Origin of the sequence: Thioclava arctica, assembly GCF_040892615.1 — a bacterium.
GTDB classification, from domain to species: Bacteria; Pseudomonadota; Alphaproteobacteria; order Rhodobacterales; family Rhodobacteraceae; genus Thioclava; species Thioclava arctica.
In genome coordinates this window covers 509,725-555,552 of the sequence record NZ_JBFRYC010000003.1, presented here as the reverse complement: position 1 = coordinate 555,552, position 45,828 = coordinate 509,725, and the positions used below count along the sequence as shown (strand labels likewise).

Here is a 45,828-nt window from a genome sequence, read left to right as displayed (position 1 = left end):
AAGACCGGCGTTCTGACTTCGAGCATCGGCGACTATCTCGGCTCGGCTTCGATCTCGACCGACTTCGCGAAATAATCAGCGCTTCCAGGGCGACGCCTTGCAGCGCAACAAAGCCGCTCCTCTGGGGCGGCTTTTTAAGTTGCGGATCGCAGAAAACATAGATTGCGCCAGAAGCGGCCAAATTTTCGCCATGACGTTAGGTCAAAAAGGGTGGAACGCGCCAGAAAAGCGGCCGGAAACGACGAGAAGGACTAGAAAAATGAACAAGACCCTTTTGAGCAAATTCCGGGTTTTCCTGCGCGGCGAAGATGGTGCCGTTACGGTGGATTGGGTGGTTTTAACCGCCGCGATCGTTTCCCTCGGAATGCTGGTCGGCGTGGTGATTTGGAGCAAGACCGGCACCGCAGCAGGCAACATCGCTACCTTTATTGGCGAGCGTAGCATCAATACCAGCTCGTTCTAAACGCCGCACGGATTTTGACTGTTCGCCACGACGCAGTCTTGGCTCGGCCATGATCTCGCCATGATCGCGTGCATAATAATGGATGAATGCCGGGGATTGTCTCCGGTTTGAATACGAAAGGGTAGAACAATGCGTATGATCTTCGCTCTGTTCCTCGCCGCAGGCATCGGCCTTGCCGTGGTAGCGGTTTACATGGCGCAAGGCCAAATCGCACAGTTCCAGGCCGAGCGTGACCATTACGCCGAGCTGCAGAAAAAATTCCCGCGCCTTGCGGATGTCGTGGTTTCTAAGAGGGAACTGAAATACGGCGCGCGCTTCACGCAAGAGGATCTGGCCGTCGTCAAGGTGGAGGCCGATGCCGTGCCGCCTGGCGCCTTTCAGCGCATCGTTGCCAAGCAAGGAACCCCCGAAGCGAAAACTGCCGTGTTCCTTGAGGGAGAGACCCGCCCAAGGGCCATGCTGCGCTCGATTGAGCCATTTGAACCCTTGTTGGCGAAAAAGGTCACAGAACCGGGCGTTGACGCGGGTATCATGGCCAATCTGGCCCCCAACCAGCGCGCTTTCACCATTCAGGTGAATGTCTCGACTGGTGTTTCAGGGTTCTTGCGTCCGGGCGACCGGGTGGATGTCTACTGGTCAGGCAATATCAACGGCGAGCCCGTCACCAAGCTGATCCAGCCAAGACTGAAACTGATCGCCATCGACCAAAGCGCGGATGCAGATCGCACCGCAGAAACGCAAATTGCGCGCACCGTCACCGCAGAAGTCAGCCCCGAGCAGGTCGCCGCTCTGACCTTGGCGCAGTCCACCGGAAGCCTGACACTGTCGCTCGTCGGCGCGCTGGACACCAAGCAAGTCGGCAAGATCGAGATTGATCGCAACCAACTCTTGGGCATCCAGGAAAAGCAAGTTGAGAAGGTGGTCGCCAAGAAGGTTTGCACGATCAAGACCCGTAAGGGGAGTGACGTCGTCGAAACCGAGATCCCCTGCACAAACTGACAAAATGCCTCAATTCAGAGGGTTGAGCGAGGCCCACTGCGGCCTCGCTTCGTATATGTGGCAGTTTCCCCACATCAAGAATGCCGCTCAAAGCTTTGATTCTTGCAATAAAAACAGGATTGCGGCATTGTTCCCATTAATAATGGACAAAACAGTCCCAAAGCGGGCGTTAAGACCTGTGACGTGGCGTGATCGGAGAGGCAGGGTCACAATGGAATTGAGAACGCTTATTAAGGCTTGCTTATTAGCTACGGCTATTGGGTTTAGTGTCGTGCCGTACGTGCAGGCGGATACACTGAAAATTATGTCGGGAACAACTCAGGCACCGTTGAATGTGCCGATGAACCGTGCGGTGGTCGTCGAAAGCGATGTCCCCTTCTCGGAGCTGTCGATCGCCAACCCCGGCATCGCAGATGTCCAAACGCTTTCAGACAAATCGATTTATGTGCTGGGAAAACTGCCTGGGCGCACGACGATGACGATCCTCGGTGAGGGTGGCAAACTGATCTCAAACGTAGATGTTCAGGTCACCCCGGACATCGCAGAGTTCAAAGAGCGCCTGAAACAAATTTTGCCGGGTGAGAATATCGACGTGCGCACGGCCAATGACGGGATCGTCCTGTCGGGCACCGTGTCTTCGGCGCAAAAGCTTGACCGGGCGCTGGATCTGGCAAAACGCTATGCACCGGACCGGGTGTCGAATCTGCTTTCGGTTTCAGGCACGCAACAGGTCATGCTGAAGGTTCGCTTTGCAGAAATGCAGCGCTCCGTGGCCAAGAACCTGTCCTCTTCGCTTGCCGTTCGCGGCATTGTCGGCGGTGGCAGCGGCGCTGTTGGGACGATTGGCGGCACTGGCAACTTCACTCAAAGCGGCGCCATCGGCAACGCGTTTGACAACGGAACCCTTCCGATCTCCAGCGACAAAACCGGGGCAATCGGGATGGGCTTTACCGCTGGCAATCTGGAATTCGCAGTGCTTCTAGAGGCGCTGGAATCCAAAGGTGTCGTGCGCACTTTGGCTGAGCCGAATCTGACTGCGCTATCGGGTCAACAGGCCGATTTCCTCGCAGGTGGCGAATATCCGATCCCGGTCGTGAACGACAATACGGTTTCGGTGCAATATAAGCCCTTCGGCGTTGAACTGGCTTTCACCCCGCGCGTTGTCGATGGCGACATCATCAACCTTGAGATTGCAGCTTCGGTATCGGCCATCGATACTTCGGTTTCGATGACTCAGGGCGGGTTCAGCGTCAACGCCTTCAAAAAGCGCTCGACGTCGACCACGGTTGAAATGCGCGATGGCGAAAGCTTCGCGATTGCCGGATTGCTGCAAGACGACTTCACCGATCTCAACGGGCAAATCCCATGGCTTGGCGATGTTCCGATCTTGGGCGCGCTGTTCCGCTCGGCCGAGTATCAGCGCAAGCAATCCGAGCTTGTGATCATCGTGACGCCGCATCTGGTGTCGCCCATCAAAGGTCAGGCGCTTGCCTTGCCGACCGATCGGGTAAAGCCGCCGACAGAATCGGAACTGTTCCTTTACGGAAAGGTGCAAGGCAAGAACCGCAAGCCAACCAAAGGGCCGGCGGCAGAAGTTGCCAAGCAAGACTTTTCCGGCTCCTATGGTTATGTGATGGAGTAAGTGATGAACAGGCTCTGGCATACGATGCGCAACATGGCGCTCATTCTGACGGCAGGTCTGGCATTGGCCGCTTGTTCGGAAGGAACGCGAATCCTGAACTCAGAGGCCGGCTCGGATCTTGATCCAAAGCGCGGCGGCTTTGGATCGGCGACGAACCAAAACCTCGCGATGATGACAGGCGATCAGTCTTATGCGATCAATCTGACGCGGAAATTTGCAGCTGATGTGCCCAATACGGTGCATTTCGCTTTCAACTCTTCCGTGCTGGAACCGCAGGCGCGCCAAATTCTGCTGCAACAGGCCGATTGGATCAAACAGTTCCCCGAAGTGCGCTTCCGCGTCTACGGGCATACCGATCTCGTCGGCTCGAACGCATATAACAAGGCGCTCGGCCTACGCAGGGCGCGTGCGGTGGTGAGTTTCCTAGAGGCACAGGGCATCTCGCGCCGCCGCCTTGAGGCTGTGGTGTCCTTCGGCGAGACACAGCCGTTGGTCTACACCCCTGCCCCGAACGAGCAAAATCGCCGCACCGTTACCGAGGTGTCGGGATTTGTCAGTGGCGGCAAACCGATCCCGATGGATGGCAAATATGCCGAAGTGGTCTATCGCGAATACATCCGGTCGGCCTCGGTCGTGCCGATCACCAAGGTTAATACCGCATCTCCTGGCGCTGGCGGCGGCGGCTGATCGCAATTTGAGAACAATCAACATGACTGGAGAGGCGAGCTTGGCAACAAAGCTCGCCTTTCTTCATTATAGTCGCGCAAAATCCCACAATTGAAACAGTCTGGCCCCAATCTCGCCAAGATTGGGCAACAGATTAGTCCTCAGCAGAAAAGGCGTGGCACGAGTCGTGCCGGGTTTGGCGATGAAGCACGGGGCAGAAACGACCCCGACATCGTAAGCCCGCTGAGCAAAGGACAGAGGCAATGAGTGCAGCAGCTATGATGACTCCGGAGCCAGCGCCGATTCAGGCCTGCACGGTTTCGCGTGATGTCGCGAACTTCGATCTTCTGATCGAGGATATGGAAACCGAGCTCGGCGAAAACTGGGGGGATCTCAGCTTTGACGAAGCGGTGATTTTCTTGGGTCAACCCGATGCAGAGCATCTTGAATTCATCGCAATCGCTGTTGATGGCGATGATGAAGATGAGCTGGCGAAGATTTCCGGGATCATCATCACCGCGAAAGAGAATGGCATCCGCGTGATCTTGATCGCCGAGGAAGTCAGCCCGATCGCTCTGCACCAGTTGTTGCGCCTTGGCGCAGATGATTTCGTTCCCTACCCGCTTCCCGAAGGCGCGCTGCATGACGCGATCGAGCGCCTGGGCGACAGCGACATTCCCGCTCTTCCTCCCCAAGCCGCAAGCCCCGCCTACCAAAGTGGTCGCGGCCGCGATGGTGTGGTTCTGCCTGTGCATGGTCTGTCCGGCGGCGTCGGTGCAAGTACGTTTGCGGTGAACCTTGCCTGGGAAATGGCAACGGTCCACGACGGCAACAAGAAGGCCACCAACCCATCACCGCGTGTCTGCTTGCTGGATCTTGACCTGCAATACGGCGCAACCGCGACATATCTTGATTTGCCGCAGCGCGAAGTGGTTTACGAATTGCTCAGCGATACCGACAATATGGATGCGGACAGCTTCCGTCAGGCATTGCTGGCCTATAACGACAAACTCCATGTGCTGACCGCGCCGACCGATATGTTGCCGCTGGATTTGATCAATGGCGAGGATGTCGAACGCCTGATCGAAGCTGCGCGCGCGCAGTTCGATTTTGTCATTATCGACATGCCCTCGACCGTCGTCAGCTGGACCGAGACGGTGATCAACAAGGCACAGCTTTATTTCGCTCTGCTCGAGTTGGACATGCGCTCGGCGCAAAACGCGCTGCGTCTTTTGCGCGCGCTCAAGGCCGAAGGGCTGCCCACTGAAAAGCTGCGCTATGTGCTGAACCGGACGCCGAAATTCACCGATCTCAACGGCAAGGCCCGCGTGAAACGCCTCGCCGAGAGCCTTGATATTTCGATCGAGTTGCAACTGTCCGACGGCGGCAAGGCGATTACCCAGGCCAATGACCACGGCCTCCCGCTTGCGCTGTCAGCGCCGAAATGCCCGCTGCGCAAAGAAATTCAGAAACTCGCAGGCTCGCTCGTCGCGCTTGGCGAAGCCGCAGAAGCCGCGGCTCGATAGAAAGGAGCGGGTGACATGTTCTCACGCTACAAAAAAGATGCGGCGACCAAGGCAATGACGCCCCCGCCAATGGCGAGCGCCGATGCCGCGCCCGTCAAACCCTCGGTGCGCAAGCCGCTGCCGGTGGCCAAGGCCGCGGCACCCGCAGCGACCGTGGACAAAGAGAAAAAGCGCAAGCTGCGGATGCAGGAACTCAAGGTCGAGATGCACAAGCGTCTTCTTGAGAACCTGAACCTTGCCGCGCTTGAGCACGCCTCCGAAATGGATCTCAAAGCTGAGATTGCAGACATCACCTCTGAGGCGATGATCGAAATGTCGGTCGCGCTGAACTCGCAAGATCGCCAATTGCTCCATCAAGAGCTGTATGACGAGGTGATGGGCCTTGGTCCGCTTGAGCCACTTTTGAAAGACGAGACGGTCAACGATATTCTGGTCAATGGCCCCCAGCAAATCTTCGTCGAACGCAACGGTAAGCTAGAACTCAGCGAGATCACCTTCAAAGACGAGACGCATCTGCTGCGCATCATCGACAAGATCGTGTCGGCGGTGGGGCGGCGTGTGGACGAATCCAACCCGTATGTTGACGCCCGTCTTGCCGATGGCTCGCGTTTCAACGCGATGGTGCCTCCGGTTGCGGTGGACGGCTCGCTGGTGTCGATTCGTAAGTTCAAAAAAGACAAGCTGGCGATCGACGATCTGGTGAAATTTGGTGCCTTTACCGAAGAAATGGCCGCCTATCTTCAGGCTGCCGTCTCGACGCGCCTGAACGTCATCGTTTCAGGTGGTACGGGTTCGGGGAAAACGACGACGCTGAACGCGCTGTCGTCTTTCATCGACAATTCTGAGCGCATTCTGACAATCGAAGACACGGCGGAACTTCAGCTGCAACAGATCCATGTGGGACGGATGGAAAGCCGTCCGCCCAACGTCGAGGGCAAAGGGGCGGTCACCCAGCGTGACTGTCTGCGCAACGCACTGCGGATGCGTCCGGACCGGATCATCGTGGGCGAAACGCGTGGCGAGGAAGTCATCGACATGTTGCAGGCCATGAACACCGGCCACGACGGTTCGATGACCACGATCCACGCGAACTCTGCGCGCGATGGCGTGTCCCGTCTGGAAAACATGATCGCAATGTCGGGCATCGAGATGCCGATGAAGGCAATGCGCAGCCAGATCGCGTCGGCTGTAAACCTGATCGTACAGGCCTCGCGTCTGCAAGACGGCTCGCGTCGGATGGTCTCGATCACCGAAGTGACCGGCATGGAAGGTGATGTCATCTCGATGCAGGAAGTCTTCCGCTACGAGCGCCTCGGCCTCGCCCCGGATGGCAAAATCATCGGGCGGTTCACCCCGACCGGCGTGCGCTCGCACTACTCAGACCGCTTCAAGCAGTGGGGCTATGACTTGCCTGCCTCGATCTACGAACCCGTTCAGGACTGAGGAGTGTCACGATGATTTCCATCACGCCTATCATCTATTTGCTGATCTTCGTCGCTGTGCTGCTTTTGGTCGAAGGTCTGTATTTGCTGGTCTTCGGCAAATCAATCTCGCTGAACAATCGGGTCAACCGCCGCTTGGAGATGCTCGAAAAGGGCGAACGGCGCGATGAAGTGCTTGAGCGGCTGCGCAAGGAGGCGACCCAACACCTCAGCGCGAAATCCATTCCATTCTATTCGATCCTCGCGACCAAGGCGCAAAAGGCCAATATTGCGTTCTCGCCCAAAGCGCTGATCGGGATCATGGTCGGGGCGACGTTCCTTGCCTTTGGTGCGCTGTCCATTGCTTCGAATGCCGGCATCTATATCCGCGTCGCCCTGTCCTTTGGCATGGGTGTGGGCGGGGTCTATTTCTGGGTGCATTCAAAAGCCAAGAAACGCATGGCGCTGTGCGAAGAGCAGCTTCCCGACGCGGTCGAACTGATGGTGCGCAGCTTGCGTGTTGGGCACCCGCTAGCCTCGGCGATCCAAGCCGTCGCACGCGAGATTCCTGACCCGATGGGAACCGAATTCGGCATCATCGCCGATGAGGCGGCTTACGGGCGCAACATTGCCGAGGCGATCTCGGAAATGGCCGAGCGTCTGGATATGCAGGATTTGCGCTTTCTTGCGGTGGCCGTGTCGATCCAGCAAAGCTCGGGGGGGAACCTTGCCGAGGTGCTTGACGGTCTGTCCAAAGTCATTCGTTCGCGTTTCAAACTGATGCGCCGCGTGAGTGCGATTACTGCGGAACCGCGCTGGTCCGGAGTGTTTCTTTCGGCCTTCCCTGTCGTGATCATGGTGATCATTCAGGTTGCCTCACCGCACTATTACGATGAAGTGAAAGACACATCAGCTTTCATCCCCACCGCCATTATCGTTTTCGTTCTTCTGGGGGCAAATGTGCTCTTTATGAAGATCATGACCACAATCAAGGTCTGAGAGGCATCTCATGGATTTCGCTGCCATCAACACTTCACTCGTGAACATGCTCGGCCCGATGGGGCCCATGATCGCCCTTGTCGGCGTTGCCGCATTGCTTGTGCTGGCCGCCCTCCCCGCATTGTTGAAAAAACGCGAGGACCCCTATGAAAAGCTGCGTTCAAGCCGCACCTCTGCGAGCGCTCGTTCCGGGAGAAATGGCGCGGCAAGCGGGGATCAAAAGCTTCGCCAAACGGGCTCGGACAAGCTCGACAAATACGCGTCGTTCCTCGAGCCCCAAAACGCCGAGGAATTGACGGAGTCGAAGAAATGGATGCAACGCGCGGGCTATCGCGGCCCCGACGCGGTGCGAAATTTCCACGCAGCGCAGTTTGCTGCCGGTCTGATTTTGCTCGCATTGGGCGTGCTTTATGTGGTGATCGCCAACTCCTCGAGCGAGCAAGGGTTGACCTCGACCATGACGATCGTTGCGATTTTGCTGCCCGGTGCCGTGGGCTATTACGCGCCCAAATACTGGGTGGATAAACGCGTGGAGGCCCGCACCGCTGAAATCCAGAACGGGTTTCCGGATTCGCTTGATATGCTCTTGGTCTGCGTTGAAGCGGGGCAATCGCTTGATCAGGGGATCATTCGGGTGTCCAAAGAGCTGAAGAAATCCTACCCGGCGATGGCCGAGGAATTCGCGATGGTCGCCCATGAGATCAAAGCAGGCTTGGATAAAACCGATGTTTTGCGCCGTTTTGGCGAGCGTTCGGGTGTGTCCGATATTGCGAGCTTTGTTACGGTGATGATCCAGTCGCAGCAATTTGGCACCTCTATTGCCGAGGCTTTGCGGCTTTATTCGGCCGATATGCGCGACAAGCGGGTGATGCGCGCCGAAGAGGCGGCAAACAAGATCCCCACCAAAATGACACTGGGCACCATGATGTTCACCGTTCCGCCACTTCTGATCATCCTTGTCGGCCCATCGGTCTATGGTATGATGCAGAACTTCGCGAAAATGGGCATGTAAACGCATGATTTTAAGGCCGCGCGGCGCCGCTTTTGCCGCATTCTTGGTTCTCGCACTGGCCGCCTGTTCTACGGGCGGCCTTTCGGGTGAAAAAGACGGCCCCTTCGCACCAGGTTCGAAACCGGGGGCCGAGGCCGTGGACGGTCTCACGGTTGGGCATCGCCTGATGGCGGCGGGCGAATATGAGCTCGCGTTACGCGCCTATTATCGCGCGGCCGCCGAACAGGGGGCGACGGTCGATGTGCTCTCCGCGATTGGCTCGGCAGATCTGAAACTGGGTCGGCTCAATCAGGCCGAACAGATGTTGCGCCGCGCCACGGAAAGCGACCAGACCTTTGTCCCCGCCTGGAACAATCTCGGGGTCGTGCTGATGAACCGGGGCAAATATGCCGAGGCCGCGCGGGTCTTTCACACCGCCTACGCGCTGGACAGTGGCCAATCGGACGCGATCCGGCAAAACCTGCGCCTCGCGCTCGCAAAAATTCAAAAACCGAGTTACGCTCCGCCTCAGGATGAACAGTTCAAGCTCGTCAGACGTGGGGTAGGTGATTATCTTTTGCTGACGAAGCACTGAGGCTCGAGCAAAAAGGACGCACAAACATGCGCCATCCCGTATTTCTGGCAGCCCTTGCGGGCTGCGCTATCACGACTCTTTCCGGCTGCATGGGCAATAGCAGCGATGCAGAAGTCGCCCGCGCCATGAAAAGCGTGAACGCCGTTGATGAGACCAACCTCTCAAACATCATGCTGACCGTGGCAGACCCCAACGAGGCGGTTAACTACTTTGCTCGCACCGCCAAGGAAAGCCCCGATCGGATCGACATTCGTCGCGGGCTAGCGAAATCGCTGGTGCGTGCGGACAAGCCCGATCAAGCGGTGAAAGTCTGGCAATATATTCTGACGATGCCCGGCGCCACGGACGAAGACAAAGTGATGCTCGCCGATGCCCAGATCCGCGCCAATGACTGGTCGGGCGCGAAAACGACGCTCGACACGGTCCCGCCGACGGTCGAAACTTTTGATCGCTATCGTCTTGAAGCGATGGTGGCCGATAGTGAAAAGCAATGGAAAAAAGCCGACAGCTTTTATGAGACCGCGGCTGGGCTAACGACAAAACCCTCGGGCATCTACAATAACTGGGGCTTTTCCAAGCTGACACGGGGCGATGCCAAGGGGGCAGAAAAGCTGTTCAAAGAGGCGCTGACCTACGACCCCAATCGCTTCACCACCAAAAACAACTTGGTTCTGGCGCGCGCCAGCCAAGGCAAATATGAGCTTCCCGTGATCGAGATGACGCAATCTGAGCGCGCGCATCTGCTGTATACCGCCGGGCTTGCCGCCGTGAAGCGGGGCGATGTGACGATGGGCAAGACGCTGTTGCAAGACGCCATTGACACCAATCCCCAATATTTTGCGGAAGCTGACCGGGCGCTGAAGGCACTTGATCAGGGCGCACCGGGCACGATCAGAGGCTAAGCGCATGCTCCATCTGGCTCAGTCGCAAGCGGCGCTTGCGTTTCTGGTATTGATCACCCCGATATGCGCATGGGTGGTCTTTACCGACTTGAAGTACATGAAGATTCGCAACAATGCGGTCTATGCGCTTTTGGCGGTTTTCGCGGTTGCAGGGCCGATTTTGATGCCTTTCGACCTGTACGCTTGGCGCTGGGTGAACGCGCTGGCGATCTTTGCGCTGGGGTATATCCTCAACCAGATCGCGCATTTCGGCGCGGGGGATGCAAAATTCGCCGCCGCCGCTGCGCCCTATTTCTCGACCAACTCGGATCACATCATGCTGATGGTGATGTTGTTGACCGCCTTCTTGCTGGCGGCGTTCACCGCCCATCGGATAGCGCGCTCCATCCCTGCCTTGCGCGCCATGGCCCCCGATTGGGTGAGCTGGACACGCAAGGATTTTCCGATGGGTTTGGCCTTGGTTGGCACGCTTTGGGCCTATTTGCTGATCCTCGCAATCTCAGGCTAAGCGCGGCGATTACGACTTGGGTGGCACTGGCTTGAACAGCAGATAGATCGGGCTGCGTGCCACCTCGTCGAATTGCCATCCCGCTTTCAGGGCTGCTTTCATAATATCATTGCGGCGAATGTCATTTGTTGGGCAGAGCGGCACCAGCACATAATCAGCATGCGCCAATCCCGGCGTTCCCGAGTAATACCAAGGCGCGCCCCCCTCGACGGGTTTGAAATCGCCATAGAGCCAGAGTGACGAGAACAGATCAGCCACCAGCACACTTTTGCCCTTGAGACCTTGCTGCATCAGATCGTCCGCAATCGTCTCGAACAATGCGTTGTAGCCAGTCGTCATCTCGCAGATTGGCAGCGCCTCACCATTCAGTTTGAACGGCTCCGAATCCGAATTTCCGCCCTCTTTCTTCTCGTCACTGCTCATGTCGTAACGATCCGCAAAGGCAGCATAGGGTTGACCTGGGCCATCTGCAGGCTGCGTGGTCACGACGCGATACATGCGCGCGGCCGTGATCAGAACGTCTTTGCCCTGCTTGGATCGCGACAAAAGCGGCACCTGATCGGGCCGATTATCGGCTAACAGGCGCAGCGGGCTCCACGCCATATTGAGAACGGATGGCAAGCTCAAAGCCAGCATGATCACACCACAGATCAACAAGGCTTGGCGCAGCGGCCAGCCAAAACTGTTGGTGATGGTATTGGTCGGGCGAAGGCTAAGCGCCACCAAGCCCGATAGAACCAGCCATTTCGGATCATTGCCAAAGTTCTGATAGGTGACGTAAGCGAAGGCTGGCGCCAGAAGCAATAGCACCAGACCTTCGGTCATGCGCCCCGATTGGCGCAAGAAGATCACCGTGGCCAGCAATGCCATAGATCCCCCCAGATACGCGGGCGAGGCGATCACATCCGGCAACGGCAGCCCCGGCGCTGAGCGTGTGCTGGAATTGGCAACCGCAAGAAGGTCACGCAAATAGGCCTGCCAATATGCCACGCCCAGCCACCCCGTCATCACGGCCATGACCGCCAGACCAAAGATCAGCGCCGCCAGAATCGCTTTGAAGTCGCGTCGCAGCAAAAGCGCCAACACGACCGCTGGGAAAAACGCCACGGCATAGGTGATCTTGACCGTCAGCATGATCGCAAAGGCCAGCCCAATCAGCGCCCCGTCAAGCCAAGGGCGACGCGCGCCCCGCGGCTCCAGCATCGCAAGCGGCAGCGCAATATAGGCCAGCGCCCAAGCCCAGCGATTGTAATGCATTGAGATAGACAGCGCAGAAATCGCCTCGCCGTGCACCAGCGCGAGGATCATCGAAATCACGAACCCCGTATAGGCCCAAGCCGTCCAACCCGCAAAGCGCGTCAGTGCAACGCGCAAGATCGGCCCGAACAGCAGCACAGCCACAAGCGCCTGCGCCGCCGCGAAAGCCATGCCAAACCCGAAACCCGCCTTGACGAACAGCACGATCGGCAAGACCGACAAAATCCCCAGCGGCGTCATGAAATCCAGATGCGGCAATTGCCCATAATCGGCCATGCGCAACACGATATCGGCCAGATGGAGCGTGTCCCCTTCATGCTTGCCGATGATCAGCGCGCCCTTCAGAAACGGCGCCGCCGCCATGACAAAGGCGAGTATCGCGGCCACAGCAATCAAACGGGCGGGTTTCGCCCCTGTTTCTTTTTCGTCCCGCATATCCGCCTCTTCCGCGTTTTTTCCCATTTTTGGCCACAATAGCCCTGCATACTGCAGCTGTGAATCCCAATAGTGGCCAATTGCGGCCCGCCAATGGCGCTCACACAGGAAAATAATCAAGGCCCGGTCACGAAACCGGCAGCGCGCAGCAATAAGGAACGAACCGATGAATATGATGGCCGGAAGTGGCATCGCACCGCTCCCTCCGCGCAGCTTGGCGGAAACCGGGCTCAAGACCGTGATGTTGCGCGATCTGCTGCTCAAGACGATGTTTCGAACCAATGTGGGCTCGGCCAACGGCCTGTCGGAACAAATCTGCCTGCCGATCACGCTGGTTCAGGAGCTGATCGACATTTGCCGCAAACAGGCTTTGGTCGAGGCAATGGGCACATTGCACGCCAATTCGACCGGTGAGATGAATTTTCAGCTGTCCGATACCGGCAAGGCGCGCGCGCTCGATGCGCTGTCGCAGTCGGAATATTATGGCGCGGCACCGGTGCCGCTTGAGATGTACCGTGAACAAGTGAGCCGTCAGTCGATCCGCAACATCCAACTCACGCGCCAACAGCTGACCGGCGCGATGGGCCATCTGGTGCTGCCGCCCGATCTGATCGGGCAGCTTGGCCCGGCGGTATCGTCAGGGCGTTCGGTGCTGATGTATGGTCCCCCCGGCAACGGTAAATCCTCTATCTCGAACGGTATTCGCGATGCGATCGGCGATCAGATCTACATCCCGCGCGCGATCGAATATGCTGGGCAGGTGATTACGGTCTTCGACCCGATCGTGCACACCGCAGCCGCCCTGCCCCAAGACGACCCGACTGCATTGCGCAAGCGTGGGATGCAGTTTGACACCCGCTACGTCTATTGCGAGCGCCCGACGGTCATCACCGGCGGTGAATTGTCGCTCGATATGCTGGATCTGAAATACAACGCCACCGCGCGCACCTATACCGCGCCGCTACAGCTTAAGGCTTCGGGCGGGGTGTTCATCGTGGATGACCTTGGGCGCCAAGCCGAGCCGCCGCAGAAACTGGTCAACCGTTGGATCGTTCCGCTGGAAGAAAACCGCGACATCCTATCGCTGCAATCGGGTGAAAAATTCGAGGTCCCCTTCGATACGCTGGTGATTTTCTCGACCAACTTCCACCCCAACGAGATCTTCGATAAAGCGGCTCTGCGCCGGATCTTCTTCAAGATCAAGATTGACGGGCCGAACCAGTCTGATTTCCTCAAAATCTTCCAACTGGTTGCGAAGAAACGTAAAGTCCCCTTGGATGAGAAGGCGCTGGTTCACCTTCTCAAGGTGAAATACCCGACCATCGAAAATATCTACGCCAACTATCAGCCGATCTTCCTGATCGACCAGATGATCTCGATCTGTGAGTTTGAGGGCATCCCCAATCAGATGACGCCCGAACTGATTGATCGCGCGTGGGACAACATGTTCGTCAAAGACGGCGCCATCATTCACTAAGGTATCAGGCGGCGGGAAATCCTGCCGCCTCGACCGCCCCCTGATAGGTGCGCGAGACCGGAACCAGCGCGCCATCCGCCATTTTCAAGAACAGCTTGCCGTTTTCGCGCAACTGCCCCCGCACCGCCGCCAGCGCCACCCAATGCGCGCGATGCACTTGCAATCCGGGCGTTCCCTCAGTCTCGGCAATCGCATCGGCAAGGCGCATCAAAACGCTCGCCGCACCGGTTTGCGTGACGACATCCACATAGTGATCGCGCACCGCCAGCCGAACCAAGGGGCTGCGCAGCCCCGGCTCTAGCCGCATCACGAGGCGCGCAATCGCTGGCGTTTTCGAAGGCGGGCGCACGCGCTTGGGGGCAATCCAATAGCGCAGAACCGAAGTCGCGATCGACAGACCAAAAATTGCGCCCGCCATGCGGGGAACGCCGACGCCGGGTGGTTCAGGATCATGCGCCAGCTTCACCGTCAGCCAGTAGATCGGCCAAGACAGGATCAAGGCGACAAGCGCAGCAAGCACCGATGCCTCACGCCAAGGCGCGCGCTGCCCCAGCCTGTGGTGCAGGAGTATCTGCACCGCAGTCCCGATCAAAATGCCCGCACCAATCACCAACGGCCAAAACAGGGCGCGCGCCCCCAAGCTCATCCCGATGGCAGACCCGAAGGGCCCGGCGATGATGCCAAACAGCGAGGCCACGCCCCAAATCACGCCAAGCGCGGGAAACCAGATCACACGGCGATAGAGCGCTAGGAATTTCGACATTGATCGACCCCACCCACTTACCTTGCGGCAAGCGGATAGCGCATAATATCTGGCGCGCGCAATCTTTCTTCGGGATTACGCGGTCAATCCAGAGGGTTCTGGCAGATCATGCGCACGACAACAGGCGGTGATCGTGTTAGCCAGCAGGCAGGCGATGGTCATTGGTCCGACGCCACCGGGGACCGGCGTGATCGCACCGGCGACCTGCACGGCGCTGTCGAAATCGACATCGCCCACCAGACGACTTTTGCCCTCGCCCTTTTCGGGGGCCGGGATGCGATTGATCCCCACGTCGATCACCGTCGCGCCGGGTTTCACCCAATCGCCCGGGATCATCTGCGCCCGCCCGACGGCAGCGACCAGAATATCCGCGCCACGGCAAACCTCGGCCAGATCCTTGGTGCGCGAATGGGCGATTGTTACGGTGCAGCTATCGCGCAGCAGTAGCTGCGCCATCGGCTTGCCCACGATGTTCGAGCGCCCAACCACAACCGCATTCAGCCCCGACAGGCTGCCGTGATGGTCGCGCAGCATCATCAGACAACCGAGCGGCGTGCAGGGCACCATCGCCTTCTGGCCCGTCGCCAGCAACCCGACATTGAGGATATGAAACCCGTCCACATCCTTGCTCGGCGTGACCGAATTGATCACTTTTTCCTCGTCGATATGATCGGGCAGAGGCAGCTGCACCAGGATGCCATGCACCGCCGGATCTGCGTTAAGCCGCGCCACTAGCGCCAGCAAATCGGCCTCGGGCGTGTCCTCGGGCAGCTTGTGCTCATAGGAGTTCATCCCGACTTCCAGCGTCTGTTTGCCCTTGTTGCGCACATAAACTTCCGAGGCCGGATCATCGCCCACCAGCACCACGGCCAGCCCCGGCACGATGCCATGCACCTCGCGCAGGCGGCTGACATGGCCCGCTACCTTTTCGCGCACCGTGGCTGCAAAGGCTTTCCCGTCGATAATCTTGGCGCTCATGTGCGATCCCCTTTGCCCAGAACCAGTTCTTCCTGTGCGATGAAATGTTCCATCATTTCGCGCCAAAGTCGCTCGGCCAGATCCGGATTCAGCCCGGCAGCTTCGGCCCTGGCGCGCACTTTTTGCACCACATCCTCAACCCGGTCGGGGATTCGCGCGGGCCAGCCATTGCCCTGCTTGATCTCTGCGGCGCGGTCGATCAGGCGGCTGCGCGCGGCTAGCATCGCGACCAGCTCGCCATCCAGCGCGTCGATTTCAACGCGAAGCTCTTCCATCGTATGCAGCTGTGAAGCGGATTTCATCGGCACGGCCCCCGCAGATAATTGCGCCTTCCTATCGCAGTTTGTGCAGGCAAGCTCAAGACTTGCTCAGAACAAGCCCGTGATCTGGCCGTCCCCGTCCAGCCCGATCTTTTCCGCCGCCGGATGTCGTGGCAAGCCCGGCATCGTCATGATCTCGCCGCAGATCACCACGACAAACCCCGCCCCCGCCGACAGTCGCACTTCGCGGATCGGCAGGGTGTGGCCCTCGGGCGCGCCCAAAAGCTGGGGGTCGGAGCTAAAGGAATATTGCGTCTTGGCCATGCAGATCGGCAAATCGCCATACCCCGCCGCCTCGTATTCGCGCAGCTGGGCGCGGATGGTTTTATCCGCGATCACCTCGCCCGCGTGATAGATCCGCCGCGCGATGGTGTCGATCTTGTCAAACAGCCCCATCTCGTCGGGATAGAGCGGCGCGAAACTGGATGGCCCCTCACATAGATTGGCGACCTTTTGCGCCAGTTCCAGGGTGCCCGCCCCACCTTCGGCCCAATGGGTACACAGCACCGCCTCGACGCCCTGCGCGCGCGCTGCTTGGCGAATTGCCTCGATCTCTGCTTCGGTATCGGTGGTAAAATGGTTAATCGCGACGACCACCGGCACGCCGAACGCCTTGGTATTGGCGATGTGACGGTCAAGATTGGCGCAGCCCTTTTGCACCGCCGCCACGTTTTCAGCCCCGAGATCAGATTTCGCGACTCCGCCATTCATCTTGAGCGCGCGCACCGTCGCCACAAGCACCGCCGCTGAGGGCGCAAGCCCTGCCTTGCGGCATTTGATGTCGAAGAACTTCTCGGCCCCCAGATCGGCGCCAAACCCGGCCTCAGTCACGACATAATCGGCCAGCTTCAACGCGGTTTGCGTGGCGATCACCGAGTTGCAGCCATGCGCGATATTGGCAAACGGCCCGCCATGCACAAAGGCGGGCGTGCCCTCAAGCGTCTGCACAAGATTGGGTTGCAGCGCGTCCTTGAGCAGCACCACCATCGCGCCTTGCGCCCCGATATCGGCACAGGTGACGGGGCTGCGGTCGCGGCGATAGGCCACAATGATGCGGCTCAGCCGGTCCTCCAGCTCGGTCAGATCGCGGCTGAGACACAGGCAAGCCATCACCTCGGAGGCGACCGTGATGTCAAACCCGCTTTGGCGCGGAAAGCCGTTCTTGACGCCACCAAGGCTGACCACGATATCGCGCAAGGCGCGGTCATTCATGTCGACCACGCGCTTCCACGTCACCCGGCGTTCGTCGATCTCTAGGCTGTTGCCCCAATAGATGTGATTGTCGATCATCGCCGCCAGCAGATTATGCGCCGAGGTGATCGCGTGGAAATCGCCGGTGAAATGCAGGTTCATCGCCTCCATCGGCACGATTTGCGCATGGCCTCCGCCCGCAGCGCCGCCTTTCATCCCGAAATTCGGCCCCAAGCTGGCCTCGCGAATGCAGATCGCCGCGCGTTTTCCGAGGCGCGACAACCCGTCGCCCAAACCCACCGTGGTAGTGGTCTTACCTTCACCCGCCGGCGTCGGGGAAATCGCGGTGACAAGGATCAGGTGGCCATTCTCGCGACCGTTGAGACCTGCGATAAAGGCCGCGTCGATTTTGGCCTTATCACAGCCATAGGGGATCAACGCGTCTTCGGGAATTTCCAGCTTTGCGGCAATCTCGGGCATCGGGCGCAAAGGGACTGCGCGGGCAATCTCGATATCTGTGGGCATGAGGTTCCTCCTGAGTCACAGACTAACCCGCTGCATCCAAAGCGAAAGACCAGAAATCGACGCGGATGGGGGCGAAACCGCCCTGCGCGATTTAGCCGCGCACGTCCTTGATCAGCTCCCATGGGCGCTGATCGGGAATATGCAAACGCAACGTATCGCCAATCACCAAACGACCGGGGCGTTCCACCCAAGCGGTCACACCGCGCCGCCCTTGGGCCGCAGGTTTATAGCGCGCCCCTTTTTCGGGGTGATGCTGCTCAATCACCTTGCCCGGCAGCACGCAGGGGCGGTTTTCCATATCCACCACCAGCGTCAACCCGGTCTCGGACTGTAACCGCGACGAGGGCGGAATGTGGGTCAGATCGGGCAAGCCGCGCAGCACAATGCTGGCACCAATCCATTCCGGCAGGATCTCGGGGATGCCCATCGCAAAGGCGGTTTCGGCCAGCTCCTCGGCCGACAAGATCGTCATTTGCCGCACATTGGCGATCTCGGTCCCTTTGGCGTGCTGATCGCTCACGCGCGAACACGAGGGGCGCGTGCGCCCGCCATGCACCTCGCCCACCGGGCCGTCAAAGGTGAATTCCAACGCTTCAACGGGCGCGGATGGCAAGGCGCCCTCTTGCGTCACTCGGCCAAGCCAAACGACATCGCCCTGATAGTTCGTGGGTTTGAGCGCGGCCATCAAGCGTCCTTTTGCAGCACAAGAAACAACCGACGGAACGGAAAGAAGACCGAGCCATCGTTTTGCAAAGGATAAACCGTAGCCAGTGCCGTTTCATAGCGCTCGATGAACGCGGCACGCTCAGTGTCACTCAACTGCTGCAGGAAGGGGCGCATCGCGGTAGATTGCGTGAACAACCGTACCGGATGCCCATCAGAGGCGGGCGCGAGTTCGTGCAGATATTCGCTGCTCCACAAATCGATCGCGCCAAGGCCGCGCAGCATCCGGGCATAATCAAGCGTCGCGGCAACCGGAGCCACCCAACCCGTGAAATCAAACCGATCCGGGAACATCTCTTGCGCCAGTTCGCGCAGGATACGATGCGAGGGCGCACGGTGCTGGGCGGGCATTTGCACCGCCAAAACACCACCGGGACGCAACGCGCGCGCCAATCGCGGCATCAGCGTGGCGTGATCGGGCAGCCAGTGCAGTGCGGCGTTGGAAAAGATCAGCGCGGGCGGTTTGTTGGGCGTCCAATCCGCGATATCGGCCTGATCGCAGCGCCGATAGGCCCCGGTCGCCGCGGCGTGTTCCAACATTGATTGCGAGCGATCGACGCCGACAAGTTTGTGCTTGGGAAAGTGGTTGGACAGCGCCTCGGCAACGGCGCCATTGCCGCACCCAAGATCAACGACCTTGCCGCGCTCGGGCAATGCGGGAACCCGCGCCAGAAGATCCAGCGCGGGCCGTAGTCGAATATTGCGAAAGCGACTGTAGCTTTCAGGATCCCAGTCAGGACCGCCTAGTTGGCGTGCCATCACATATGCCGCTCCTGGATCAGGCCGAAGGCTCGGGCGAAGCGTCGCCCTCTTTGTTACCCGCGTCCTTTTTGGATTTGGTCTTGGGCAGCGATGTCACCGACGGAAGATTGCCCGAGGGCGTGTCATTGTCGTCGCCACCCAGCGCCTCACCGGACATGACCTTTTTGATCTCATCACCGGTCAGTGTTTCATATTCCAGCAGACCTTGGGCCAAACGCTCCCAGTCTTCCTGCTTTTCGGTCAGGATACGGCGCGCTTCCAGATAGCCCTGTTCGATCAGATCGCGGACCTCTTCCTCGATCAGCTCCTTGGTCTTGGTCGAAACCGAGAACCCGGCGGTGTTGCCTTGATAGCCCTCATGCGCCTCGGCATAATCGATATTGCCGACCTTATCCGACATGCCCCAACGCATCACCATCGCCCGCGCAATCGCGCTGGCCTGCATGATATCGCCTGCGGGACCGTTCGAGACATGCTCTTCGCCCCATTTCAGGATTTCAGCCGCCTTGCCCGCCATGGTCATGGCGATCTTCTGCTTGGCTTCGTCCTTGTGGTAGTTGAGCTTGTCGATCTCGGGCAGAGACACCACCATGCCCAAGGCCTGACCGCGCGGAATGATCGTCGCCTTATAGACAGGGTCACATTTCGGCAGGCTCATACCGACAACGGCGTGGCCAGCCTCGTGATAGGCGGTCATTTCCTTTTGCTCGGGCGTCAGCACCATCGAACGGCGCTCGACCCCCATCATCACCTTGTCTTTGGCGTTCTCAAAATCTTCCATCGCCACGAACCGCCGCCCGACGCGCGCCGCCATCAGCGCCGCCTCGTTCACGAGGTTCATCAGATCGGCACCGGAAAAGCCCGGCGTGCCCCGCGCAATGGTGCGCAGATCGACATCGGGACCAACAGGAACCTTGCGCGCGTGCACGCTAAGGATCTTTTCGCGGCCCTTGATGTCGGGATTGGGGACGTGGATCTGACGGTCAAAGCGGCCCGGACGCAGCAGCGCGGGGTCAAGCACGTCTTTGCGGTTGGTCGCCGCGATGATGATGATGCCCTCATTGGCCTCAAAGCCGTCCATCTCGACCAGCAACTGGTTGAGCGTCTGCTCGCGCTCGTCATTGCCGCCGCCGATGCCGACACCACGGGCCCGGCCCACGGCGTCGATTTCGTCGATGAAGACGATACAGGGGGCATTTTTCTTGGCTTGCTCGAACATGTCGCGCACACGGCTTGCACCAACGCCGACGAACATTTCCACGAAGTCAGAGCCCGAGATGGTGAAGAAGGGCACACCCGCCTCACCTGCGATAGCACGTGCGAGCAGCGTTTTACCGGTGCCCGGAGGGCCAACCAGCAGCGCGCCTTTGGGAATTTTACCGCCAAGGCGGCTGAATTTCTGCGGGTTGCGTAGGAATTCGACGATTTCTTCAAGCTCTTCCTTGGCCTCGTCGATGCCCGCGACATCGTCAAAGGTCACGCGGCCCTGCTTTTCGGTCAGCAGCTTGGCCTTGGATTTGCCAAAGCCCATCGCGCCGCCTTTGCCGCCGCCCTGCATCCGGTTCATGAAGAAAATCCAGATCCCGATCAGCACGAGGAAGGGAAGCCACACACCCAGCAGCGACATAAAGCCCGACTGCTGTTGTTTGATGACACGCACCGAGACGTTTTTCTCGATCAGCTTTTCAGCGATCGGGTCCGTCATCGGCTTGACGGTCGAAAAATTCGAACCATCCGCAAGTTGATAGCGCACATTCTCGCCATCGAGCTGAACGGTTTTCACCTCACCCTTGTTAACCGCGTCGATAAACTCGGAATAGGTGGCCTGACTTGAGTTTATGCTCGATTGCCCATCCCCAAAGAGGTTGAACAAGGCCAAAATCAACAGGAACAGCACTGCCCAGAAGGCCAGATTACGTGCATTACCCAAGGGATATCCTCCAATCGTCCAAGGCGGCTGACCCTCGGCCGCCACGTCTACCCTGTGAAAATAGGTATTGTGGCGCAGGGTTCAACGCCTGAATATCGTCGTGGCGAAACTGCCCGCTTCCTTACGCGCTTTCCAGCCGTTTTCAAACCCCGCAATAGGGGCGGCCACAAGCTTTTCTTGCGCCCAAACGGCGGGAGAGGCCAAAACTGTCTCGCGCGGCAGACCGGTTGCGCGCCAATTCACACAATCACATAGCCCTTGCGCCCCCAAAGCGGCAATTTCGAGACCCGGCGCATATGTCGCGCCCGGCCCCTCAAGCCGCCAGTTGTCCCAAGATTCATCAATCGGCACGCGCAGATCTGCCACCGCCTTGAGTTCGCGCGACACAATTAACTGACGCTCATCTTGGGTGATGTGGCAGCCATGCAGCGTGCAGGGCGCCAGATCGTGCAAGAACCGCTCCAGCTTGGCGGCGCGCGGCGGATATTGCGCCCCCGAAACCCAGATCAGCGCAGCATTGAGGAACCGCCGCTGCAACTCCGGCGGCAATCCCTGTGCAAAGGCCGCCTTGTCGATGCGCAGCGCGCCGGGGTCTTGCACAACATGTTCGGCAACGAAGGGCTCCAGGACCGCATCAAGCGCCGCGCGCGCCTGCGCGAGATGGCCCACGACCCTCGCAAGTCCGTCGGGCGTGATCCCGATATCAGACAGCCCTGCCAGCGCCATGCGCGCCCGCACGCGCTCAAACCGTGGATCGCTGTTGGAAGGATCATCAACCCAAGACACACCCGCCTGTCGCAGATAGCTACGCAGTTCGGCCCGCGTTACGTCCAGAAGCGGGCGATGCCAGCGCACGCCCTCTTCCAGATAGCTGCGCCGCATCCCCGACAGCCCCTCAAGCCCGGCCTCGCGCGCCAGTCGCATCAGAAATGTCTCGGCCTGATCATCCGCCGTATGGCCCAGCGCAACATGGTCCAACCCCTGCTCGCGCGCCCAAGCACCAATTAGTCGCATTCGCGCCCGGCGCGCTGCATCCATTAGATTGCCCGTGGCCTCTGCACCGGCCCAGTGCAGCACTACATGAGGCACGCCCAGCCGCGCGCAGGCTGCCGCGACAAACTCTGCCTCAGCAGCGGCCTCGGGGCGCAGCCCATGATCGACGGTGACTGCATGCACGTCATATAGCGGAGCCAAAAGATGCAATGTGGCCATCGAATCCGAACCGCCAGAAACAGCAACCCCGACACGCCGGGGCGCATCGGGGTCAAATGCCGTTGTCGCAAGCGTCGCGAGTTTCGTCACTGGCACCCCAGCGATTGCCGCGCGGTTTGCGCCTCCATGGCGGCCGACGAGCCGGAGAAGCGTGCGCCGACTTGAGCCAACGTCGTGCAAGCCTCGGAAGTCTGCCCCAATTTACCCAGCGCCTTGCCCAGCGACAACAGGTTATCGCCCGCGCGCTTGCCACTGGGGTCCGCCGAGAATCCGGCCAACCAAGCCCGCGCCGCATTGGCGGTATCGCCTTCTTTCGAGAGCGCATCCCCACGATAATACAGCGCATCGCCCATCAAGGGTGAACCGGGATAGGTTTCCTTGAACGTCTCCAACAGGTCAGCAGCCGAGGCGTAATCGCCCGCGTCATAGGCCTTTTTCCCAGCCTCGAAATCCGATTTCTCGTTGATCGCAAGATCAGGGCCCGCAGGCGCGCTATCGGGCGCAGGAGCGGTTACCGAATTGACCGCAGTGCTATCGCCAGACCCGCCCCCGAGGGGTTTGGTCTTGCCCAAGGTCGAGATATCGCAGCGCTCTTCCATTTCGCAGACGCGGTATTCCAGATCGCCCACCCGGTTCGTGCCATCGGCCACCACGCGGTTGATCTTGTTTTCCGTTTCTTCGACACGATCCGTCAGATGGCTCAGCGACAGCTCCATCGAATCCATCCGCTCTAGCGCGGACGATCCCCCGGCTTGTTGCAGACCCGCCGCACCCGAGGATTTGAGCTGTTGGCGCAGACCGTCGATCTCGCTCTGCAACTGGCCCAGTTGCGTCTTGATGTCAGCCAATGTCTGAGCACGGTTCGCATCTTGCGCGAACCCCGGGATGGCGGCGCTTATCAAAAGCGCCGCACTCAATGTCAAAGCCCGCAGCATAGCGCCTTAGCTCCCCGCTGCCGATTGCGAGATCACAGTGACCGCGCGCCGGTTCTTGGCATAGCATTCTTCGGTCGAGCAGATCGCGAGCGGGCGTTCTTTACCATAAGACACCGTGCGCAAACGATTGCCGGCAACGCCTTGGCTGACCAAAAATTCCTGCGCGGCATTGGCCCGGCGGGCGCCCAGTGCAAGGTTGTATTCGCGCGTGCCCTGTTCGTCAGCATGACCTTCGATGATCGCGGTATAGCTGGGATGGCTGACCAGCCAGCTTGCCTGCTGGGTGAGGATGCCGCGTGCGGTGTCGCTCAGCGTCGATTGGTCGACCGAGAAATGCACCATGTCACCAATCGTCTGGCTGAAATACGCGGGCGAGTTCGGGTCATTGATGCCGCCTTGGGTGATCCCTGCGCCGGCCGGCCCCAACGTGCCGCCCGGTCCGGTTGCGCCCGAGCCGTATTTGTCGGGGTTCGAACAGGCCGCGAGGCCAAGGATTGCGACGGCCAGCGCCGCCTTCGTTGCAAAATTCATGATCTCCGCCTTTTTGTTGATCTGCCCTTTTGAGGCGAGTTTATCAGTTAACTGTTGGTTTGTGAATTCGCGCTTTACGGTAGCAGCGGCGACCAAGCCGGGTCAGATGCAGGCCCCGGAGTGGGCACTTTCTTGAGGTTGCGACCGGAAATATCGACCGAATAGAGCGCCGCTTCGCCTTGTGCGCCAGGCGTTTCGCGGGTGAACATGATGACACGGCCATTAGGCGACCAGGTCGGGCCTTCGTCAAGGAAACTCGAGGTCAGCAGACGCTCCTCAGAGCCATCGGTGCGCATCACGCCAATGTGGAAACGCCCGCTATTTTGCTTGGTGAAGGCAATCATATCGCCGCGCGGTGACCACACGGGTGTTGAATAGCGCCCATCGCCAAAGCTGATCCGGGTCGCATCACCACCACCGGCTGACATGATATACAACTGCTGCGTGCCCGAGCGGTCGCTTTCAAATACGATCCGCGAACCATCGGGGGAAAACGACGGCGAGGTCTCGATTGAGGGGCTCGTGGTCAGACGCTGCGTCTGACCGCTGGCGATATCCATCATCCATAGGTCGGTATTGCCGTTCTGCTCCAGCGAATAGACCACCTTATTGCCATCGGGCGAAAAGCGCGGCGCAAAGGTCATCGTGCCGGGCACATCGGGCAAAAGCCGCGCGCTAGCCGTCGCCACATCGAGCATCTTGATACGCGGGAAGCCTGTTTCAAACGTGGTGTAAAGCACCCGGGTGCCATCGCGCGAAAAGCGCGGCGCCAGCACGATCGTCGAAGCATCGGTCAGATAGGTGACATTCGCGCCATCGTAATCCATCACCGCAAGCCGCTTTTGGCGCGCATTTTTCGGCCCGGTTTCCGAGACGAATACCACGCGACTGTCGAAATACGGCCCCTCGCCAGTGATGCGCGAATAGATCACATCGGAAACCTTATGCGCGAGCCTGCGCCAGCTGCCCGGCGAGGCCGCAAGCTGCTGGCCCTCGCCCATCTGCTGGCCCGAGAACACATCAAACAGGCGGAACTTCACCACGACCTTGCCGCCCGACATCGCGACCGAGCCAACAACCAGCGCCTGCGCATTGATCGCCTGCCAGTCGGAGTAGTTCACGGGCGTGTCGAAATTGGTGATGTTCTGAATATAGGCGGATTTCGCAATCTCGCGGAACAGGCCTGTGCCAGTGAGATCACTCGACACAACCTGCGTTAGCTGGGCTGCGACATCCGTGGCGTCGGGTGTTTCCGGGATGAACCCCGCAATCGCAAAGGGAAGCGGCTCGATCACACCATCGGTGATCGTGATATGCAGCGGCGCTTGGTCTTGCGCGAGCGCACCAAACGAGCCTGCGAACAGCGCCACCAGCATGGCCAGAACGAAACGCATCATTTTACACTCCCTTTCCTCGAGGCTTGCCCCGAGTTGTAACGGATATTTGCCTCATCCCGCATCACAAGCCCATGACAGCACGCGGAAATTCGCCGATCAACGCTCATTTCATCCTCATCTTCTCGGGATTGAAATCAATTTCGATCGTCTTCCATTGTGCATATTTGTCAGACGGGAGCGGGAAACCATCCGAGCCACAGCGCACAATCGCGCGCTTGCCCGCCTCGAACGCCTGATCGACTGCGGCCCCCGTGCCGCCCGCCGAATCCACCAGCTTGATCGAGCTGATGATCGGGTGGCCATCGGGGCGCATCTCGACCGACAGCGTGACCGTTGTGCGCAGCGCATCCGAACTGAGCGCGCCGACGTTCCAGCACTGTTTCACATCCACGATCAGCGCGTCTTTCTCGCCCGCCGTAATCGGCGGACCCACCGGGGCCTGACCGGTTCCGCCCGTGCCTTCACCGCCCAGTGCCGCTGCCAGCGCATCCGTCACCGCCGCGTTTGAATCGGCCTTTTTCGGGGGTGCTTCCGGCGCTGGTTTGGCCGGTGCCGGTTTGGCTGCTTCCGGTTTGCTGGGCGTATCAGGCTTGGCTGGCGTGTCCGCCGCAGCCGTTTGTGTCGGCGCGGGCGGTTTGGGTTTGCTGGCCGGACGCGGTGACGACAGCGGCGCCGAGGTCTCGGGCGCGGTGTCGGTTTTCGTCGCTTCGGTCACGATTTCCGTGGTCGCCTCGGGCGGGGCCTCGGATTGTTTAGGCTTGGGCGGAACCGGCACGGGCTTGGCCGTGGGATCGGGCGTTTCCTGAGGCTTCGCGGTCTCGGCCACCTTCGCTTCCGGCGGCGGTGGTGGCGTCGGTGTGGGGGCCACGCGCGGCACGTCCTTGGGCTTGGGCTGCGGCGAAATCTTGGGCGAGAGCGTGTCTGACGGCACCTCGACAGGCGGCGCCATCACCGGCGGCGTCTGCGCAACATCGGTGGGCGCGGGCGGCTCGGTCAGCGCGCTGACATCGGGCTGCGCATCGGGTTTGGGCGCGGGCACGGGTTTGGGCGTGGGTTCGGGTTTCGCCTGCACATCGGGTGCGGGCGTGTCGGGCGGCGTCGCGGCATCGGGCGTTTTGGGCGCGATGGGCGCTTGCGGATCGGGCGTGGGCTGGGGCGCATCCTTGGGCGCGGACGCCATCATTGCGTTGAAATCCTGCTGCGACATCACCGCGACCTGACTGATCACCGTGGGCTCGTTGGGCTTGGGCTTAAACAAAGCCCCGCCCACGATAGCCCAAAGGATCACCCCCGCATGGAGCGCCGCCGAAACACCATAGCCGATCTTGTCCGCCCGGTTCATTGAAATGTGCCCCCTGGGCTCAATTCCCGGCAGGTGCCGCCATCTGCGGCCCCCCGGCATCGGTGACCAATGTGATATTCGAGAAACCCGCCCCGTTGAGCGCCCCCATCACCTCGACCACTTTCGAATAGGCGATCTTGCCATCTGCACGCAGGAAGATCTTGTTGCTGTCGCGCTCTTTCGCGATCGCCTGAAGACGCGCCACCAGTTGATCGGCGGGCACTTCGGAATTCATCAGCGCCACCTTGCCATCGGCTTGGATCGACACTGTCAGCGGCACTTCTGCCTCGGTCGGAACCGCCTTGGCCGCCGTTTTCGGCAGCTCCAGCGGCACACCCACCGTCATCATCGGTGCAGCCACCATGAAAATCACCAACAACACCAGCATCACGTCCACCATCGGTGTGACATTGATCTCGCTCATCGCGGTATGGCGCGAAGCACCCCCGCGTCTGCGCCGCGACCCGCCAGAACTACGTTTTGCAACCCCCGCGCCCATGTCAACCGTCCAACTGGCGCGAGAGGATGGTGGTGAATTCGTCGGCAAACGCCTCATAGCCAGAGGCAATCCGGTCGGCATCCGAAGACAGCTTGTTATAGAAGATCACCGCCGGGATCGCCGCGAGCAGACCCAGCGCGGTTGCCACCAGCGCCTCGGAAATACCCGGCGCAACCACGGCCAGCGAGGTGTTTTGCGAAATTGCGATTTCCTGGAACGCGACCTTGATTCCCCAAACCGTGCCGAACAGCCCCACGAAGGGCGAGATCGAGCCCACCGTTGCAAGGAAATTCAGGCCGTAATTCAGCCCCTCGGTCGCCTTGAGGATCGCCACATCCATTGAGCGCTCGATGCGCGCCTGCGCCCCGGCGATCAATACTCCGTCTTGTCGATGCGAGCGTCGCCACTCCATCATACCAGCGGCAAAGATTTTCTGGCTCGCGCCATCGGGGGCCGGGCCGATCTGGTCGAACAGCTCATCAAGCGGCTCTCCCGACCAGAAAGCGCGATCAAAGGCCTCTGCCTCGGCTTTGGCCGCGCGATAAGCGATGAATTTGCGCACGATGATCGCCCATGACCAAAAGCTGGCCACCACAAGGATGATCATTACGAGTTTGACGGTAAACGATGCACGCACGAAAAGTGCCAGCAGGGAGAAGTCGATCTCCTGCGCCATCGCAAGCGAAGATTGGTCCATGAATACTGCTCGCCGTTTTTGGGGCCACGTTGTCGTGGCTCTGATTACCAGCGATTCTACCCCAGCAGTAAGGGGAACGCCATAACAACGTTGTAATCGCGCCCTAGGATGGCCCCATTCAATGCAGTTTGGGCGCCAGTTTGCGGCGTATATCGGCGGGAAGTCGCTGAGGCGCACCGCCCTCGCCCAAGCACACGATCGTCACAGTGGCTGTGAACAGCATTTCGCCATCGCGCGTCACGGCCTGATCCATCACAAGCCGCGCCCCGGTATCGGCCACCAACGCCGTTACGACCACCAGTTGATCATCGAATTTCGCGGGGCGCAGATAGTCTGCCTCGACCCGGCGCACGGCAAAAACGATGCCATGATTGGCCTTGAGCGCCACCTGATCGACCCCGAGCGAGCGGATAAATTCCGACCGCCCGCGTTCAATGAATTTCAGGTAGTTGGCGTAATAGACGATCCCCGCAAGATCGGTGTCCTCGTAATAGACTCGGATCGGAAATTCATGCGTCATCAGGGGGCCCTTGATCTGCTTCTCCGACTTCGCGATTGAGATCGCGCACCGCTTGTGTGGCGGCGTCTTGGCGCAGGCTTGCGCGCGCCGCCAGCCGCAGCGCATGCACCGGATCGCGCGCCACCGCAGGCATCACCGGGTCGTAGCTCGCCGCGATCACCGCCGCAATCTCGGGGCGCAAAACGGTGACACCGCGCACCACCGCAAGGGGCGAGCGTTCGCCAAAAGCCGTGTCAGACCAGAGCACGATCATCTGCACCGCTTGTTGCAGGGCAATCACCTCGGCGGGCACCTCATCAAGCCCCGCATCCATACGCACGAAACTGAAACAGGCCCGGATCGCGCCGTCTGGATCGAACCGGAACACCCGATACTGGCTTGCCCCCTGATCGTCGAGCCGCACGACCAGATCTTGCAAACCGTCGATCAGGTGATCGAGATTGGGCACCTCAAGCAATTCCTGCCAGTCGCGAAAGAAGAAGATCATCAGGTTCGCGCCAAGCTCGGGGTCGGTCTCGGCCATCTTGTGACCTGCCAGTGCGACCACGGCCTCAACCGCGCCCTTCACGGTCGCCAAAGTCCCGGCCTCGACCCCAAATACGACGGGCACGATCGGACGTCCCCAGCGCGCAAACAGGTATTCGCCCGAGCCCCGTGTGAACAGCGTCTCGATGGTCTGTTCGGTGATCTGGCGCTGTTCGCTCATCCTGACTCCTTGTGCGGTTGCCCCAATCTAGGGGATTGCGGCGCGCTCGAAAAGGGGCAGGCGGGTGCTCGGCACTGGCAGACGGGACGCATTGCACCTTTCAACCGCGCCGGGCACTGCTTATCTTGGGGCCAGAAATCGTAGCGAGGGGCGGCAGTTGGGCATTTCCGATATAGCGGACGGGATCACGCGCGGGTTCGAAGGCATCGGCGCGCAGGTCTCGCAAACGCTGTTCGAACCGGTTGTGCGCCTCGGCGTGACGGGGCTGTCGCGCGCGGGCAAGACGGTGTTCATCACCTCGCTGGTGGCCAATCTGCTCGATCGCGGACGCATGCCTGCGCTAAGCGCGGCCAACGACATCACCGCCGCCTTCCTGCAACCCCAGCCCGACGATACCGTGCCGCGTTTTGACTATGAAAGCCACCTCGCCGCGCTGACCGGCCCAAACCCGCATTGGCCCGAAGGCACCCGTGCGGTGTCCGAACTGCGCCTCTCCTTTCGTATCCAGCCGCGCGGTTTGCTGGGCGCATTGCGCGGCCCGCGCGTGGTGCATCTTGATATCGTGGATTATCCCGGCGAATGGCTGCTTGATCTCGGGCTGATGGACAAGAGCTATACGCAATGGAGCGCGCAGGCCCTCGCCCGCTTGCCCAACCGCCCCAAGGGTGCGGAATATCTAAAACAAGCCGAGGCCGTTGATGGCACGACCGAGCTTAACGAACCAAGCGCCAAGGCGCTGGCATTCGCCTTTACCGATCACCTGAACGCTGCACGCGAAGCGGGGTTCTCTGACTGCACGCCCGGGCGCTTCCTGCTGCCCGGAGAGTTGGCCGGATCACCGGCACTGACCTTCGCGCCCTTGCCTGAAGGGGCGGCCCCACGCGGCTCGTTGCGTCGCGAGATGGAGCGCCGCTACGAGGCCTATAAACGCGAAATCGTGCGCCCGTTCTTTCGCGATCATTTTGCCAAGATCGACCGGCAGGTGGTGCTGGTCGATGTGCTGGGCGCGATCCATGCCGGGCCAGCGGCGCTCGAAGATCTGCGCGGTTCGATGGCCGACATCCTGTCGGCATTTCGCCCCGGTACGGCGGGTTGGCTCGCCTCGCTTCTGGGCGCGCGCCGCGTCGAACGCATCCTGTTTGCCGCGACCAAGGCCGATCATTTGCACCATTCGCAACATGCCCGCCTGACCGCGATCACCGGCGCGCTGCTGCGCGAGGCCAAGGATCGCGCAGATTTCTCAGGCGCCAAGACGCTGGCTCTGTCGCTGGCAGCGCTGCGCACGACCACCGAAGAAGAGATCACCCATGATAGCGCGACCTTGAAGGCGGTGCGCGGCCGCCTTGAGACTGGCAAATCGGTGGCGCTTTATCCCGGTGAACTGCCCTCAGACCCCGCACATCTGCTGGCCCCTGCGGCTCAGGGCGCGCAAGCGTGGCTGGATGAGGATTACGCGATCATGAATTTCGCTCCCGCCCCGGTGATCCTGAAACCCGGCGAAGGCCCGCCGCATATCCGGCTGGATCGCGCCGCTGAATTCCTGATCGGGGACAAGCTATGAAAAAACCGGTGATGATCGAGATCGACGCCGCCCCCTCGCCCGCCGAGGCCGCCCCGATCGAGGATATGCCCGCCGCCACCGAAGAACGCCTTGAGGGCCGCGCGATGCAGATCGCGACCCGGCTCGGGGCGCGGCGCAGTTCGGGTGTGACCCGGTTTTTCTGGCGTGCCTTGGTGGCGCTGGTCGGCTTTCTCGTTTCGGTCGCACTGTGGCGCTTCATCGACGGGCTGTTTGCCACGCATCCGATTCTTGGCTGGATCGGCTCGGCATTGGTGCTGGCCTTCGCGCTTGGCGCGCTGCTGATCGCGGGGCGCGAGATCGCGGCGTTCTCACGTCTGGCGCGGCTCGACAAGGTCCATAAAGAGGTCTCCGAGGCGCTGGCCACCGATGATCTCAACCGCGCGCGCAAGGTGGTGAACCATGTCTCGGGGCTGTATGCCGCGCGCGCCGAAATGGAATGGCCGCGCGCAAGGCTGAAAGAGCGTTTCGATGAGGTGCTCGACACCGAGACGCTGATGGGTCTGGCCGAGACAGAGCTAATGGCCCCGCTGGATGCTGCCGCACGGCTAGAGATCGAGGCCGCCGCGCGCACCGTCGCAACCGTCACGGCACTTGTGCCGCTGGCTTTGGCGGATGTGGTCACAGCGCTGACCGCCAATCTGCGCATGATCCGCCGCATCGCAGAGATCTATGGCGGGCGTTCGGGCGCGCTTGGCTCGATCCGTCTGGCCCGCACGGTGATGACGCATCTGGTGGCAACTGGCGCTGTCGCAGCGGGCGATGATTTGATCGAAACCGTCACCGGCGGGCATTTGATGACCAAGATTTCGCGCCGCTTCGGCGAAGGTGTCATCAACGGCGCGCTCACGGCCCGTGTCGGCATCGCCGCGCTGGAGGTCTGCCGCCCGATGCCGTTTCGTCGCCTGAAAAAACCGCGCGTCACCAATCTGATAGGGCGCTCGCTTACGGGTGTGTTTGGCAAGAAAGAGGCCTAAGCCTTTCATCTAGCCGAAAATACTCCGGGGAGTCTCCGCAGGAGACGGGGCAGCGCCCCTGCTCACCTGAGTTTCGGCACTCCCCCCGCCAGCGTTTCGCGATCCACCACGCCTTGGCGCAGGCTCGTCCCGATCTTATGGGCCAGCGCAGACCAGCGCGCTGCTTGCTCGGGGGCCAGTTCCTCGCCCAATACCGTGTCGAATAGCTCCAGCCACCCCGAAAACATCCCCGGACGCACATTCTTGGCCTTGCGATGGGCCGTCATCGGCGAGCCGTCATATCCTGGTTCCCGTAGGATCGCGCCTTTCCAGAACGCGGCGACCTTGGCCTCATGCGCGGGCCAATCCGTGACATGCACAGCAAAAACCGGACCAAGCATGGCATGACCGCGCACGCGCTTATAGAAATGCGCAACGACACGGTCGATGTCATCGGCGGAAATATCAAAACGGGCGAGCGGCTGTGTCATGGATTGCAGATAGGCCTGCGCGCTGGCGCGATCAAGCGGTCAGATCGTCTCAGCCATCCCCGAACAGATCGGGTTTCGGCGGAGCGGGGCGCGGAGCCTCGAGCCCAAGATGCCGCCAAGCCCGCGCCCCCAACATCCGCCCGCGCGGAGTGCGCTGAACCAGACCCTGCTGCAGCAGGTAGGGCTCGATCACCTCTTCGATCGCATCGCGCGCCTCCGAGAGTGCCGCCGAGAGCGTTTCCACACCTACCGGGCCACCGCCGTAATGCTCGGCCATCAGCATCATATAGCGCCGATCCGCCCCATCGAGACCGAGATTATCGACTCCCAGCCGGGTCAGCGCGCGATCCGCGATGGCGCGGGTCAAACGCCCGTCACCCTCGATCAAGGCGAAATCGACGACCCGGCGCAGCAGCCGCCCGGCAATTCGCGGCGTGCCGCGCGCGCGTTTGGCGATCTCGCGAGTGCCCTCGGGATCGGAGGAAATGCCCAGCAGCCGCGCGCCACGGGTGACAATCTGATCCAGCTCGTCCTCGGTGTAGAATTCCAACCGCGTCGGGATGCCGAAGCGGTCGCGCAGCGGCGTGGTCAGCAGTCCCAATCGCGTGGTCGCGCCGACCAGCGTGAAGGGCTGCAACTCGATGCGCACAGTGCGCGCGGCAGGCCCCTCGCCAATCACCAGATCGAGTTCGAAATCCTCAAGCGCGGGATAAAGCACCTCTTCGACGGCCGGGTTGAGGCGGTGAATCTCGTCGATAAACAGCACGTCGCGCGTCTCGAGATTGGTGAGAATCGCTGCCAGATCGCCTGCCTTGGCCAGCACCGGCCCCGAGGTCATCTTGAAATTCACGCCCAGTTCGCGCGCCATGATCTGCGCCAGTGTGGTCTTACCCAGACCGGGGGGGCCGTGGAACAGCGTGTGATCCATGGCCTGCCCGCGCAGCTTGGCGCTTTCGATGAAGACGCGCAGATTCGCGCGCGCCTCTGCCTGACCCACGAAATCCTCAAGCGATTGCGGGCGCAGGGCGCGATCGGCGTCTTCGGGCAGGCGCTCGGGGCGCAGGGTTGGGTCGGGGTCGGTCATCGTCATTCAGTGTCGCGCCTGTTGTGGGCCGAGGCAAGCGGGGCTCTGCCCCGGACCCCGGGATATTTTGATCAAGAGGAAGCCCTCAATCCTTGGGTGCCAGCAACCGCAGCGCGGCGCGGATGAGTTTGGCGGTGTCGGTACTGGCAGGATCATCCCCGGCTTGCGCCACCGCACCAGCGGCGTCAGAGGGGGCGTAGCCGAGGTTGGTGAGGGCAGAGATCGCCTCGGCGGTGAAGTTGGTTTTAGGTGTCGCGGCGGGGGCGGGGGTGCGGGCTGGTTTCGAAGGCTGGCCGTCTTCGATCACCTCTGCCATATCGACGGTCAATTCTGCGCCCATCGCCATGACGGAGGGGGCCTTTTCCTTGAGTTCCAGCACCACGCGTTGGGCGAGTTTCGGGCCGACGCCGGGGGCGGCCTTGACAGCCGCCCAATCGCCCAGCGCGATGGCGCGGCCCAGCCCTTCGGCGCCCAGCGTTCCGAGAATGGCGAGCGAGGCCTTGGCACCGATCCCCTGCACCGATGTCAGAAGCTTATGCCATTCCTTTTCCAGCAAGCTCGGAAACCCGAAGAGTTGCAGCAGATCTTCGCGCACCAGCAGATCGGTATAAAGCGCACAGGCCTGACCCACCGGGGGCAGCGATTGCGCGGTGCGCGCGCTGACATGCACGATATAGCCCACACCGCGCACGTCGATCATCACGTGATCCATGGCGCGATGCACGATTACGCCTGCGATACGCCCGATCATGCGCGTCTCCGTTTTTGAGGCTGTTCCGCGAGCGTACGCGACAGTTGCGCGGCCCCCATTCGGGCAGCCGATTGCAGATGGAACGCGTGGCAAATCGCGATTGCCAGGGCATCCGCGGCATCGGCGCTGTCAAATTGCACGCCGGGCAGTTGGTGGCGCACCATATGCTGGACCTGCACCTTATCGGCATGACCCACGCCGACGACCGTTTTCTTCACGGCGTTGGGCGCGTATTCCCCGACCGCAAGCCCCGCCTGCGCTGGCGCGAGCAGCGCAATGCCACGCGCTTGGCCGAGTTTCAGCGTAGCCACCGCATCTTTGTTGACGAAGGTTTGCTCGACCGCCGCCGCCTCGGGGGCGTGTTGCGCGATCACGGCGCAGAGGCCGCCATGAAGCTCAAGCAGGCGTTGTGCCAAATCGGTACCAGTCGAGTGCAATGTGCCATTGCCAAGATGACGCAGGCGCGAGCCCTCCATCTCGATCACGCCCCAGCCCATATTGCGCAACCCCGGATCGATTCCGATCACCCGCATCGCTTTTGCCCCTGTTTGTTATCGTTAATTCCCAATTAGCACGAAAAGAGAACATCGCCTAGCCCTGCTGTTCGGATGGGCACCCGACCGGGGCTTGCAAAAATTGCATGGCGGACCTGCGGGAAGCGCTGTTGTTTTTATATTCCGCCCAGCCTAAGTGCGCTCTGCAAGCAATGATGCCTGAAACTTGAGCAGTCTGTGAACTGAGGAGCCTCCCAATGTCCGTCATGGAAATGACAACCCGCCTGAACCGTTCGCGCCATCCCGGCCTGATCATGTCGCTGATCGGTAGCTTTCTGGAATGGAACGATCTGCGCGAAACTCGCAAATCTTTGTCCAAGCTGTCCGACCGGGCGCTGGACGATATCGGATTGACCCGGCTTGACGTGGCGCGCCTGCGCTAAGTCACCGACCCTCGATTGAAAAAGGGCTGTCCCGATGGGGCAGCCCTTTTGAATGTAAGATGGCTCTGCGAAATCTTAGTGGATGAGTGGGCTTAACAGACCTGCAACGTAACGCGTCGCCGGATCAGCATGCAGCACCCAAGCGCCGATCTGTTCGCCCATATTGCCCTTGGCAAGGTGTTCAACGCGGTTGGCATATTCGTCCGACCCGACCTGCGCGAGCATCATGCCCTTGAACAGCAGCATCCCCGCAGCCAGCAAGGCAAGCCCACGCAACGGCAAACCACGGCGCGACTTCGGCCGCATTGCATCGAAATAGCTGCGCCCCAGCGAACCCGCCGCCTCAAACGCACCACCAGCCTCATGGATCTTGTCGATCCGATGAAGGCGTCTCTCGAATTCGTCCAAATCAGTTTTTGCCATTGCTCATCTCTCGGATAATCACCACGGAGGATCCGTAAAGACATTCTATACCAAGACGATGCTGAAACTGAGCGGAAACATGGCCGACTATGCCCGGCTCATCACCAATGTCGTCCATTCGCCAAATTCATTGCGCGCACTGGAAACAAAGCCTTGCCCCTCATAGGCGGCGATCACCTCATCGGCCTGCTCATTTAGCAATCCGCTAAGGATAACCACGCCCGATTCGGCGCAATAGCGCGCCATATCCGGGGCCAATGCGATCAGTGGAGCCTTTAGAATATTGGCGAAAATCAGGTCATAGGGGGCGGCGTCTTGCAGTTTCGGATCGCCGAAACCAGCCGCCTCAAGGCAGATCACGCGCCCCTCAAGATCATTCAGCGCGACATTGGCACGCGCGGTTTCCACCGCGACCGGGTCGATGTCAGAGGCCAGCACCGTCTCGGGCCAAAGCTTGGCTGCCGCAATCGCCAGCACCGCCGTGCCGCAACCGATATCGGCCACGTTGTGAAAGCTGCGCCCGGCGCGCGCCAGATCATCCAGCGCAGTCAGACAGCCCGAGGTGGTGCCGTGATGGCCCGTGCCAAAGGCCATCGCCGCATCAATACGCAGCGCGACCGAACCGTCGGGCACCTTGTCAGCGTCATGGCTGCCATAGAGGAAAAACCGACCCGCCTGCACCGGGGCAAGTTCGCGGCGCACATGCGCGACCCAATCGGTTTCGGGCAGCTCTGAAATTACGAAAGGCTGCGCGCCATAGGCGATGGCCAGCAAATCAAGCGTCACATCATCGGGCTGTTGCAGAAAATAGCCCGACACCTCATAGCGTCCATTGCCATCCTCGATCTCGAAGACGCCGGTGCCGTAGGGTGCCGGGTCCAGATCCTCAAACCGCTCTTCAAGCGACTCTGCTGCCTCGCGATCGGCCAAGGTGGTAAAGGCGGTAAAGGTGGTCATGGCGGCTCCTTTGCGCGTGTTGCGCCGGGCTTAGGCCGGGGCGCAAGTTACGTCAAGTCGCACCCCGATCACGCCGACAGCCCGATCGGGCAGCTCACACCGGTGCCACCGATCCCACAATAGCCTGCCGGGTTCTTGGCGAGATATTGCTGGTGATCGTCTTCGGCATAATAAAACGGCGGGGCGTCACTGATTTCCGTCGTGACCGCACCATAGCCCGCCTCTGACAGACGCTTGGCATAGGTTGCGCGCGACGCCTCGGCCGCAGCTTTCTGCGCGGGGGTATAGGTATAGATCCCCGAGCGATATTGCGTGCCCCGATCATTGCCTTGACGCATGCCTTGGGTCGGGTCGTGATTTTCCCAGAACACCCGCAGCAGATCGTCGTAGCTGATCACTTTGGGATCATAGATCACGCGCACGACCTCGTTATGGCCGGTCATGCCGGTGCACACCTCGCGATAACTCGGATTCGGGGTGTGACCGCCCGCATAGCCAACCATGCTTAGCCAGACGCCTTGGGTGTTCCAGAAGATCCGCTCGACACCCCAAAAACAGCCCATGCCAAACATCGCCTGCTCCATCCCCTCTGGGATTGCACTGCGCAGATCAAGACCGCTGAGAAAATGCGGCTGGGTGATCGGCATTTCTGTATCGCGCCCGGGCAGAGCCTCGGATTTGGTGGGAATGGTGGCGAGTTTTCCAAACAACATGATCAATCTCCCTATCGCAGCCTCTTAGATAGGCGCGGGCGGGCAGAATTCCAGATCAGGCCGCGGCCGGCGCGAGACCGCGCAGCACCGTTTCATAGCCCTTTGACGGATGACGCGGCACCAGCATCGCAAGCCCGAGCGAGACAAGCGCCATCGCGGCGGCCAACCCGAATACGAACCCGGGCGAGATCATCCACAGATAGCCAAGGCTCGCGGGCAGGAACACGGCGGCGATATGGTTGATCGTGAACGAGACGGCAGCGGTCGGCGCGATATCAGCCGGATCGCAGATTTTCTGGAAATAGGTCTTTTGCGCGAACGCCAGCGAGAACAGCAGGTGATCCACCACATACAACGCGCAGGCGATCCATAGCCCCCAACCAAACCAGTAGATCCCGCCATAGCTCAGGAAGAGCAGCGTCAAACCGATATATTCCACGATCAACGCGCGCCGCTCGCCGAATTTACCCACGAAACGGCCCATCGCGGGAGCGGCAGCCATATTGACGGCGAAATTGATCAGGAACAGCGCCGAGATTTCATCGACCCGCAGCCCGAAACGTTGCACCATCATAAAGGCCGCGAAGACCACGAAAATCTGACGCCGCGCCCCGGCCATGAAGGTGATTGCATAATACAACCAATAGCGACGCCGTAGCACGAAGCGTTTGGATTGCGGATCGCGGGTGTGAAACTGCGGATAGAGCAGCGCGGCCGCCCCCACCATCACCATCGTCGTGATCCCGGCGCTCGCATAGACGAATTCGTAGCTCAGATCGAAGGCCTTCCACGTCAGCACCAGCAACGCATAGGCCACCAGTGACGCGCCCGATCCCACCGCAACAATCCGGCCCAGCGTTTGCGGAGCCTGTGCGCGGTCGATCCATTGCAATTGCAGCGACTGGTTCACCGCCTGAAAATAGTGAAACCCGATCGAGGACAGCAGCGTCACCATGATCAGCCCGCCAAAGCTGGGAAACATCGCCGTCACTGCCGTCGCCGCCCCCAGCAACAGCAGCGCAAGAATCGCCAGCACTTGCTCACGCATCACCCAAAGCACGACGATCACGCCAATCGCCAGAAAGCCCGGCACCTCGCGGAACGATTGCAGCCAGCCGATATCGACCCCGTCGAACTTGACCACGTCGATGACGAAGTTGTTCAGCAGCGCCGACCAGGTCGCAAACGAGATCGGCATCGCCGTGGCAAACACATACAGCAGCGCCTCGGGCCTGCGCCAGCGCGGCAGGTGGTGGGCCTCATCAAGTTGGACTTCGCGGATCTTGAACATGAAAACCTTAGACGGGAAGGGGCCCGTAGGAGCAAGACTACAAACTGTGTATTCTGACTCAGATCAATGTGCATTGATGCAGAATCTGGCATCACGCTTTCGCGAACGGGAGATTTGCCATGGATATCATCGAGATCATTGAGCGGATTGGCGAGGGGCCAACAGCGGCGCTTTTCGGGCTGATCACGGGGCTTATTTTCGGGGTGGCCGCACAGCGCTCGAATTTCTGCCTGCGCGCGGCGGCGATTGAATTCGCCCGTGGCAAGCTTGGAGGCAAGGTGGCGGTGTGGTTCTTGACCTTTTCCACAGCCCTCATCTGGGTGCAAAGCGCGCAGCTGCTCGGGTTGTTTCGCGCCGGCGATAGCCGGGTGATGTCCGTGCCCGGCAGTTGGTCTGGTGCGATTATCGGCGGGCTGATCTTTGGCGTGGGCATGGTGCTATCGCGCGGCTGCTCGGGGCGGCTTTTGGTGCTGGCAGCGACGGGCAATCTGCGCTCGGTCGTGGCGGGGCTGATCTTTGCCGTGACCGCACAAATGAGCCTCAAAGGCATCCTTGCCCCCTATCGTGACACGCTGGCAAGCCTGTGGATCACGCAGGGCGGCGAGAACGTCAACCTGCTGACCGCGCTGCATTTGCCCGATTGGACGGGGCTGGCAGTGGGCATCGTCTTTGCGCTGGCCGGGGTTTATCTGGCAGCCCGCAATCAGATCGGGATCAAGGTCTGGATATTTGCCTCCGGCGTCGGATTCGCGGTGGCCGTTGGGTGGGTTCTGACCTTCATGCTGTCACAAGTCGCTTTTGATCCGGTTCCGGTCAATTCGGTCACCTTCTCGGGGCCCTCGGCCAATACACTGATGTTCTTCCTTGATCGCAACGCGGTGCTGGAATTTGATGTAGGCCTAGTGCCGGGCGTGGTGATCGGCGCGTTCCTGTCCTCGCTCGTGGCAGGGCAATTTGCCTGGCAGGCGTTTGACAGCGTGCCAGTGATGCGCCGCTCGATGATCGGCGCGGTGATGATGGGCTTTGGCGCGATGCTGGCGGGTGGCTGTGCGATCGGCAATGGCGTGACGGGCACCTCGGTGCTGGCCGGCACGGCATGGCTGGCGCTGTTTTGCATGTGGATCGGCGCGATGGTCACCGATGTCTTGCTCGATCAGCGCAGTCTCACTCCCGCACAGGCCTGTTAAAAAAAACTTTGCGGGTCGATATCGACCGCAATGCGTGCGTTATTGGGCAGGCGCAGCCCCTTGAGCCAGCCTTTCAGCGCAGCCTGTAGCGGTGCGCCCTTGTCGGCCTTGATCAACATCCGCACCCGATGCCGCCCCCGCACCCGCGCAATCGGCGCTGGGGCCGGGCCAAAGACCTGCGCCCCCACGCGACGCAACGCCCCGTCATTGCGCGCAAGCTGGCTGCCAATATCGAACAGCGGCTGCAAGTCTGGGCCCGACAGGATGATCCCCGCCATCCGCCCATAAGGGGGCACGCCCTGCGCCTGTCGCGCAGCAGCCTCTTGCGCCCAGAACGCCTCTTCGTCACCACCCAGAATGGCGCGGATCACCGGATGCTCGGGCTGAAAGGTCTGCAACAGCGCCACGCCCTTATCCTCGGCCCGCCCCGCGCGCCCCGCGACCTGCCGCATCAACTGAAAGGTCTTCTCCGCCGCGCGCAAATCAGACCCCTGCAACCCAAGATCGGCGTCAATCACCCCCACAAGCGTCAGCTTGGGAAAGTTATGCCCCTTGGCCACGATCTGCGTGCCGATGATGATATCGGCCCCACCATTCGCAATCTCGACGATGGTTTCTTTCAGCGCGCGCGCCGAGCCGAACAGATCGGAACTCAGCACCGATAGCCGGGCATCAGGAAAGCGGCGCGTGACCTCTTCGGCAAGCCGCTCCACACCAGGACCGACCGGGGCCAGTTTGCCCTCGACCTCGCAGCTCGGGCATTTCGTTGGGATCGGCTTGGTCTCGCCGCATTGATGGCACACGAGCCGCTTGAGAAAGCGGTGCTCGACCATGCGCGCATCGCAGTGATCGCACGCAATCTGATGTCCGCACGCGCGGCAGATCGTGACGGGCGCATAGCCGCGACGGTTGAGAAACAGCATCGACTGCTGGCCCTCTGCGATGCGCCGCGTGACCTCGGAGACCAGCGTCGGACCGATCCAGCTGCCTGCCTCAAGCGCCTCTTCGCGCATGTCGATCGCGCCCATATCGGGCATCTCGGCGGTGCCAAAGCGCGCACCCAAATCCAGCCGGGCATATTTCCCCGCGCTCGCGTTCACCCAGCTTTCCAAAGACGGCGTGGCCGAGGCCAACACCACCTGCGCGCTTGCCAGCGAGGCGCGCAAAACGGCCATGTCGCGGGCATTATACAACACGCCCTCTTCTTGCTTATACGACCCGTCATGTTCTTCATCGACCACGATCAACCCCAGATCGCGAAACGGCAAGAACAAGGCTGAACGCGCCCCGACAACCAGTTGCACATCCCCCGACCCACAGGCCTTCCACAATCGCCGCCGCTCGGATTGGGTCACACCGGAATGCCACTCGCCGGGCAACGCCCCAAAGCGCGCCTCGACCCGCGCCAGAAATTCGGATGACAGCGCAATCTCAGGCAACAGAACCAAGGCCTGCCGCCCCTGCGCCAGACAATGCGCCACCGCCTCAAGATACACTTCGGTTTTGCCCGAGCCCGTCACGCCTTTGAGCAGCGTGGTCGAATACCCGCCCGCACCGGCACGCAACGCATCGGCCGCTTGCGCCTGCGCCTGCGACAGCGCCTTACCGGGCAGGTTGGGATCAAGCCGCGGGAAGGGTAGATCGCGCGGCACCTCGGCCTCGATCACAGCGCCCGTCTTGACCAACCCCTTGACCACCTGCGGAGTGACCTCGGCGAGATGCGCCAACTCGCCCAAATGAAACCCCGCCCCGCCATGATCGCGCAACACTTCAAGAACACGCGTGCGCGCATCGGTCATCCGCGCAGGCGCATCCCCGCCCAGCCGATAAATCCTGCGCAACCCCGGCGGATCGCCCAAGCCCGGCGCGCGGGTCGCCAGCCGCAACACCTGCGGCAAAGCCGTCATCGTATAATCCGCCATCCGCAGCAGAAAATCGCGCAACTCCTCGCGCATCGGTGCCACATCGAACACCCGGATCACCGAGCGCAGCTTCGCCATATCGAAATCGCCAGCACCTCGCCCCCAAACCACACCCAAAACCTTGCGTGGCCCCAGCGGCACCTCGACAAACGCGCCCGAAAAACAGCCCCCCTCGGGCGCGCGATAATCCAGCGGTTTGCCAATTGGCTCAGCCGTCAACACCGCAACGCGCGCACCCTCTTCAAACCAACCGGGATCAGACATAACGGACCGCCCCTTCTTTCATCTGGCCAGAAATACTCCGGGGTGAGGCGCATCTGCGCCGAGGGGCAGCGCCCCTCTCCTCGCGCGCTTTCCACTCTTTCCCGCGCGCGACTTTTGCGCTACCACCCGCGCAACTGCCGCCAAGGAGAAACCCCATGAAATTTTTCGTCGATACCGCCGACACCGCCGCGATTCGTGAACTGAACGATCTGGGCATGGTTGATGGCGTGACCACCAATCCGTCGCTGATCCTCAAATCGGGACGTGATATTCTCGAAGTCACCAAAGAGATCTGCGACATGGTTTCAGGCCCGGTCTCTGCCGAGGTCGTCGCCACCGAGGCGAAGCAGATGATCGAAGAAGGGAATAAGCTCGCCAAGATCGCCCCCAATATCGCGATCAAGGTGCCTCTGACCTGGGACGGCCTGACCGCCTGTAAGGCTTTCGCATCCGAAGGCCACATGGTCAATGTCACGTTGTGCTTCTCTGCTGCGCAAGCGCTGATCGCGGCAAAGGCGGGTGCGACGTTCATCTCGCCCTTCATCGGACGTCTGGACGATATCAACCTCGACGGCATGCAGCTGATCGAAGATATCCGCGTCATCTACGACAACTATGATTTCAAAACCGAGATCCTTGCCGCTTCGATCCGCTCGGTGAACCATATCACCGACGCGGCCCGCATCGGCGCCGATGTGATCACCGCGCCGCCGAATGTTATCAAGGCGATGGCGAGCCATCCGCTGACCGACAAGGGTCTGGCGCAGTTCCTCAAGGATTGGGACGCGACGGGTCAAAAGATCGTCTGATCGCCAAACTCATTGCTGCGCAGGCCCGCCACACTGGCGGGCCTTTTGCGTCGGTCTCGGGATTTTATGCGCTGCATTTCGCGCCGCGTCGTGTATGCTGACAAAAAGAACAACGACCCGAGCAGTGAGACAGGCATGACCGAAACGGCCCTCGTGGAGCACCTCCGCGAACAAATCATTTCCGACCCCGATGTCATCTTGGAAGACCGCGATCTGATGCGCGCGCTTGTCGCTGCCAATGAGGCGGCGATGGGGGGCAATATCGTCGATCTGCGCGGCATGGCGATGGCCCGCCTTGAGGCCCGGCTGGACCGGCTTGAAGACACTCATCGCTCGGTGATTGCAGCCGCGTACGAAAATCTTGCGGGGACCAATCAGGTGCATCGCGCGGTGCTGCGCATGCTTGATCCCATCGATTTCCCGGCCTTCCTGACGAATTTGCGCTCGGATGTGGCCGAGATTTTGCGCGTCGATTCCGTGCGCCTCGTGCTGGAAAGCAAACAAAACGAGGATGACCCTGCGCTGCAAATTCTCGGTGAGGTGCTTTGCGTCGCTGAGCCCGGCTTCGTGCAGGAATATCTGCGCGCCGGACGCGGCGGAGCCCCGCGCGGCGTGGTGTTGCGCCAGACCGTTCCGGGATCAGAGGCGATCTATGGCGAGGCCGCCGACTGGATCCGATCCGAGGCGCTGATGCGTCTCGATCTGGGAGAGGGGCGGCTTCCGGGGATGCTGGTGATGGGCGCAGAAGACCCGCATCAGTTCAAACCCTCGCAGGGCACCGATCTGTTAGCGTTTTTCGCAGGCGTGTTTGAGCGCGCGATGCGGCGCTGGTTGGAATGATGCTGGCCCCCGGGCTTGGGGCGGCGTTGGCCGAATGGCTATCGCATTTGCGCGCGCTCGACGGTGCCGCAGACAATACGATCGAGGCCTATCGCGCCGATGTCGCAGGCTTTCTGGGCTTCGTTCAAAACCATCATGGCGACGGGTTTGGCACGGCGCGACTTGCCACGCTTGGCCCGACCGATATGCGGTCTTGGATGGCGCATGAGCGCGGACGCGGCTTGTCGGCGCGCTCGCTGGCGCGAGCCTTATCTTCGGTCAAAAGTTTCACCCGCTGGCTGGCAGATCGCGAAGGTTTCGATGCCAGCCATGTCTTGCTGGCTCGCGCACCGAAATATCAGCGAAAATTGCCGCGCCCTTTATCTGAAGACGGTGCGCGCGCGATGATCGATCAGGTCGATACGCAAGCCTCGGACCCGTGGATCGCCGCCCGGGATGGGGCCGTTCTGACACTGCTTTACGGCGGCGGATTGCGGATATCCGAGGCGCTTGGGCTGACCGGCGATCAGCACCCCCTGCCCGACGTGCTGCGCATCCGTGGCAAGGGCGACAAGGAACGACTGGTCCCGATACTGGGGGCCGCACGCGATGCGGTGGCCGAATATGTGCGCCTATGCCCCTATCCCGCCGAACCCGGCCTGCCGCTGTTTCGCGGCAAGCGCGGCGGAGCGCTGAACCCGCGATTGGTGTCGCGTGCGATGGAACAGGCCCGGATGGCGCTGGGACTGCCTGCGACCGCCACGCCGCACGCCATGCGCCACAGCTTTGCCACCCATCTTCTGGCCGCCGGGGGCGATTTGCGCGCGATTCAGGAATTGTTGGGCCATGCCAGCCTTGCAACCACGCAGATCTACACCGCCGTCGATGCCGCGCGCCTGATGGAGGTCTATGACAAGGCCCATCCGCGCGCCTGAACGCCGCTATTTCCTTGGGTGCTTATTTCGACGGCTTTAGATCTTCTGTCATGTCTTGGATCTGGTCCGGGGCCGCATGTTCAACGTGAAAGGACATGACGATTTCATCCCTTAGTGCCCTGTCTGCACTCACAACATCAACCGCGCGCATGCCGCTGGCCATTGCCACAAAGACGCAAAGCAAGATGCAAACTCGCCCGTGGGGCCCACTGCCGATACCGCCACCGGGACCTCCGCCCGAACAGGCCTCTGGTGACAGCAGTGATAGCGACAGCACGCTCTATGAATCGCAGTTCAACGCCCTCAGCATTGAGGATGACAGCACCGACAGCACATTGTTGAATGCGAACGACCAATATCTCGCGCTTCTGTCTGAATTTTCTTGATCCCAGCCGGGAACGGCGGCGGCGTTCGTTCGGTGGCTTGCGTCGCACGCAGGTTTTGGGCAGGAAGAGATATGGACATTCGTATCAAAGCCCTCTGCGTTCACCTGCTCACAGCCACCGGCGCGGTGCTGTCGATGCTGGCTTTGCTGGCCGCAACCGACCAAAAATGGAGCCTGATGTTCCTGTGGCTCGTCGTCGCCTTTTTCGTGGATGGCATCGATGGGCCTTTGGCGCGTCGCTACGACGTAAAGTCCAACTCCCCGCTTTATGACGGCGAACTGATGGATCTGATCGTCGACTATCTGACCTATGTTTTCATTCCGGCGTTCGCCCTGTTCAAATCGGGCTTACTGCCGGGCTGGCCGGGCTGGCTTGCGATCATCGCGATCACCTATGGCAGTGTCGTCTATTTCTCGGACACGCGGATGAAAACAAAGGATAAATCCTTCTCCGGCTTTCCCGGAGCGTGGAACATGCTGGTGCTTGTGATGTTTGCGCTCTCGCCGCACCCCACGACGATTTTGATCATCGTCGTGGCTCTGACAGTCGCAATGTTCTTGCCGTTGAAATTCATCCATCCCGTGCGCACCAAGCGTTGGCGCGTCGTGTCCCTGCCCGTGGCACTCGCCTGGACCTTTTTCGCGGGTTGGGCGGCGTGGGTCAATTTTGATCCGGCAAGCTGGGCGCATTGGGGGCTTGTGATCACCTCATTCTATTTGCTGCTTGTCGGCATCGTTCAGCAAATCATTCCCGAACGCGCCTGAACACCAAACCCCACATCAATAGTGGCGATTTGGTTGTGACGTCAGTGCTACCACTGCGCTGGCACAAAACGCGCATACGAGAAAATCACAGCGGCCAAACTGGCGGCCGCGCCCACCCGCAGGGGTCGCCAAACCACAGCTTAAAGCGGCTTTTCCATATCGCGATGGGGAATGCCTGCATCATCATAGGGCGCGCCATAGGCCACAAAGCCCAAGCCTTCGTAAAACCCGATCGCAGAAACCTGCGCCGAGAGATAGACCCGCGTGCAGCCCAGCGCGCTGAGCCGCGCACAGGACTCGCGCACCAAAGCTGCGCCCAAGCCAGTCCCGCGCATCGGCTTGGCCACACAAAGCCGGCCAATCTTGCCTTTTGCACCGACAACCAGCAACCGCGCGGTGCCCAAGGGCGTCTCCCCGTCACGCGCCAGCAAATGCAGCGCATCACCATCCAGATCATCCCATTCATCGGGTTCGCTGATGCCCTGTTCCTCGATGAACACAGCCCGGCGCAATGCGTGGCACAGAGAGATATCTTCAACCGTCTCGATAATCATGCGAAATAGGCCTTTAGCGCGCGGGCATAGACCCGTTTGAGGGTTTCGATTTGGTCCACTGGCACGCGCTCATCGACCTGATGCATCCGGTCCC

The 45,828-nt window shown here is 60.6% G+C and carries 49 protein-coding genes (1 of these 49 only partly in view); 21 read left to right on the top strand and 28 right to left on the bottom strand.

Going from position 1 to position 45,828, the window contains the following annotated elements:
• Positions 1-97: 97 nt before the first annotated feature.
• The 11 genes from AB4874_RS20045 (at position 98) to AB4874_RS08285 (ending at position 10,712) form a co-directional block, all read left to right on the top strand.
• Positions 98-463 carry a hypothetical protein gene (locus AB4874_RS20045; protein ID WP_438273455.1) on the top strand — a complete coding sequence of 122 codons (366 nt, stop codon included), beginning with the start codon at positions 98-100 and terminating at the stop codon, positions 461-463.
• Positions 464-592: 129 nt separating this feature from the next.
• Positions 593-1,462, top strand: a complete 870-nt coding sequence (cpaB, locus tag AB4874_RS08330) for a Flp pilus assembly protein CpaB (protein ID WP_295531863.1) — start codon at positions 593-595, stop codon at positions 1,460-1,462.
• Positions 1,463-1,673: 211 nt separating this feature from the next.
• A complete protein-coding gene (locus AB4874_RS08325; RefSeq protein WP_295532179.1) occupies positions 1,674-3,104 on the top strand; it encodes a type II and III secretion system protein family protein in 1,431 nt (476 codons plus the stop codon).
• A 3-nt stretch (positions 3,105-3,107) separates the two neighbouring features.
• Positions 3,108-3,791 (top strand): OmpA family protein, encoded by a 684-nt coding sequence (locus tag AB4874_RS08320; RefSeq protein ID WP_368391631.1) that lies wholly within the window; start codon positions 3,108-3,110, stop codon positions 3,789-3,791.
• A gap of 242 nt (positions 3,792-4,033) precedes the next feature.
• A complete protein-coding gene (locus AB4874_RS08315) occupies positions 4,034-5,296 on the top strand; it encodes a CpaE/TadZ family protein (protein WP_368391630.1) in 1,263 nt (420 codons plus the stop codon).
• 15 nt (positions 5,297-5,311) lie between these two features.
• A complete protein-coding gene (locus AB4874_RS08310; RefSeq protein WP_368391629.1) occupies positions 5,312-6,739 on the top strand; it encodes a TadA family conjugal transfer-associated ATPase in 1,428 nt (475 codons plus the stop codon).
• Between the two features lie 11 nt (positions 6,740-6,750).
• Positions 6,751-7,716, top strand: coding sequence for a type II secretion system F family protein (locus AB4874_RS08305; protein ID WP_295531874.1), 966 nt, complete (start codon positions 6,751-6,753; stop codon positions 7,714-7,716).
• 10 nt (positions 7,717-7,726) lie between these two features.
• Complete coding sequence (locus AB4874_RS08300) at positions 7,727-8,728, top strand: type II secretion system F family protein (protein WP_368391628.1); 1,002 nt, start codon at positions 7,727-7,729, stop codon at positions 8,726-8,728.
• A 4-nt stretch (positions 8,729-8,732) separates the two neighbouring features.
• Positions 8,733-9,302, top strand: a complete 570-nt coding sequence (locus AB4874_RS08295) for a tetratricopeptide repeat protein (protein WP_295531880.1) — start codon at positions 8,733-8,735, stop codon at positions 9,300-9,302.
• 26 nt (positions 9,303-9,328) lie between these two features.
• Positions 9,329-10,204 carry a tetratricopeptide repeat protein gene (locus AB4874_RS08290; RefSeq protein ID WP_295531882.1) on the top strand — a complete coding sequence of 292 codons (876 nt, stop codon included), beginning with the start codon at positions 9,329-9,331 and terminating at the stop codon, positions 10,202-10,204.
• Between the two features lie 4 nt (positions 10,205-10,208).
• Positions 10,209-10,712 (top strand): prepilin peptidase, encoded by a 504-nt coding sequence (locus AB4874_RS08285; protein WP_368391627.1) that lies wholly within the window; start codon positions 10,209-10,211, stop codon positions 10,710-10,712.
• Positions 10,713-10,721: 9 nt separating this feature from the next.
• Here AB4874_RS08285 and AB4874_RS08280 read toward each other — a convergent pair whose 3' ends face one another.
• On the bottom strand, positions 10,722-12,404 hold the full coding sequence (locus AB4874_RS08280) for a glycosyltransferase family 87 protein (protein WP_368391626.1): 1,683 nt from the start codon (positions 12,402-12,404) through the stop codon (positions 10,722-10,724).
• A 166-nt stretch (positions 12,405-12,570) separates the two neighbouring features.
• On the opposite strand from AB4874_RS08280, the gene AB4874_RS08275 reads away from it, so the two are divergent.
• The gene (locus AB4874_RS08275; protein ID WP_295531891.1) at positions 12,571-13,881 is read left to right on the top strand and encodes a DUF8689 domain-containing protein; all 1,311 of its coding nucleotides are present in this window, start codon (positions 12,571-12,573) and stop codon (positions 13,879-13,881) included.
• A 4-nt stretch (positions 13,882-13,885) separates the two neighbouring features.
• Here the strand turns inward: AB4874_RS08275 and AB4874_RS08270 are convergent, their stop codons facing one another.
• The 16 genes from AB4874_RS08270 to AB4874_RS08195 all read right to left on the bottom strand — a co-directional run bounded on the left by AB4874_RS08270 (position 13,886) and on the right by AB4874_RS08195 (position 28,912).
• Positions 13,886-14,644 carry a LytTR family transcriptional regulator DNA-binding domain-containing protein gene (locus tag AB4874_RS08270; RefSeq protein WP_368391625.1) on the bottom strand — a complete coding sequence of 253 codons (759 nt, stop codon included), beginning with the start codon at positions 14,642-14,644 and terminating at the stop codon, positions 13,886-13,888.
• Between the two features lie 75 nt (positions 14,645-14,719).
• Positions 14,720-15,622: a bifunctional methylenetetrahydrofolate dehydrogenase/methenyltetrahydrofolate cyclohydrolase FolD gene (folD, locus tag AB4874_RS08265; protein WP_295531897.1), complete on the bottom strand. Its 903-nt coding sequence runs from the start codon at positions 15,620-15,622 to the stop codon at positions 14,720-14,722.
• A complete protein-coding gene (locus tag AB4874_RS08260) occupies positions 15,619-15,924 on the bottom strand; it encodes a chorismate mutase (protein WP_295531900.1) in 306 nt (101 codons plus the stop codon). Before AB4874_RS08260 ends, folD begins: the two co-directional genes overlap by 4 nt.
• Before the next feature lie 66 nt (positions 15,925-15,990).
• Positions 15,991-17,658 (bottom strand): formate--tetrahydrofolate ligase, encoded by a 1,668-nt coding sequence (locus AB4874_RS08255; RefSeq protein ID WP_368391624.1) that lies wholly within the window; start codon positions 17,656-17,658, stop codon positions 15,991-15,993.
• A 91-nt stretch (positions 17,659-17,749) separates the two neighbouring features.
• On the bottom strand, positions 17,750-18,343 hold the full coding sequence (locus AB4874_RS08250; RefSeq protein WP_295531906.1) for an MOSC domain-containing protein: 594 nt from the start codon (positions 18,341-18,343) through the stop codon (positions 17,750-17,752).
• Complete coding sequence (locus AB4874_RS08245) at positions 18,343-19,140, bottom strand: methyltransferase domain-containing protein (protein WP_368391623.1); 798 nt, start codon at positions 19,138-19,140, stop codon at positions 18,343-18,345. The genes AB4874_RS08250 and AB4874_RS08245 overlap by 1 nt, the downstream gene beginning before the upstream one ends.
• A 19-nt stretch (positions 19,141-19,159) precedes the next feature.
• Positions 19,160-21,073 (bottom strand): ATP-dependent zinc metalloprotease FtsH, encoded by a 1,914-nt coding sequence (gene ftsH / locus AB4874_RS08240; protein ID WP_368391622.1) that lies wholly within the window; start codon positions 21,071-21,073, stop codon positions 19,160-19,162.
• Between the two features lie 81 nt (positions 21,074-21,154).
• Entirely contained in the window at positions 21,155-22,375 is a 1,221-nt protein-coding gene (tilS, locus tag AB4874_RS08235) for a tRNA lysidine(34) synthetase TilS (RefSeq protein WP_368391621.1), read from the bottom strand.
• Positions 22,372-23,220, bottom strand: a complete 849-nt coding sequence (ybgF, locus tag AB4874_RS08230; protein WP_368391620.1) for a tol-pal system protein YbgF — start codon at positions 23,218-23,220, stop codon at positions 22,372-22,374. The genes tilS and ybgF overlap by 4 nt, the downstream gene beginning before the upstream one ends.
• Positions 23,221-23,226: 6 nt before the next feature.
• On the bottom strand, positions 23,227-23,751 hold the full coding sequence (gene pal / locus AB4874_RS08225; RefSeq protein WP_295531917.1) for a peptidoglycan-associated lipoprotein Pal: 525 nt from the start codon (positions 23,749-23,751) through the stop codon (positions 23,227-23,229).
• A gap of 74 nt (positions 23,752-23,825) precedes the next feature.
• Positions 23,826-25,148 (bottom strand): Tol-Pal system beta propeller repeat protein TolB, encoded by a 1,323-nt coding sequence (gene tolB / locus AB4874_RS08220; RefSeq protein WP_295531920.1) that lies wholly within the window; start codon positions 25,146-25,148, stop codon positions 23,826-23,828.
• 103 nt (positions 25,149-25,251) lie between these two features.
• Positions 25,252-26,490: a cell envelope integrity protein TolA gene (tolA, locus tag AB4874_RS08215; protein ID WP_368391619.1), complete on the bottom strand. Its 1,239-nt coding sequence runs from the start codon at positions 26,488-26,490 to the stop codon at positions 25,252-25,254.
• Between the two features lie 19 nt (positions 26,491-26,509).
• Positions 26,510-26,989, bottom strand: coding sequence for a protein TolR (tolR, locus tag AB4874_RS08210; RefSeq protein WP_295531925.1), 480 nt, complete (start codon positions 26,987-26,989; stop codon positions 26,510-26,512).
• Between the two features lies 1 nt (position 26,990).
• Positions 26,991-27,686, bottom strand: a complete 696-nt coding sequence (gene tolQ / locus AB4874_RS08205; protein WP_295531928.1) for a protein TolQ — start codon at positions 27,684-27,686, stop codon at positions 26,991-26,993.
• A gap of 118 nt (positions 27,687-27,804) precedes the next feature.
• The gene (ybgC, locus tag AB4874_RS08200) at positions 27,805-28,206 is read right to left on the bottom strand and encodes a tol-pal system-associated acyl-CoA thioesterase (protein ID WP_368391618.1); all 402 of its coding nucleotides are present in this window, start codon (positions 28,204-28,206) and stop codon (positions 27,805-27,807) included.
• Positions 28,196-28,912 (bottom strand): hypothetical protein, encoded by a 717-nt coding sequence (locus AB4874_RS08195; protein WP_368391617.1) that lies wholly within the window; start codon positions 28,910-28,912, stop codon positions 28,196-28,198. The genes ybgC and AB4874_RS08195 overlap by 11 nt, the downstream gene beginning before the upstream one ends.
• A 157-nt stretch (positions 28,913-29,069) precedes the next feature.
• On the opposite strand from AB4874_RS08195, the gene AB4874_RS08190 reads away from it, so the two are divergent.
• Together AB4874_RS08190 and AB4874_RS08185 are read left to right on the top strand one after the other, a co-directional pair.
• A complete protein-coding gene (locus tag AB4874_RS08190; RefSeq protein ID WP_368391616.1) occupies positions 29,070-30,473 on the top strand; it encodes a YcjX family GTP-binding protein in 1,404 nt (467 codons plus the stop codon).
• Entirely contained in the window at positions 30,470-31,468 is a 999-nt protein-coding gene (locus tag AB4874_RS08185; protein WP_295531942.1) for a YcjF family protein, read from the top strand. The genes AB4874_RS08190 and AB4874_RS08185 overlap by 4 nt, the downstream gene beginning before the upstream one ends.
• A 62-nt stretch (positions 31,469-31,530) precedes the next feature.
• Here AB4874_RS08185 and AB4874_RS08180 read toward each other — a convergent pair whose 3' ends face one another.
• The 4 genes from AB4874_RS08180 to ruvC all read right to left on the bottom strand — a co-directional run bounded on the left by AB4874_RS08180 (position 31,531) and on the right by ruvC (position 34,306).
• Positions 31,531-31,938, bottom strand: coding sequence for a group III truncated hemoglobin (locus AB4874_RS08180; RefSeq protein WP_368391615.1), 408 nt, complete (start codon positions 31,936-31,938; stop codon positions 31,531-31,533).
• Between the two features lie 49 nt (positions 31,939-31,987).
• Positions 31,988-33,022, bottom strand: a complete 1,035-nt coding sequence (ruvB, locus tag AB4874_RS08175) for a Holliday junction branch migration DNA helicase RuvB (protein WP_368391646.1) — start codon at positions 33,020-33,022, stop codon at positions 31,988-31,990.
• An 85-nt stretch (positions 33,023-33,107) separates the two neighbouring features.
• Positions 33,108-33,773, bottom strand: coding sequence for a Holliday junction branch migration protein RuvA (gene ruvA, locus AB4874_RS08170; protein ID WP_368391614.1), 666 nt, complete (start codon positions 33,771-33,773; stop codon positions 33,108-33,110).
• Positions 33,770-34,306: a crossover junction endodeoxyribonuclease RuvC gene (gene ruvC / locus AB4874_RS08165; protein WP_295531951.1), complete on the bottom strand. Its 537-nt coding sequence runs from the start codon at positions 34,304-34,306 to the stop codon at positions 33,770-33,772. Before ruvC ends, ruvA begins: the two co-directional genes overlap by 4 nt.
• A gap of 218 nt (positions 34,307-34,524) precedes the next feature.
• Here ruvC and AB4874_RS08160 point away from each other — a divergent pair, with 218 nt between their 5' ends.
• Entirely contained in the window at positions 34,525-34,710 is a 186-nt protein-coding gene (locus AB4874_RS08160; protein WP_366929937.1) for a DUF1127 domain-containing protein, read from the top strand.
• A 75-nt stretch (positions 34,711-34,785) separates the two neighbouring features.
• Here the strand turns inward: AB4874_RS08160 and AB4874_RS08155 are convergent, their stop codons facing one another.
• The 4 genes from AB4874_RS08155 to AB4874_RS08140 form a co-directional block, all read right to left on the bottom strand.
• Positions 34,786-35,133: a hypothetical protein gene (locus AB4874_RS08155; protein WP_368391613.1), complete on the bottom strand. Its 348-nt coding sequence runs from the start codon at positions 35,131-35,133 to the stop codon at positions 34,786-34,788.
• A gap of 87 nt (positions 35,134-35,220) precedes the next feature.
• The gene (locus AB4874_RS08150; protein WP_368391612.1) at positions 35,221-36,090 is read right to left on the bottom strand and encodes a 50S ribosomal protein L11 methyltransferase; all 870 of its coding nucleotides are present in this window, start codon (positions 36,088-36,090) and stop codon (positions 35,221-35,223) included.
• Positions 36,091-36,158: 68 nt separating this feature from the next.
• Positions 36,159-36,803, bottom strand: coding sequence for a peptide-methionine (S)-S-oxide reductase MsrA (gene msrA / locus AB4874_RS08145; protein WP_438273454.1), 645 nt, complete (start codon positions 36,801-36,803; stop codon positions 36,159-36,161).
• Positions 36,804-36,858: 55 nt separating this feature from the next.
• The gene (locus AB4874_RS08140; RefSeq protein WP_368391610.1) at positions 36,859-38,094 is read right to left on the bottom strand and encodes an MFS transporter; all 1,236 of its coding nucleotides are present in this window, start codon (positions 38,092-38,094) and stop codon (positions 36,859-36,861) included.
• A gap of 119 nt (positions 38,095-38,213) precedes the next feature.
• Between AB4874_RS08140 and AB4874_RS08135 the strand changes: the two genes are divergently transcribed.
• Positions 38,214-39,281, top strand: a complete 1,068-nt coding sequence (locus AB4874_RS08135) for a YeeE/YedE family protein (RefSeq protein ID WP_295531965.1) — start codon at positions 38,214-38,216, stop codon at positions 39,279-39,281.
• On the opposite strand, the gene AB4874_RS08130 is transcribed toward AB4874_RS08135, so the two are convergent.
• Positions 39,278-41,467, bottom strand: coding sequence for a primosomal protein N' (locus AB4874_RS08130; protein ID WP_368391609.1), 2,190 nt, complete (start codon positions 41,465-41,467; stop codon positions 39,278-39,280). The two genes, AB4874_RS08135 and AB4874_RS08130, sit on opposite strands and share 4 nt — an antisense overlap.
• Before the next feature lie 155 nt (positions 41,468-41,622).
• Between AB4874_RS08130 and fsa the strand changes: the two genes are divergently transcribed.
• The 5 genes from fsa (at position 41,623) to AB4874_RS08105 (ending at position 45,180) form a co-directional block, all read left to right on the top strand.
• Positions 41,623-42,276, top strand: coding sequence for a fructose-6-phosphate aldolase (gene fsa, locus AB4874_RS08125; RefSeq protein ID WP_295531971.1), 654 nt, complete (start codon positions 41,623-41,625; stop codon positions 42,274-42,276).
• Positions 42,277-42,411: 135 nt separating this feature from the next.
• Entirely contained in the window at positions 42,412-43,116 is a 705-nt protein-coding gene (locus tag AB4874_RS08120) for a DUF484 family protein (protein ID WP_368391608.1), read from the top strand.
• On the top strand, positions 43,116-44,030 hold the full coding sequence (locus AB4874_RS08115; protein WP_368391645.1) for a tyrosine recombinase XerC: 915 nt from the start codon (positions 43,116-43,118) through the stop codon (positions 44,028-44,030). Before AB4874_RS08120 ends, AB4874_RS08115 begins: the two co-directional genes overlap by 1 nt.
• A 95-nt stretch (positions 44,031-44,125) precedes the next feature.
• Positions 44,126-44,416, top strand: a complete 291-nt coding sequence (locus AB4874_RS08110) for a hypothetical protein (RefSeq protein ID WP_368391607.1) — start codon at positions 44,126-44,128, stop codon at positions 44,414-44,416.
• Positions 44,417-44,487: 71 nt separating this feature from the next.
• Positions 44,488-45,180 carry a CDP-alcohol phosphatidyltransferase family protein gene (locus AB4874_RS08105; RefSeq protein ID WP_368391606.1) on the top strand — a complete coding sequence of 231 codons (693 nt, stop codon included), beginning with the start codon at positions 44,488-44,490 and terminating at the stop codon, positions 45,178-45,180.
• 140 nt (positions 45,181-45,320) lie between these two features.
• Here the strand turns inward: AB4874_RS08105 and AB4874_RS08100 are convergent, their stop codons facing one another.
• Together AB4874_RS08100 and dapE are read right to left on the bottom strand one after the other, a co-directional pair.
• Positions 45,321-45,734 (bottom strand): GNAT family N-acetyltransferase, encoded by a 414-nt coding sequence (locus AB4874_RS08100; RefSeq protein ID WP_295531982.1) that lies wholly within the window; start codon positions 45,732-45,734, stop codon positions 45,321-45,323.
• Positions 45,731-45,828, bottom strand: the end of a protein-coding gene (gene dapE / locus AB4874_RS08095) for a succinyl-diaminopimelate desuccinylase (protein ID WP_368391605.1). 1,045 nt of this gene lie beyond the right edge of the window; the window shows 98 of its 1,143 coding nt (coding positions 1,046-1,143); the start codon falls outside the window, past its right edge; it ends in the stop codon at positions 45,731-45,733. Before dapE ends, AB4874_RS08100 begins: the two co-directional genes overlap by 4 nt.

Excerpts from the sequence above, each read along its gene's own strand:
- AB4874_RS08255 (WP_368391624.1), bottom strand. The coding sequence starts at position 17,658 with ATGCCCACAGATATCGAGATTGCCCGCGCAGTCCCTTTGCGCCCGATG.
- tolB (WP_295531920.1), bottom strand. The coding sequence starts at position 25,148 with ATGATGCGTTTCGTTCTGGCCATGCTGGTGGCGCTGTTCGCAGGCTCG.
- folD (WP_295531897.1), bottom strand. The coding sequence starts at position 15,622 with ATGAGCGCCAAGATTATCGACGGGAAAGCCTTTGCAGCCACGGTGCGC.
- AB4874_RS08245 (WP_368391623.1), bottom strand. The coding sequence starts at position 19,140 with ATGGCACGCCAACTAGGCGGTCCTGACTGGGATCCTGAAAGCTACAGT.
- fsa (WP_295531971.1), top strand. The coding sequence starts at position 41,623 with ATGAAATTTTTCGTCGATACCGCCGACACCGCCGCGATTCGTGAACTG.
- AB4874_RS08185 (WP_295531942.1), top strand. The coding sequence starts at position 30,470 with ATGAAAAAACCGGTGATGATCGAGATCGACGCCGCCCCCTCGCCCGCC.
- AB4874_RS08315 (WP_368391630.1), top strand. The coding sequence starts at position 4,034 with ATGAGTGCAGCAGCTATGATGACTCCGGAGCCAGCGCCGATTCAGGCC.
- AB4874_RS08260 (WP_295531900.1), bottom strand. The coding sequence starts at position 15,924 with ATGAAATCCGCTTCACAGCTGCATACGATGGAAGAGCTTCGCGTTGAA.
- ruvA (WP_368391614.1), bottom strand. The coding sequence starts at position 33,773 with ATGATCGGGCGTATCGCAGGCGTAATCGTGCATCGCGCCATGGATCAC.
- AB4874_RS08325 (WP_295532179.1), top strand. The coding sequence starts at position 1,674 with ATGGAATTGAGAACGCTTATTAAGGCTTGCTTATTAGCTACGGCTATT.
- AB4874_RS08180 (WP_368391615.1), bottom strand. The coding sequence starts at position 31,938 with ATGACACAGCCGCTCGCCCGTTTTGATATTTCCGCCGATGACATCGAC.
- AB4874_RS08195 (WP_368391617.1), bottom strand. The coding sequence starts at position 28,912 with ATGAGCGAACAGCGCCAGATCACCGAACAGACCATCGAGACGCTGTTC.
- ybgF (WP_368391620.1), bottom strand. The coding sequence starts at position 23,220 with ATGCTGCGGGCTTTGACATTGAGTGCGGCGCTTTTGATAAGCGCCGCC.
- AB4874_RS08275 (WP_295531891.1), top strand. The coding sequence starts at position 12,571 with ATGAATATGATGGCCGGAAGTGGCATCGCACCGCTCCCTCCGCGCAGC.
- pal (WP_295531917.1), bottom strand. The coding sequence starts at position 23,751 with ATGAATTTTGCAACGAAGGCGGCGCTGGCCGTCGCAATCCTTGGCCTC.
- AB4874_RS08295 (WP_295531880.1), top strand. The coding sequence starts at position 8,733 with ATGATTTTAAGGCCGCGCGGCGCCGCTTTTGCCGCATTCTTGGTTCTC.
- AB4874_RS08115 (WP_368391645.1), top strand. The coding sequence starts at position 43,116 with ATGCTGGCCCCCGGGCTTGGGGCGGCGTTGGCCGAATGGCTATCGCAT.
- ruvC (WP_295531951.1), bottom strand. The coding sequence starts at position 34,306 with ATGCGGGTGATCGGAATCGATCCGGGGTTGCGCAATATGGGCTGGGGC.
- AB4874_RS08135 (WP_295531965.1), top strand. The coding sequence starts at position 38,214 with ATGGATATCATCGAGATCATTGAGCGGATTGGCGAGGGGCCAACAGCG.
- AB4874_RS08320 (WP_368391631.1), top strand. The coding sequence starts at position 3,108 with ATGAACAGGCTCTGGCATACGATGCGCAACATGGCGCTCATTCTGACG.
- AB4874_RS08105 (WP_368391606.1), top strand. The coding sequence starts at position 44,488 with ATGGACATTCGTATCAAAGCCCTCTGCGTTCACCTGCTCACAGCCACC.
- AB4874_RS08285 (WP_368391627.1), top strand. The coding sequence starts at position 10,209 with ATGCTCCATCTGGCTCAGTCGCAAGCGGCGCTTGCGTTTCTGGTATTG.
- AB4874_RS08305 (WP_295531874.1), top strand. The coding sequence starts at position 6,751 with ATGATTTCCATCACGCCTATCATCTATTTGCTGATCTTCGTCGCTGTG.
- tolQ (WP_295531928.1), bottom strand. The coding sequence starts at position 27,686 with ATGGACCAATCTTCGCTTGCGATGGCGCAGGAGATCGACTTCTCCCTG.
- tolR (WP_295531925.1), bottom strand. The coding sequence starts at position 26,989 with ATGGGCGCGGGGGTTGCAAAACGTAGTTCTGGCGGGTCGCGGCGCAGA.
- AB4874_RS08130 (WP_368391609.1), bottom strand. The coding sequence starts at position 41,467 with ATGTCTGATCCCGGTTGGTTTGAAGAGGGTGCGCGCGTTGCGGTGTTG.
- AB4874_RS08290 (WP_295531882.1), top strand. The coding sequence starts at position 9,329 with ATGCGCCATCCCGTATTTCTGGCAGCCCTTGCGGGCTGCGCTATCACG.
- msrA (WP_438273454.1), bottom strand. The coding sequence starts at position 36,803 with ATGTTGTTTGGAAAACTCGCCACCATTCCCACCAAATCCGAGGCTCTG.
- AB4874_RS08150 (WP_368391612.1), bottom strand. The coding sequence starts at position 36,090 with ATGACCACCTTTACCGCCTTTACCACCTTGGCCGATCGCGAGGCAGCA.
- cpaB (WP_295531863.1), top strand. The coding sequence starts at position 593 with ATGCGTATGATCTTCGCTCTGTTCCTCGCCGCAGGCATCGGCCTTGCC.
- AB4874_RS08160 (WP_366929937.1), top strand. The coding sequence starts at position 34,525 with ATGTCCGTCATGGAAATGACAACCCGCCTGAACCGTTCGCGCCATCCC.
- AB4874_RS08300 (WP_368391628.1), top strand. The coding sequence starts at position 7,727 with ATGGATTTCGCTGCCATCAACACTTCACTCGTGAACATGCTCGGCCCG.
- ruvB (WP_368391646.1), bottom strand. The coding sequence starts at position 33,022 with ATGACCGACCCCGACCCAACCCTGCGCCCCGAGCGCCTGCCCGAAGAC.
- AB4874_RS08155 (WP_368391613.1), bottom strand. The coding sequence starts at position 35,133 with ATGGCAAAAACTGATTTGGACGAATTCGAGAGACGCCTTCATCGGATC.
- tolA (WP_368391619.1), bottom strand. The coding sequence starts at position 26,490 with ATGAACCGGGCGGACAAGATCGGCTATGGTGTTTCGGCGGCGCTCCAT.
- AB4874_RS08110 (WP_368391607.1), top strand. The coding sequence starts at position 44,126 with ATGACGATTTCATCCCTTAGTGCCCTGTCTGCACTCACAACATCAACC.
- AB4874_RS08140 (WP_368391610.1), bottom strand. The coding sequence starts at position 38,094 with ATGTTCAAGATCCGCGAAGTCCAACTTGATGAGGCCCACCACCTGCCG.
- AB4874_RS08100 (WP_295531982.1), bottom strand. The coding sequence starts at position 45,734 with ATGATTATCGAGACGGTTGAAGATATCTCTCTGTGCCACGCATTGCGC.
- AB4874_RS08280 (WP_368391626.1), bottom strand. The coding sequence starts at position 12,404 with ATGCGGGACGAAAAAGAAACAGGGGCGAAACCCGCCCGTTTGATTGCT.
- AB4874_RS08310 (WP_368391629.1), top strand. The coding sequence starts at position 5,312 with ATGTTCTCACGCTACAAAAAAGATGCGGCGACCAAGGCAATGACGCCC.
- ybgC (WP_368391618.1), bottom strand. The coding sequence starts at position 28,206 with ATGACGCATGAATTTCCGATCCGAGTCTATTACGAGGACACCGATCTT.
- AB4874_RS08120 (WP_368391608.1), top strand. The coding sequence starts at position 42,412 with ATGACCGAAACGGCCCTCGTGGAGCACCTCCGCGAACAAATCATTTCC.
- AB4874_RS08250 (WP_295531906.1), bottom strand. The coding sequence starts at position 18,343 with ATGGCCGCGCTCAAACCCACGAACTATCAGGGCGATGTCGTTTGGCTT.
- AB4874_RS08270 (WP_368391625.1), bottom strand. The coding sequence starts at position 14,644 with ATGTCGAAATTCCTAGCGCTCTATCGCCGTGTGATCTGGTTTCCCGCG.